Origin of the sequence: Nocardia sp. NPDC127579, from assembly GCF_042672005.1 — a bacterium.
Lineage (GTDB): Bacteria > Actinomycetota > Actinomycetes > Mycobacteriales > Mycobacteriaceae > Nocardia.
On the sequence record NZ_JBHXVZ010000001.1, the window covers coordinates 353,422 to 411,092 of the forward strand.

Genomic DNA, 57,671 nt, shown 5'->3' on the forward strand with positions numbered 1-57,671 from the left:
GTTCCCGGGGAGTCTTGTTCAGTTCGACCGGTGGATCACGGTCGATATCGGGTACTTGGGGGATGAGGATGGCCGAATCAACCGGGGTGGGGCCGCGTCCGCTCTTTGGCCGGGTCTCGCTACAGAACCTGCTGGTCGCGCAGGTCATCGCACTGGTTGTCGGTTTGGGCGTGCTGCTCTTCGGTGTCGACAAGTGGATCGCGCTGGGCGCGGCCGTGGTGGCGGCGCTGATCCCGCTGATCCCGATCGCCAAGCGCACCCTGCTCGACTGGATCGCCACCTGGTGGCGCTACATCACCAAATCCGATTACCAGATCGGTGACACCGTCGACTTCCGCGGCCCCGACGACCGGTCCCTCGGCCTGTACTGGGACGGCAGCCGCGTCGTCACCGTCGTCGAGGTGCTGCCGCCGCGCGGCGGGCTGACCCGCATCTCGTCCTCCACGGTGCACGCCTCGCACCTGCTGCCGCTGCCCGAACTGGCGAAATGCCTCAACCAGCACGACATTCTGCTCAGCGGCATCGATATCGTCAGCCACGGTCACCGCAGCCGCGCCGGTACGCCCGCGGGCAAGATCTACGAGTCGCTGCTCGGCCCGCTGCCCGCCACCGCGCATCGCGCCGTCTGGCTGGCCATCAGCTTCGACGCCATCGCCTGCCCGGATGCCGCGGCCCGGCGCGGCGGCGGCACCGAGGGCGCGTCACGCGCGGTCACCATCGCAACCCAGCGGATCATGCGCACGCTCGAGGACGCCGATTGCAGCGCCCGCATTCTCACCGCACCCGAGATCCGCAAGGCCGTTCTCCAGATCACCGCCGGTTTCGACCCGCGCAACCTCACCCACCGCTGGCGCTACGCCGAGATCGGCAATGCCGTGAACATCGGCGCCGCCGTCGACCCGAAGCGGCTGGGCTCGGACCTGCTCGCCCAACTGTGGGTCGCGCCCTCGCGCGGCACCACGGTCGCGGTGCGGCTGCGCCCGGGCAGCACCGCCGAGACCGTCAGCATCGGCGCCGCCTGGCGACTGACCGCGCGGGAACTGCCGGAGCGCTCGAAACTCAAGGGCATGATCTCGATGGCCGGACGGCACCGCGACGGCCTGCTCGGGCACATGCCGCTGGCCGCGCCCGGCGTCGACGACACCGTCCCGATGACGGAGTATCCGATCGATGTGATCGGCGCGCTGCACCTGCCGTCCTCGGGCTGCGGTCAGCTGATCGGCTCCGACGAGGAGAACCAGGGCGTCGCGATTCGTATTGTCGGCCAGGGTATTTCGACCGTCTACGTGGCGGGCGAGCTGTATCTGGCCCAGCAGCTGGTGTTCCGCGCGCTGGCCGTCGGCGAGCGCATCCTGATCCGCACCGACCGCTCACACGCCTGGGAACAGCTGGTGCAGACCGTCGGTAACCCGGAGCGGTTGACCATCGCGGTCGAAACCCACCAGTCCGACGCCGGTTTCACCGCGACCGTGGTCGACGGTGTGCTCGCGCCCGCACCACACGCCGGTGTCACCACCATCTACGTGACCGGCGACCCGATGGGCTGGCCCGCCACCCGCCCCGACCTGTCGATCCACCAGCCCGGCGCCATCGGCAACCACGTCATCCTGCGCACCGGCACCGCCCAGGTCGACCTGACCTTGGTCTCGATCCCGCGTGAAGCCACCTACATCGGCCATCCGCGCGGCCGCCAGCAACAGCCACCGCAACGCCAGATGCAGGGTGCGGGTCCGCGCCGCTAGCCCGGGTAAGGATCGACGCCGCGCGCCGTGCGCAGAGTCGTTGCCCACCAGGCGAGTTGGGTCAGCATGCGGTCGGCGGCGTCGATGGCGGCGCTGTTCTGGGTGATGCCGGTTTTGTCGAACTGCTTCTTGGCCTGAGGGAAGCTGGGAGTTTCGCGTACCGACACCATGTGTAGTTCCGCAGCGACCTGCCGCAACTGCTCCACCGCGCGCAGGCCGCCGGAGAGACCGCCGTAGGAGACGAATCCGACCGGCTTGGCCCGCCATTCGTGTTTGGCGGTGTCGAAAGCGGTTTTGACCGCGGCCGGGTACCCGTGGTTGTACTCGGAAGTCACGACGACGAAGGCGTCCGCGGCCGCCAGTCGGGCTCGATACGCCACCGCCTCGGGCGTGTCGACCAGGTTCTCCGGCAGCCGCGCCTCCACGAGATCGATGACTCCCGTATCGAATTCCGCTCTGCGCCGCGCGGCCCCCACGAACCAGGTGGCGACGACCGGGGCGAAACGCTCCGGCCTGGTACTGCCCACGATGACCTCGAGCCGCAACGGATTCTCCACGCCGCCGAGCCTAGCTCCTGGCGCGACGCAGATGATCGTTCGCTGGTGCAAGGCACGGCGCGGTCGCGGGCGGTGTACCCGTTGGTCGGCAGGCGCGGACGTTAATTCCGGCTATGCGGAAAGATCGCGACGGTGTACCCCAGTACTCGGACAGAAGATCCGGCTACCCCGGTGACCGTTCACCGACGACCGGACTCGTCGGCACGACCGCCTCCCCCGGGCCTGCGGCGAACGCGGCAAGTCCGGCGCGGGGCGGGGTCGCGGCGGTGAAGCCGAGTGCCCGGTGCGCGCGAACCGTGGCCGGTGCGAGATGACGGGCGTCGGGCAGGCGGTATTGACCGGTGACGACCGGGGGCGGCCCGGACGCGGCCGCCGCCATCACGGACGCCACCTCCCAGACGGTAAGCGGTTGTCCGGAAGCGATATTCAGCGGCACGAAGCCGGGTAGCGCGCATTCCGCCGCGGCCCGGGTGGCCGCCGCGGCGTCGTCGACATGGATGAAATCTCTGATCTGCCCGCCGTCTTCGAAGACGCGAGGCGCGGTTCCGTTGGCGAGCAGGTCGCGGAACCGGGCGGGCAGCCCGGTGTGCGCGCCCGGGCCGTACACCGAGGCGAACCGCAGGACAGTGACCGCGGAGCCGGTGGACAATCCCCAGGCGAACGCGTAATTTTCTTGCGCCACTTTGCTGGCCGCGTAGAAGCTGCGGGGCCGCGGTGCGGCCTCCTCGGAAATCGGTTCCCAGGTGAGGATTTCACCGCTCTTGGGCGCGCGGTGATCGAACCGGCCGCGATCGAGATCGGCCCGGGGCCGCACGCCGGGAAAGAACGGTCCGCCGCGGATGGTGCGGTAGACCCCCTCGCCGTACACCTCGGCCGACGACGCCAGCACCAAGCGCCGCACCTTCGCCGCATCCATCGCGGCCAGCAGAACAGCCGTGCCCTGGTCGTTGGTGGACGCGTAATCTCCTGGGCCAGCGCCGGATTCGGTGCGCGCCGCGAAGTGGCATACGACGTCGATGTCGCTCAGCATCGGCGCCAACGCGGCCTGGTCGCGCACGTCGATTTGCGAAACCCCGTCCGAATCCACGAGATCGAGCCGGGCGACGGCGTGCCCGGCCTCCGACAGCACCTTGCACACCCGCGATCCGATGAATCCGGCAGCCCCGGTTACCAGCACCCTCATCGTGTCCACCTGCGTCGCGCCGCACTCGCCGCCGGAGGGACGCCGAGCCACCGGGACCGGCCCGGCTATCTCAACCGATCATGGTAGAGCGCCGACCCACACTGCTACCGGACATCGCCCGACGTCCGCCGAGCCCGTTGGTCCAGCCAACCGAACCGAATCCGGTCGGCGCGCCGGGCGCCGCCGAAACAGGCAGGATTCGATCAGGGCAGTTCGAAGGGCAGCGCCACCCCGGTGTGCACCCGGCACCGATCACAGGTGTCGGTGTCGCCGACCGCCGCGACGGCGCCGCGGATCAGCGCCTTGAAGGGGTCCAGGTTCCGTTTGAATTCGGCGAATACGTCGACCGCGTGCACGCCGTCGCCCTCTTCGAGGCCCGCGTCCAGGTCGGTGACCAGGGCGACTGCGGCGTAGCACATTTCGAGTTCACGGGCGAGCACCGCTTCGGGATGGCCGGTCATATTGACCAGGTCCCAGCCCTGTCCGGCGAACCAGCGGCTCTCGGCGCGGGTGGAGAAGCGCGGTCCCTGGACGACGACCATGGTGCCGGATGGCCGCACCGTCAGCGCGTCGGATTCGACTCCGGCGGCGGCGGTGCGTAGTTCGTCGCAGTAGGGGTCGGCGAAGGAGACGTGCACGCCCCCGCCGTCGAAGAAGGTCTGCGGGCGGCCGGAGGTGCGGTCGACCAGCTGGTCCGGTATGGCGACGGTGCCCGGCCCCCAGTCGGCGCGCAGGCTGCCGACCGCGCAGGGCGCGAAGATCCGGCGCACGCCGAGGGACCGCAGCGCCCACATGTTGGCCTGGTACGGCAGGGTGTGCGGGGCGAATTCGTGCTGTTTGCCGTGCCGGGGAACGAATGCGACGGCCCGGCCCTCGACCTCGCCGATCGCGACGGGCGCGCTCGGCTTGCCGTAGGGGGTGTCGACCTCGACGTGGGTCGCGTCGTTGTCGAAGAAGTCGTAGAAACCGCTACCGCCGATGACGGCGAGGGCAGGCCGGGGATGCGAACTCATGCGTGCGATTCTCCCGTCCCCTGGCACGGCCCCCGCAGCCGGGTTCGGACCCGGTTGATTCGAATCCCAAACCACTCAGCAAAGATGGGATGACTTGGTTTTCGGATGAGGTGGGTTGTGACGCGGGCGCAGGTAGGCGTGTGGCTGACGGTGGCGAGTGGGCTGGCGTTCGCGAGTTCGGGATCGTTCGCGAAATCGGTGCTGGGCGCCGGCTGGTCGCCCGGCGCGGTGCTGGCGATTCGCCTGTCCGGCGCGGCGGTGGTGCTTCTGGTCCTGGCCGCGTGGCGGGATCCGGCCGGGCTGCGCGACAGCGTGCGGCATGCCCGGGCGATCGTCGCCTTCGGCGTGATCGCGATCGCCGGCGTACAGGCGACGTTCTTCCTGTCTCTGGAGTACCTCCAGGTCGGAGTCTCGCTGATGATCCAGTTCCTGGCGCCGATCGCGGTGATCGGCTGGAATTGGGCGGTGCGCGGGCAGCGGCCCACGGTGGCGACGGCCCTCGGCGCGCTGCTCGCGATCGGCGGCGCCGCGCTGGTGATCAATGTCTTCGACGCGGGCGGGCTGAGCCTGCCGGGCCTGGGCTGGGCCGGGCTGTCGATGGTGTGCAACGCGGCGCTGTTCCTGCTGTCCGAGCGCGCGACGGCGCGGGTGCGCCCGACCGTGCTGCTCGGCACCGGTTTGACGGTCGCCGCCGCGACCAGCTGGATCCTCGCGGTCACCCAGGTGCTGCCGCTGCGGACCGGCGCGGGCACGGTCACGCTGGCGGAGCATCGAATTCCGGCGGCGTTGTCGCTGGTGCTGCTGATTCTGATCAGCACGGTCGTCGCCTACGTGTGCGGTGTGGCGGGCGCGGCCCGGATCGGGTCGACGCTGATGTCGCTGATCCTGCTCAGCGAGGTCATGTTCGCGGTGGCGCTGTCGTGGCTGCTGCTCGGCGAGGCGGTGGCGCCGATCCAGCTGGTGGGCAGTGTCGTGGTGATCGGCGGGATCGTCCTGGCCCAGCAGCGCCGCATGCCGGAGCTCGATCCACCCGGGCGCACCGACGCGGTGGACGCGCCCGCGCTGCCGCGCATCTGACAATCCCTTCACTCAGGTGTACCCTAGGGGGGTATCTACCCACGACCGGAGCGCCCCGCGTCTGCGAAGATCAACCCGGCCACTGCTAGGACGAGGAGAACACCGGTGACAACCACCCCGGAAACCGGCGGACACGACCACTCCGCCCACGGTTACATCACCGCCAAGGACGACTACCTCAAGCGGTTGCGCCGCATCGAGGGCCAGTCCCGCGGCCTGCAGCGGATGGTCGAAGAAGAGAAGTACTGCATCGACATCCTCACCCAGGTGTCCGCCATGACCAAGGCACTGCAAGCCGTGGCCATGGGCCTGCTCGAGGACCACATCAGCCACTGCGTCGTCGACGCCGCCGTCGCGGGCGGCCCCGAAGCCGAAGCCAAGATCAAGGAAGCCACGGACGCCATCGCCCGCATGGTCCGGTCCTGACCTCCGGTCAGCCGTGGTGCCGGCGATAGACCTCGGCGGCGCCCGGATGCAGGGCGATCGAACCGGTACCGGTGAGTGAGCGGGCGTCCAGGAACTGGGTGCCGGCGGCTTCGGCCGGCACCAGGGCATCGGCACGGCTCAGCAGCAGATCGACGATGGCCGCCGCCGCCGCGTCGGGCAGACTGGGCGCGGCGAGCAGCAGATTCGCCACCCCGATGGTGTGCACGGCCGAACCGCCCGGATAGGCGTCGGCCGGGATCTGCACCCGGTCGTAGACGTGCCCGAAGCGGCCACGCAGCGGCGCGGCCAGTTCGTCCAGGTCGAGTAGCCGCAGGCGCGGCACGGCCAGCGCACCGGTCGGCACGCCGCCCGCCCACAGCAGCGCGTCCACTTCCCCGGCATCCAGGGCCGCCACCGCGTCGCGCAGACCGCGGTGCTCGACGGTGACGTCCACACCCGGCTCGAATCCCGCCGCCCAGAGCAGCCGTTCGCCGGTCAGCGCGGCGCCCGAGCCCACCGCGCCCAGGTTCACCCGGGTGCCGCGCAGATCCGCCACCCGCCGGATCGGGCTGTCCACCCGCACCGCCAGTTGCAGATAGTTCTCGTACACCCGCCCGAGCGCCAGCACCTGCTCGCCGCCTTCGATCGAATCCACCAGCGCCAGTGCGGCATCCACCTCGCCGCGGACCAGCATGGTCAGATTCGTCCGCGAGCCGTAGGTGTCGATCGGATCGATCCGCACGGTGCCCGCCTGGTCCGCCACCTCGGCCAGCAGGCGCGCGAAGGCGTTGTAGAACCCGCCCGGCTCCCCCGAACCCAGACGCACCGTTCCCACCCCGGAATTCGTGCCACAGCCGACGATTCCGGCCGCCACTCCCGCGGCGGCCAGCCCGAGAAACCCGCGCCGCCCCAGTCGGCGCGAACTCGGCTGTGCGGTAAGCGGATTGGCGTGTGGCCGGATATTCATGCGGGGACCACCGAGGGAAGACGCAGGATGATGGCGAGGCCGCTCGGGCGCGCCGGTTCGACGGTCAGGGTGCCGCCGCGGGATTGGGCCAGGGCCGCCGCGATCGGCAAGCCCAAGCCGGAACCGCCCGCGGGCGCGGAGGAACCGCGGAAGAAGCGGGTGGTGAGCTTGTCGATCTCCGCACGCGGGACGCCGGTGCCGTCGTCGCGCACGGTGATGGTGACCCAGCCGGGTTCGGTCGCCACGGTGACCGTGGTGTGCGCGCCGGATCCGGCGTAGCGGCACGAATTGCTCAGGGGGACATCGAGAATCTGGGCGAGGATGTCTGCGGGAAGGGATACCTCGGTGAGCGAGGTGGCCCGCGGCGCGGCGGACGGGGTCTGGCCGTTGCCGTCCGATGTGGCACCGGGCGTGGGGAATTCCGGGCCGCGACCGTCCGATCCGGGTTCGGTATGCGCGCGCACCGAATCCGATCCGGCGGGCGCACTCTCGGCCCGCGCGAGTTCCGGACGGTGCCGGATCGTCTCGGCGCGCAACTCCATACCGGCGGTCTCGAACGCCGTATGCCAGGCATCGACCCGATCCGCGACGACCTGTCGTGCGTCGCAATGATTCTCGGGATCGTGCGCGGACATGTCGAAGGCCGTCGGGGTCTCCGCGACCGCGAGCGTGAGCAGACCGTCCAGCAGGGCGGTCAGCCGGTCGACTTCGGCGCTGGCCCGGCGGAAGATCGGCGCCGCCGTATCGGGGATGTCCAGTTCGAGCGAGTCCAGTCGAATCGCCAAGGCCGCCAGGGGGTTCCGCATGGCGTGCGCGGTATCGGCGACGAGTTGGCGTTGCGCGTCCACGGAATCCGCGACCGCCAGCGCCATGGCATCGAATGATTCGGCCACCGCCCGCATTTCGGGCGGACCGCCGTAGTGCCGGGCGATCGAGACCGGAGCCGGGGAATCGTTCCGGGGCTTGGGCACCGTCGCGGTCAGCGCGGCCACCGCGTCCGACAGCGCCGCCAGCGGCCGCAGCACCCAGCGGCTGAGCGTGAGCGCGAGCATGGTGAACACCGCCATGGCGACGACGCCACCCGCGCCGATCAGCGACCACGCCTTGGCGATATCACTGCGCGCGCGTTCGGTCGACGCCTCGATCACCACCGCACCGTTGACCTGCACCCCCGACCCGACCGGCCGAGCGACCAGCATGGTCGGCTCGCCCCACGGGGTCAGGCGGTCCACCGGATGCGGGCGGAGATTGCGGCGCGCACCGGCCACCGCGGCCGCGATACCCGGATCGGTGACATCCACCCCGGCATTCACGGTGGTCGCGCCACGAGCGTCGACGACCAGCACGTTCTCGCCGTAGAGCTCGTGATAGCGCACGATCTCCTCGATCAGCGCGCGCGGATCCTTGTCGGCGACCGCCGCGTCGGCGAGGGTCGCGAACCGGTCGGCATCACCGTTGCGGCCCAGGGTCAACTCCTGGGTCCGGCTGGTCGCGTAGGTCAGGGAGAGCGGCACCGCGAAGGCCAGGACCGCGATCGCCGCGAAAACCGTCAGCGCGAACAGAAGCCGGCGTCGCACCGCGGTGTCCTTCCGGAGCTCATTCGCCCCACCGGTAGCCGTACCCGCGAATGGTGGTGATCAGGCCGGGGCGGTCCAGCTTGGCGCGCAGCGCGGTCATGTGCACGTCGAGCGAGCGGGACACCGCCACGAAGGCGTCGCCCCAGATCCGGTCCATCAGCTGCTGGCGGCTGACCGCGGAACCCGGCCGCTCCACCAGCGCCTCGACCAGCTCGAATTCCTTGGGCGTCAAGGAGATCGGCTTACCGGCCACCTCGACGATCCGCGTGCCCAGGTCGACCCGGACATCCCCGGTGACCACCACCGGCGGCGTCGGCTGGGTGGCCACCGCCGCCCGGCGCAGCACGGTCTCGAGCCGGGCCATGAGTTCGGCGATACGCGGCGGTTTCACCAGGTAATCGTCCGCGCCGCCGCGCAGCCCGCGCACGATCGATCGCTCGTCGCTGCGGGCGGTCAGCACCAGCACCGGGACCGAGCTCACTGCCCGCAGCTGGCGCAGGATCTGAAGACCGTCCGCGTCGGGCAGGCCCAGGTCCAGGATCACCGCGTCGTAGCCACGGTGATCGAGCAGCAGATCGCTGCCGCGTCGCTTGCGCTCGGCACGATAGCCACGAGCGTTGAGAGCCTCGACCAAGGCATCGCCAACGCCATCATCATCTTCGACAACCGCAAGCCGCACTCGCCGATCCTCCCATAACGGGCGGATCGGCGAGGCGGCTGGTTGCTCAGCAACCATGCGGCGCTACTAGACCCGAGCCGGTGCGGGCGACGCTGCCTGCTGCGACTCGAAGGCACTTCCGAGCTCGCGATCGAGTTCGGTGGTGGACTTGTTCTTCAGGAAGAAGACGTAGACCAGGAGCGAACCCGCGATGAGCGCGGTGACATAGCCGATGAACTGCGGAACCATATCGGCTTTCTTCATGGCCTCGTAGATCACCGGTGCGGTACCGCCGAAGGCCGAGTTTGCCAGCGCGTATCCCAGACCCACGCCGAGCGCTCGGACATTGGCCGGGAACAGTTCGGCTTTCACCAGTGCGTTGATCGAGGTGTAGCCGGTCAGAATGATGTATCCGATGGCCAGCAGTCCGAAAGTGGCGAACGGGTTGGTGGTCTTCGGCAGGAAGGTGATCAAGAAGTAGGTGTAGATCACGCCGGTCGCGCCGAAGAACACCAGCAGCGGCTTGCGGCCGACTTTGTCGCTGATCCAGCCGCCGACCGGTTGCAGGCACATCAGGAAGATCAGGCCGATCAGGTTGACCCAGGTCGCAACCATGGCGTCGTTGGTGTAGGCCTTCTTCACGATCGCCGGGGCGTTCACGCTGTAGGTGTAGAACGCGACGGTGCCGCCCATGGTGATCAGGAAGCACAGCAGCAGCGGCTTCCAGTGCCGGACGAACAGTTCCCTCATCGAACCCGAGGCGCGGTCGGCGCCCGAGCGGGCGGCGTCGATGTGCTCCTTGGACAGCGACTCGTCCATGTCCCGTCGCATCAGGAACACACCGATCGCGGCCACACCGCCGATGGCGAACGGGATCCGCCAGCCCCAGTCCTGGATCTGTCCCTTGTCCAGGAACGCGGTCATGATCAGCAGGGTCGCCTGCGCCAGCACATGGCCGCCGACCAGCGTGACGTACTGGAACGAGGAGAAGAAACCACGCTTACCGGCGGTCGCCACCTCGGACATGTAGGTCGCCGAGGTGCCGTACTCACCACCGGTGGCGAAACCTTGGACCAGCCGGAAGAAGATGAGAACCAACGCGGCGGCCAAGCCGATGGATTCCCGGGTCGGCATGATCGCGATGCCGAACGAACAGGCGGCCATCAGGGCCACGCTGAACACCAGGGCGGAGCGGCGTCCGTGCCGGTCGGCGAAGCGCCCGAAGTACCACGAGCCGACGGGGCGCATCAAGAACGTGACCGCGAAGATCCCGTAGACGTAGACGGTGGAGTTCTTGTCCTCCGGCGAGAAGAACTGATCCTGAAAATAGGTCGCGAAGACCGTATAAATGTAAACGTCATACCATTCGACGAGATTTCCCGACGAACCCTTGAGCGTATTCAGAATCGCCCGCCGAGTACTGGTCGGCGCCGACAATGGCGCGGAACCGGGCTCCGGCGATTTGCTAAGTGTGGTGGACAAGACCTTCCTCCTTCGACGCTTCTTCGCGCCATCGGATCGAGTGTGTCGGTCACCACAGTTGTTACGGAAGTGTGCCGTCCGGTTCCTAACAGTTCTTTAGGGCGATGCCCAGCGGACATCCAGCAACCCGGTCCGGGCGGTCGGCCGCGGGCATCGCTGCCCGGGTCGCCGGATGTCACAGACGGTTCCGCGGCGCTACTTCAGCAGTGGCGCGAGGGTGCGCAGGGTCGGCAGCGGGTCGTCGGCGAGCGGCTGAATCGCCACGTGGTCGGCGCCCGCCACCAGGTGCGCGGCGAGCTTGTCGGCGACAGCCTGGGCGCTGCCGTGCGCGACCACCGCGTCGTAGAAGCGATCGCCGCCGGGCTGCGCCAGATCCTCGTCGGTGAGCCCGAAACGGCGCAGGTTCGCGACGTAGTTCCGCAGGCCGAGATAGAACGAGGTGCGCGGCTGTGCGGTGACCCGGGCGCGGGCCGGATCCTCGTCGATGACCACCTTGTGCTCGGTAGCCAGCAGTGTGCCGTCACCGAGAATCGCCCGGGCATCGGCGGTGTGCTCGACCGGCACCAGATACGGCAACGCGCCGAGCGTGCGATCCCGGGCCAGCTTCAGCACGCGTGGACCGAGCGCCGCCAGCGCGCGCCGCTGCTTCGGTACGCCCGCCGCGTCCAGCGCGTCGAGATAGGCCACCAGCGCCTCGTAGGGCGTGCTGTAGGCGGCGGTCGCCTCCGGATGACCGGCGCCGATCCCGAGCAGGAAGCGACCGGGATGCGCGGCCTCGATCCGATGGAACACCTCGGCCGCCTCGGCCGCGGGCGTCTGCCACACGTTCACGATGCTGGACGCCACCGTGACGGATTCGGTTGCCGCCAGCAGATTTTCGGCGACGACCAGGTCACCGACGCCGGGCGAACTGCCCAGCCACAGTGTCCCGTACCCGAGCTCCTCCAACTCCCGCGCCTGCCCGGGCGCGAACCCGTTGAAGGGCAACCAGACTCCGTACCGACCAAGTTCTTCGAATGCCATGCCCCAAGCCAACACGACCCGCCCGCGGATTTGTTCCGTTTCGAGCGCGGCTACTCGCCGCAGCAGCCTTCGATGGGCACGGTGCGCACCTCGCGGGTCTCGCGGTTACGAGCGGCGAGTTCGCCGTCGGCGGGATAGTCGACCGCGATCAGAGACAGACCGTGCGCCGGGGCGACCGTGACCGAGCTCGACCGCTCGGTTTCCCGCAGCAGGCCCGCGACCCACTCGGGGGTGCGCCGCCCCTCCCCCACCGCGAGGATCGCGCCGACCAGACTGCGCACCATGGACCAACAGAACGCATCGGCGCTGACATGGGCGATCAAATGGTCGCCGTCGCGCTCCCAGTCGAAACGCTGAAGTTCACGCACGGTGGTGGCGCCCTCGCGACGACGACAGAAAGCAGCGAAGTTGTGCAGGCCCAACAGTTTCCGCGAGGCGACGCGCATGGCCTCCAGATCGACGGTGCCGCGGCAGCCGACCACACTGCGCGCCTCGAGCGGCGCGGCGCCGTAGGGGGCCGTGGTGAGCCGATAGACGTAGTGGCGGCGGATCGCGGAGAAGCGGGCGTCGAAGTCGGGGGGCGCGAGCCGCGCAGCCTTGATGCGGACATCCTTGGGGAGGAAGCGCGCCATCCGGTACACCAGTTTCGCCCCGTCGAAATCCGTTGCGGTGGTGTCGAAGTGGGCGACCTGCCCGTCGGCGTGCACACCCGCGTCAGTACGCCCGGCGACGGTCAGCCCGATCGGCTCCCGAAAGACCTTGCTCAGCGACTCCTCCAGCACGCCCTGCACCGTGCGCATGCCGGGCTGTCGCGCCCAGCCGATGAAATCCGTGCCGTCATACGAGATGTCGAGGCGCACCCGCACCGTACCGGCAGCAGGCAGCGCCGCCAGGGCGCGTTCCTGAATCGAGTTCACAGCATCCTCCACGGATCCACATCACCGGCTCGAAAGTCGTTGTGCGTAAAGCGAACGAGCCCGCCGACCCAATCGGGTGGCGGGCTCGTTCGAGAACTCCTGACGAATCAGGCGTCCTTCTTGTCCTCGTCGGCCGGAGCCTCGGCGACCTCGGCGGCCGGCTCGGCCGCAGGGGCCTCCTCGACGACCTCGGTCTCGACCTCGGCGGCCGGAGCGGCCTGCTGCGAGGCGGCCACGCGACGGGCGCGATCGGCTTCGTTGGTCACGGTCTTCTCGCGAACCAGCTCGATGATCGCCATCGGGGCGTTGTCGCCCTTGCGCGGGACGGTCTTGGTGATGCGGGTGTAGCCACCCTCACGACCCTCGAACGACGGGCCGATCTCCGCGAACAGGCTGTGCACGACATCCTTGTTGCGGATGACCTTCAGCACCTCGCGACGGTCGGCCAGGGTGCCGCCCTTCGCCTTGGTGATGAGCTTCTCGGCGTAGGGCCGCACGGCCTTGGCCTTGGACTCGGTGGTCGTGATCCGGCCGTGCTCGAAGAGCGCCGTAGCCAGATTGGCGAAGATCGCCTTCTGGTGCGACGCCGACCCGCCGAAGCGGGCACCCTTCTTGGGCTTAGGCATTGTGTTCTCCTTGAGTAAGGCCGGTTCGGGGTATGCCTACCCCGAAGGCCTAGAGCTGTTCGGTCTCGGCGTAGTCCTGCTCGCCGCCATCGGTGTCACTGAACGTGCCGCTGTCGCTCCACGTTCCGGTGCTCGCGTCGTAACCCACCACGGAAGAAGGATCGAACGAGGCCGGGCTGTCCTTGAGCGAGAGGCCGAGCGCATGCAGCTTGACCTTGACCTCGTCGATGGACTTCTGGCCGAAGTTGCGGATATCCAGCAGATCCGACTCGGTGCGGGCAACGAGCTCGCCCACCGTGTGCACGCCTTCGCGCTTGAGGCAGTTGTAGGACCGGACGGTGAGGTCCAGATCCTCGATCGGCAGACCGAACGAGGCGATGTGATCCGCCTCGGCCGGCGAGGGGCCGATCTCGATGCCTTCGGCTTCGACATTGAGCTCACGGGCCAGGCCGAAGAGCTCGACCAGGGTCTTGCCCGCCGAAGCGAGCGCGTCCCGGGCGCTGATGGAGTTCTTGGTCTCCACGTCCAGGATCAGACGGTCGAAGTCGGTGCGCTGCTCGACGCGGGTGGCCTCCACCTTGTAGGTCACCTTGAGCACCGGCGAGTAGATCGAATCCACCGGGATCCGGCCGATTTCCGCGCCCGACGCCTTGTTCTGCACGGCCGGGACGTAGCCGCGACCGCGCTCGACAACGAGCTCGATCTCCAGCTTGCCCTTGTCGTTCAGGGTCGCGATGTGCATGTCCGGGTTGTGCACGACAACACCGGCGGGCGGCACGATGTCACCGGCGGTGACGGTGCCCGGGCCCTGCTTGCGCACATACATGGTCACCGGCTCGTCCTCTTCCGAGGACACGACCAGACCCTTGAGGTTCAGGATGATGTCGGTGACATCTTCCTTCACACCGGGGACGGTGGTGAACTCGTGCAGGACGCCGTCGATGCGGATGCTGGTGACGGCGGCACCCGGGATGCTCGAGAGCAGGGTGCGACGCAGCGAGTTACCGAGGGTGTAACCGAAGCCCGGCTCGAGCGGTTCGATGGTGAACTTCGAGCGGTTCTCCGCCACGACCTCTTCGGTCAGGGTGGGACGCTGGGAAATCAGCATTGTTCTTCTCCTTTTGGGCCCCCGCTATTTGAGGCCCGGTAGGGGTTCTCGTTACTTCGAGTAGTACTCGACGATCAGCTGTTCCTGGAGCGGAACATCGATCTGCGCGCGCTCGGGCAGCTGGTGCACCAGGATCCGCAGCCGGCCCGGGATCACCTGCAGCCAGCCCGGAACCGGGCGGTCGCCGACGGTCTCGCGTGCCACCTGGAACGGCAGCATCGGCAGCGACTTCTCCTTGACATCGATGATGTCGTACTGGGTCACCTGGAAGCTCGGCACGTTGACCGCGCGGTTGTTGACCAGGAAGTGGCCGTGGCTGACCAGCTGACGGGCCTGGCGACGGGTACGGGCCAGACCGGCGCGGTACACGACGTTGTCCAGACGGCACTCCAGGAGACGGAGCAGGTTGTCACCGGTCTTGCCCTTGAGGCGGTTGGCCTCTTCGTAGTACCGGCGGAACTGCTTCTCCATGACGCCGTAGGAGAAGCGAGCCTTCTGCTTCTCCTGCAGCTGGAGCAGGTACTCGCTCTCCTTGATCCGCGCGCGGCCGTGCTGGCCGGGCGGGTAGGGGCGACGCTCGAACGCCTGGTCGCCTCCGACGAGGTCGACGCGCAGACGACGCGACTTGCGGGTGATGGGGCCTGTATAACGAGCCATTTTTCGCTAAATCCTTTCCCGCTAGACGCGACGCCGCTTGGGCGGACGGCAGCCGTTGTGCGGCTGCGGGGTGACATCGGAGATCGTGCCGACCTCCAGGCCGGCGGCCTGGAGCGAACGGATCGCGGTCTCGCGGCCCGAACCCGGGCCCTTGACGAACACGTCGACCTTCTTGACGCCGTGCTCCTGCGCCTTGCGGGCAGCGTTCTCGGCAGCGAGCTGCGCGGCGAACGGGGTCGACTTACGCGAACCCTTGAAGCCGACGTGACCCGAGGACGCCCAGGAGATGACGTTGCCGTTGGGGTCGGTAATGGACACGATCGTGTTGTTGAACGTGCTCTTGATGTGCGCGTTGCCGTGCGGGACGTTCTTCTTGTCCCTACGACGCGACTTCTGGGTCTTCTTAGGACCCGAGGTACGACTCTTCGGAGGCATCGGTTATCCCTACTTCTTCTTGCCGGCGACGGTGCGCTTCGGACCCTTGCGGGTACGGGCATTGGTCTTGGTGCGCTGGCCACGCACGGGCAGGCCACGACGGTGGCGCAGACCCTGGTAGCAGCCGATCTCGATCTTGCGACGGATATCGGCCTGCACCTCACGGCGCAGATCACCTTCGACCTTGAGGGCCGAGCCTTCGATGTAGTCACGCAGCTGCGTGACCTGCTCGTCGCTGAGGTCCTTGGAGCGCAGGTCCGGGCTCACGCCGGTCGCGTCCAGGATCTCCTTGGCACGGGTACGCCCGATGCCGAAAATGTAGGTCAGCGCGATCTCCATGCGCTTTTCGCGCGGGAGATCAACGCCCATGAGACGTGCCATGTGGCAGGTTCCTTAATGTTGCGGAGGTCTGCTCCCTGTCCGTTCCCCATCGTCTTGGCGGGGCACCGGCCTCCGTGCCGGTGGTTGGCGCACACGCCCCCGGGCCTGGCCCGGATGGTTCCACAGCGTGCGGCTGGAGCTGGGAGTTCTTCTTTCTGTAGCCAATCCGAACTGCGTTCGATGCTTGGCTGGTGACCTGGGCTCGAATCAGCCCTGACGCTGCTTGTGACGCAGGTTGTCGCAGATCACCATGACCCGGCCGTGACGGCGGATCACCTTGCACTTCTCGCAGATCTTCTTGACGCTCGGCTGAACCTTCACGTCCGTCCAATCTTTCTTGGTGGTTCACACGGGTGTGAACACAGTTTTTCCCCGGCCGGAAGACCGGGGAAGTCTGCGGGCGACAGCGTGAACGCCGTCACTTGTAGCGGTAAACGATCCGGCCGCGGCTCAGGTCGTAGGGGGAAAGCTCAACAACCACCCGGTCCTCGGGAAGGATACGAATGTAGTGCTGCCGCATCTTTCCGCTGATGTGCGCGAGAACTTTGTGACCGTTCTCGAGCTCGATCCGGAACATCGCATTGGGCAGCGGCTCGACAACTCGACCCTCGACCTCGATGGCCCCGTCTTTCTTCGCCATGTCCTCCGCGATCCCGGTTCGGCGAGCGCTTACGCCCGAACCTGGTTTAGATTGCCTGGTGTCTGATCGCGGCCACCTCGGGGAGAGGCAAGGCACGCAAACAGTCGGCGCCTGGGTGCACCGCCGCTCCAGCTTACCGGCAGGGGTCCGATCAGGCAAAAACGGGCCCGCGCGAGACGAGGTGACCGGGCCCACGACGGGCCCGGAGTGTCGCGTAAACTGGGCGCGATCCAGAAATCGATCGAGCAGATCCAGGGGGATGAGTGAAGCGTACCGAGTCCAACATCATCCTTCTGGTCGGTGAGGCGCAGTCGTGAGTCGTAACAACGACAGCTTGCCCATGCTGCCGCCGTGGTTGGCGGAGTCCGATGACGGTGGTGGCGGCGGGTACGAAGCACCGGTCCAGAACCTGCCGCACGACGATCTGATCGATGACTCGCCCCGCCGCAAGGAGAAAAAGAAGCGCAAGGGGCTGTTCGGCCGGGACAAGGAAGCACCCGTCGATCCGGCGCCCGAGCCCCGTTCCGATTCGTGGTCGCAACCGCAGCCGCAAGAGGAAGTGCCGCGCGGCGGTTCCTCGTGGTCCGGCGCCGAGGCCTGGACGCCGGACGCACCGCGCCGACCGGGGCCGCCCGCTCCCCCGCACCCCGCGGACGTACGCCCGCCCGAGCAGCCCGGTCCACCCCCCGGCCTGCCGACCCGGCATCCGGGTGAGCATCGCGAATCCTTCCAACCACTGGGCCAGCACCCCGGCGCCCCGGATCCGATGCCGTCCAACGAGGCGACGACGCGCTACACCCGGCCTGAGCCGGAAGCCGCTGCCCCGCGTCCGGAACTGCCCGCGCGCCTACCCGAACCGCCCGCGCGGCTGCCGGAACCGCCCGCACGCCCGTCGGAGCCCGCCGCCCGGTTGCCCGAGCCGCCCGCGCGGCTGCCGGACCTGCCTTTGCCGGAGTCACCCACCACCGGTGAACGCCCGTACCTGCCCGGCCCGCCGCCAGGCTCCGGAATCACCGGCGAGCAGCCGGTTGCCCCACCCGCACGCCCCGACCTGCCCGGCCCGCCGCCGGGCTCCGGTATCACCGGCGAGCAGCCGGTTGCCTCGCCCGCGCGTCCCGACCTGCCCGGCCCGCCGCCGGCGCGTGAATTCGACAGCGCGCCACCGGCATCCGGCAGCCGTCCGCCGCTGCCCGGGCCGCCGCCCACGGACGGCCCCCCGCCCTGGCTGGCGGGCCCGACCGACCAGAGCCGGCTCGGCCTGGACCCCGCTGCCCCGGACGACAACTCCGGCGGCGAACGGCCGAACCCCGAGGATCGGCACTGGCTCCCCTCCGACGAGGAGGCCGGTGAACAGCCCGGCGGCGCAGACACTTTCGCCCCGGTCCCCGACACCCGCACCCCCATCGGCGAACTCCCCGACGAGCCGGACACTTTCGACACGGTCGGCGAACAACCCGGAGCACCGGGCACTTTCGCAGCCGCAGAAGATCCTCGCACCCCCATCGGCGACCAACCGCTCCTCGGCGAACGCCGCGACCCCGGCCAAGCGCCGGACGAACAGGGCGGCGCGCCAGGAGCATTCGCACCAGCAGCAGGAGAGCAGCAGGCAGCCGACGGCCGCGGCTTCGCACCGACGGGACGCGACCACCGCGCGCCCGTAGGCGACCAACCCGCACCGGGCGAACGCCGCGACCCGGGGCTGTTCAATCAGCCCCCGGCCGAACAGAGCGGCACGCCAGGAGCATTCGCTCCGGCAGCCGGCAGCACAGGCGGATTCGCACCGGCCGGGCGCGACCACCGCGCGCCGATCGGGGACCAACCCGCCCCCGGCGAACGCCGCGACCCCGGGCTGTTCAACCAGCCCCCGGCCGAACAGGGCGGCGCACCAGGAGCATTCGCACCGGCCACCCCTGGTTTCGCACCGGCCGGGCGCGACCACCGCGCCCCCATCGGGGACCAACCCGCACCCGGCGAACGCCGCGACCCGGGAGTCTTCAACCAGCCCCCGGCCGAACAAGGCGGCGCGCCAGGAGCATTCGCGCCGGCTACCAGCGGCCAGCCCGGCAGCACAGGCGGATTCGCGCCAGCAGCCGGTGGACAGCCAAGCAATACAGGTGGTTTCGCACCGGCAACCAGCGGACAGCCTGGCGGTGCGGGTGGTTTCGCGCCGTCGGGGCGCGATCATCGCGCACCGATCGGCGATCAGGCCGCGCCGGGTGAACGGCGTGACCCGGGAGTCTTCAACCAGCCCCCTGGCGAACAGGGTGGCGCGCCGGGCGCCGGTCAGGCGGGTGAGCGTCGCGACCCGAACGCGTTCAACGGGCAGCCCAATGCCTACCCGGCGTCCGCCGATGGGCAAGCGCCCGGCGGGTACCCGCCGGGTGGCCCCGCGGGCTGGCAGCAGGGCGCGAATCAGCAGCCGCCGCAGGGTGGCGGGTATCGGCAACCGCCGCCGGGGCAGTGGAACAACGGCCCGCGGCCGGGTGGCCCGCAGCCCTCACTCGACGATGTGCCGCTGCGCCGGGCGAAGAAAGCGCCCGGCGGTGGCTGGCGTAAAGCGGTGCACCATATTTCCGGCGGCACGATCAACCCCGGTATGTCCGCGGAGGAGTTGCGGCTCCAGGAGCTGGTCGCCCGGATCCGGCAGCCCGTGCGCGGCGACTACCGGATCGCGGTGCTGTCGCTGAAGGGCGGTGTCGGAAAGACCACCACCACCATGGGTCTCGGCTCGATCTACGCCTCGATCCGCGGCGACCGGGTGATCGCCGTGGACGCCAATCCGGACTTCGGCACGCTGTCCCAGCGCGTCCCGTTGCAGACCCGCTCCACGGTGCGGGATCTGCTGCTGGATCCGAACGTGGAGCGCTACTCCGATGTCCGCAAGCACACCTCGCAGGCCACCAGCCGCCTGGAAGTGCTTGCCTCCGAACGTGACCCGGCCGCGTCCGAGCAGTTCAACGAGCACGAGTACCGGGCCGTCGCACGGATTCTGCAGCGGTACTACAACATCATCCTGACCGACTGCGGCACCGGACTGACCCACTCGGCGATGGGCGGCGTCCTCGACCTCGCGCACTCGCTGGTGCTGATCTCCTCGGCCGCCATCGATGGCGCGCGCAGCGCCGCATCCACCCTGGACTGGCTGTCGCTGCACGGCCACGACCATCTGGTGCGCAACGCGGTCGTCGTGATCAACCTGCCGCGTGAGGGTTCGGTGAATGTCGGTATCCAGCAGCTGCGCGAGTACTTCCTGGCCCGCTGCCGCGCCGTCCACATCATCCCCTTCGACGACCACCTCTCCGAGGGCGCCGAGATCGACCTGCATCGCCTGAGCAAGCAGGCCAAGCGCGCCTATGTCGAGTTGGCCGCCACGGTCGCCGACGAGTTCAACGTGGATCACCGCCACTTCCACTGACCACGACCCCGGTGAGCTGGGGGTGGTACCACGAGGCGGTGGGGCGTTCGAAGAGCGCGCAGGACGGGCCCGTGGCGAGCGGTCCGGCGATGCGCCGCAGCTGGAATCCGGCGCGCCGGTAGTAGTCGTGCAGCTCGGTGTTGGTGGTCCAGGCGTCCAGGCGCACCCATTTGCGGTGCTGGTCGTGGGCGAGCCGCCCGGCGTGCGCGAGCAGGTGGTGGCCGATGCGATGTCCGGCGAAGCGCAGGTCGACGATCATGTAGTGGACGATGACCGCGTCCTCGAGTTCACACGGCGACCACAGGTGCGGATCGGCGTGCCGGTTGACGGTGATGGTGCCCGCGGCCTCGCCGTCGCAGTCCGCGATCCAGCTCTCCCCGGCTTCCAGTGATCGGCCGACGGCGTGCGCGAAGGTTTCTATGGGCTTGCCGTGTCCGGCCACGGTCCACTGGTCCGACCCTCGGGCGGTGAGCCAGGCGGTGCGTTGGAGGCGAAGGCGGCAGATCGTGCCCAGGTCGCCGAAGGTTGCCTGACGAATCACGGGGTTCATGGCAACACAGTGTTCTCTTGGTCAAGGGGGGCAGATGCCACGCCGGTAGGCAGCGCCCAGCGTGTCGCGAATTACGGCTATCCCTTCGTCGTCGCCGATCTCGTAGGACAGGCGGTTACGGGTGGCGATGGAGCGGTGCCGGGTGGCGCGGGTGACCCGTCCGTGGTCGGCGCCGATCCGCAGGTGGTCCAGCAGAATCGTCCCGGCTCCGACGCCGAGCACGACGGCTTCCTCCGCGGTGGCGGGCCGGGCGCACACGGTGTCGCGGTGCGCGGTCTCGGCGTGGCCGCGGTCGGCGAGCCGCCGCGTGGTGCCCTCGGGAATGTCGTGCGGTGAGTCGATTCCGGTGGCTTCGGCCAGGTCACGCGGGTAGAAGCTGACTTCCCAGGACCACGGTTCGTTGTCGAGGTATTGGACGACGGTGCGGGCCAGCACCCAGGACTTCTCCGGGACCCCGAGCCACTGGGCGACCTCGGCGGACGCGGGCTCCATCCGGGCGCTGAATTCCTTGGCGGGTTCCCGATTCGCCGCCCGCGCGATCTCTTCGAAGATATCGTGGGCGGCACGTGGGCGATCCGGGCGGATGTGGTCGGTGACCACCGACTCCAGCACTTCCTGATTGCGCACGATGGTGCCGCGGGAAGTCGCGGTGTAGACCAGGTTTTCGGTGACCAGGACCTGAATGGCGTTGCGCGCGGTCGTGATCGAGACCTGCATCTGATCGGCAAGCTCGGCGTGGCTGGGGAGCCGGGCACCTGGATTCCACTTGCCCGCGCGGATCTCCTCGCGAAGCAGGTCTGCGATCCGTTGGTATGTCGGACCGTCCGCCATCGTGCTCCTCGGTTGGTCGCAGGTAACGAAGTGTACTCTTCGCGGCTTTCTCCGGCCCGGTAACGCTTGACAGGTCCCTTCAGAGGTTTATTGTAATCAACGTCCTGATCCGGTGTTGTGCGGCTATGAACGGCGAGGCAACGTGGCAGGTTCGGATTCATCAACGGTAGTTATGGCTCTTCCCGGCGCACCCCGTTGCGCCGATCCGGCAGTGCAGCCCGTGAATTCGGGGCAACTGCCGACCTCGGATCTACTCGTGAGAGCGTGCCGCGGCCACCGCGTAGTCGGTGGGCCGCTGCTGTGGTTTGCCCGCGATCTCGCGGTACTGCACGAACGGCGTCTGCGGTTGCCGTTGCTCGCGATCGCGCCGTCGGAGGGCGCCCCCGTGATCGACGTCGACCCCGGCGTGATCCTCGAAGTAGAGCGCCGCCGCACCGAATTGGTGATGGCGGTGGATGATTGGGTAGCGCGCTGCGTGCCCCAGCACAGACTCGGCGCGACTCTGCACACCGAGACGGTCGGGTCGGTGATCGATCGGCTGGCCGAGTCCTCGGTTCGCGCGCATCACGCGCTGATGACCCTCGACGCTCATGACGAGCTGCTGCACAGTGCGTGGCACCATCTGGCCGAATTGGCCGATGCCTATGACGATCTGGTACGCGACATCGTCGCGGGCCGTCGGCGTTTACCGGAGTGGTGAGCACGCTCCGCTGAATGTGAAAGCCCCGCAGTTCTGAAACGAACTGCGGGGGCTTCGTCCATGGACTGCTACAGCACCGGCATGTGCGCGACCTGCATCATCTCGTTGCCGCTGCGGGTAATCAGCGTGCCGCGCCCGGGCGGCAGCTTGGTAGCGCGAATATCGCCAAGCAGCTTGCCCTCGTCCTTGGGCGCACTCATCAGCAGGGCGTCGACACCCATCTCCTTCAGCGTGCCGAGCACCTTGTCGTACATCGCCCGGCTGGCGCCACCGGCACGACGGGCGATCACCACGTGCAGACCGATATCGCGCGCCTGCGGCAGCATCTCGATCAAGGGTTCCAGCGGGTTGCGGCCGCCGGAGACCACCATCTCGTAATCGTCGACCACGATGTAGATCTCGGGTCCGGACCACCAGCTGCGCTCGCGCAGCTGCTGCGGTGTGATGTCGTTGCCGGGGATCCGCTTGGTCAGGTAGTTCACGACCTCCTTGATCATCCCGAAGGAGGTCTGCGAGGACGTCGAGTACCCGGCCAGCTGCTGGCCCTCGAGCACGCCGAGCATGGTGCGCCGGTAGTCGATCAGGATGACGCGGGCGTCTTCGGCGGTGGAGTTCGCCGTGATGCCCGCGACGATATTGCGCAACAGTGTGGTCTTGCCGCATTCCACATCGGCGAAGAAGAAGAAATGCGGCTGCACCTCGAAATCCAGCACGATCGGCTGGATCTCGGTCTCGCCGACACCGACGACCGCCCGGGTCTTGCTCTCGGTGATACCGCGCCGGGCGGCCTCCGCGAGCAGCGCCTCCCGGGACAGCTCCATGGGCAGCATGCGGACATCCGGCGCGCGCCGACCGCTGTACATCTCGTCGAGCTGATCCCGGGCGGCGGCGACACCCTCGGACAGGGTGCGCGGGTCGGAATCGGAATCCAGGCGCGGCAATGCGACCAGCAGGTGCAGCTTCGACGCGGTCAGACCGCGGCCGGGCCGCCCGGTCGGCACAAGCACCGCGGTGCGCCGGTCCATTTCCGAATCGGATGGGTCACCGAGACGGAGTTCGATGCGAGTACCGATGAGGTCCTTGACCACCGGCCGGATCTCCGGCCACCGGGTGGAGGAGATGATCAGGTGGACACCGTAGGAAAGACCCTGCGCCGCAATGGCGTTGAGCTGCGGTTCCAGCATGTCGTAGTCGGCGCGGATGGTGGGCCAGCCGTCGATCACCAGGAAGACGTCGCCGTGCGGATCCTGCATGATCGGATCGGCCTGCCGCTCGGCCGGCGGCCGCTCCGCCAGCAGCGCTTTGCGCCTGCGGAATTCGACCATGGAGTCGATACCCTGCTCCCGGAACCGCTCCTCACGCTGGCGCAGGATGGTGGTCACCTCCGCTATGGTGCGGCGGATCCGGTCCACCTCCATCCGGCCCGCGACCGAACCGACATGCGGTATGCCGGCCAAGCCGGCCAGCGTGCCGCCACCGAAGTCCAGACAGTAGAACTGCACCTGCTCGGGTGTGTGCGTGGCGGCCGCGGCCATGATGATGGTGCGCAGGGTGGTCGACTTGCCCGACTGCGGGCCGCCGACCACCGCGACATTGCCCTGTGCCGCGGACAGATCCACGACCAGCACGTCACGGCGCTGCTCGTAGGGCTTGTCGATGACGCCCAGCGTCAGCCACAGCTGACCGTGCCGGTTCACCGGCGAACGCCAATCCGGATCGGGCAGCAGCATGTCGACCGACGGGGATTCCTCGAGCGGCGGCAGCCACACCTCGTGCGCCGGGCGGCCGTGGCCGCGCAGGCGATCGACGACGGTGGTCAGCAGCGTCGCGGGCACGGCCTCGGCGACCGGAACCGGCGCCTGGTCCTGCTCGTCCTCCGCGCCGAGTTCGCCGGGCGGCGGCGGCAATTCGGGCAGGCCCATGCGCCCGGGTGGCGGCGGCAGTTCCGGACGGCCGCCGGACACGGCGGCGGGTACGGGATCGGCGTCGATGATCTCCGGCATGGCCACCGGCGCGGCGGTGAACACCGCCGGGGATTGCCCGCCGACGGTCTTGCCGTCGACCTGCCGGGTGCCGCGCGGTGAAACATACGGCCCGGACACATAACTGGCGTTGAAGCGCAGCGGATCGTCGGCGTCGCTCTTGAGGTAGCCCGAACCCGGCACGCTGGGCAGGTGGTAGGCGTCGGTAATGCCGAGCACGGCACGGGACTCGTTGGCGGAGAAGGTGCGCAGGCCGATCCGGTAGGACAGGTGCGAGTCCAGACCGCGCAGCTTGTTCTCCTCCAGGCGCTGCGAGGCCAGCAGCAGATGCACGCGCAGCGAGCGGCCCAGGCGGCCGATCATCACGAACAGATCCGCGAAATCCGGTTTCTGCGAGAGCAGTTCGGAGAACTCGTCGACCACGACGAACAGCGCGGGCAGTGGATCCAGATCCGCGCCCGCCGCACGGGCCTTCTCGTACTCGGTGACATTGGCGAAGTTGCCGGCCGCGCGCAGCAGTTCCTGACGCCGGGTCATCTCGCCGGAGAGGGCGTCTTTCATACGGTCGACGAGAGCGAGTTCCTCTTCGAGGTTGGTGATGACCGCGGAGACGTGCGGCAGCGAGTCCAGGCCGAGGAAGGTCGCGCCGCCCTTGAAGTCGACCAGGACCAGGTTCAGCAGGTCCGGCGAGTGCGTGGTCACCATGGACAGCACCAGTGTGCGCAGGAACTCCGACTTACCCGAACCCGTTGCGCCGATGCACAATCCGTGCGGGCCCATGCCGTTCTCGGCGGACTCCTTGATGTCGATCTCGACCGGCGTGCCGTCGGGGGTGACGCCGATCGGGACGCGTAGTCGCTCTCGATCGCTGCGCGGCCGCCACACCGCGGCCGGATCGATCTGCGCGGCGTCGGGAATCTTCAGCAGCGCCATCAGACCGGGGTCGGCCCTGGTCTCGTCGCCGAGGCTCACCATCTGGGCGGCGGTCGCGATGCGGTAGCGCGCCAGGTCGCGGGCCAGCGCGCCGGCCTCGGCGCTGGTCACGGTGTCGGCGGTGGCGAACTTCTCCACGCCCGCAGCGGATTTCGCGGCCACCATGCCGTCGTCGGTGACGACCAACTGCAAGCCGCGCCGCACCGCGAGACCGCTCTGCGGCGCGGTCAGATCGAGCACGGTCACCGAGTCCAGGCCCGCGTCGCTGACCACGCGTTCGGATCCGCTGACATACCCGTCGTCGATGATCACCAGCAGGTGGATCCGGCCCGCGGTCGGCTGCGCGTTGCGCATGAAGCGACCGCGCTCGACCAGCTCGGCGGACATGGAGGTCTCCAGCTCGGCCAGCGAGCTGTACATCATGCGTGCCGAACCCATCCCGTCGCGGTCGACCGGATGCTGCAGGTGCGGCAGCCATTTCGCCCACGACCAGGCCGGGCCGTCCGGGTCGGCGCAGATGATGGCGACCGCGGTGTGGTCGGGTCCGTGAAAGGTGGTGAACTCCATCAGCATCGAGCGCACCAGCGTGAGCGCGGACTCGCGGTCGCCTTCGACATTGATGGCGGGGAAGGCGCGCAACGAGATCGCGGTGGGCAGGCCGTGCACCACCGAGTGGGTGCGCACGAAGCGCCGCAGCGCCACGGTCGAGACCGGTTCCAGGTCCTCCAGCGGACCGGTTTCGGGCCGGGCCAGCTTGGTGGCCAGGCGATGGCTGCCCACGCCGACCCGCACATGCCCGAAATCGGGGTCGTTGGGGCGGCGCTCCCACATGCGGCGGCTGCCGATCACCGATTGCAGGTCATTGGGTTCGGGATGGCTCCACAGCAGCGCGGTCAGCTGCTGGTTGCCGGTCTTGCGTACATCCTTGCGGACCTGGTCGAGGTAGCGGAAGTAGTCCTTGCGCTCCTCGTTGAGCTCGGCGGCCTTCTTCGGGCCGCCACCGCCCCGCATGCCCGCCATCATGCCGAACATCGACATGAGCATCATCATCGGGAACATCATCATGAACGGGTTGGCCAGCAGATTGCGGCCCATCATGACCATCATCGCGATCATGCCGACCACGGCGACCACCATCACCAGCGGCATCAGCTTCATCAGCAGGTTGCCGGCGACGGGGCGGTCGAGTTCCGGCGGCGCGGACAGCGCGACCTCACCGCCCGGCGGGCGCGGCGGCGCGATCCGCGGGCGGCGCACGAAACCTTCGGTTGCCATGTCCTACACCCCTTCCGGTGTCTGTTTTGCGCCGTTCACTACGCCCTCCGTGGTCACGCTTCGCTACCGCCTCCGGGCGCTGAGCTCACGGCGCGGGTCTCTTGCTGCACACTCGGGTCCACATTCACGCGCTTCCCCCGGCGATACGGGATGGAGGCGGCGTACCCGAGCCCGAGCAGGGCGAGCAGCGTGATCGAGCCGATCGTGGCGACCAGGCGCGGCGCCGGATCGACGTACGGCGGCGGGGTCGGGCCGGCGATCTTGCGCGGTATGTCCGAACCGACCGTGACCGGCTTCGGCGGCAGTTGCGCGGTGAGCGCGGCCATCGGGTCGATCAGGCCGCTGCCGATCTTGTCGTTGCGGCCGTTGTCCGGCGCCTGTGCGGTGCGCTTGATCCGGTCGATCACCTCGGCCGCGGTCAGTTCGGGAAACCGCGATCGGATCAGCGCGGCCAGCCCCGCCACATAGGCGCTGGAGAAGCTGGTGCCGTCGATGGTGGAGAAGCCCTCGCTGGTCTGGGTGGCGTTCACCAGGCCGGTGCCACCCGGTTTGCTGTCCAGGGAGACGATTTCGCGACCGGGTGCGGCGACGCCGACCCACGGACCGTGCAGCGAGAACGGCGACACCGTCCCGGTCGGGTCCATCGAGGCCACCGACAGCACGTACGGCGCGAACCAGGCCGGGGTGACCACGGTGCCCACCGCCGACCAGCCCGAGCGCTCGTTCTGCTTCTCACAGGCGGTGCCCTGCATGATGTTTCCGGCCGCGGCGACCACGACCACGTTCCGCTCGTAGGCGTACTTGACGGCGGCGCCCAGGGCACCGTCGGCGGCCGCGGCGGTGGCGGACATGCACGCCACCTCCGAGACGTTGATCACGGTGGCGCCCATGTCGACCGCGCGGACGACGGCGGCGGCCAGGGTGTTCACCGTGCCGTATCCCTCGCGGGTGATCACGCCCGGCTCTTCGCGCCGATTGCGATCCTTGGCCTCGTAGGCCGAGCTCAACTGCCGGATGGACAGGATCTCGGCTTCGGGTGCGACACCGGAGAATCCGTCCTCCAGGCTGGGCTGGGCGGCGATGATCCCGGCCACGAAGGTGCCGTGGCCGTCGCAGTCGACGGTGCCGTCGGTATCGGAGACATAGTCGCCGCCGGCTTGCAGCGCGGGCAGCCGCCAATGCCGGTTCACGCCGGTGTCGATGACCGCGACCTTCTGCCCCGCGCCGCGGCTGAACTGCCACGCCTCGGCCAGACCCAGAATCCGCTGCGCCAGGGGCGGATCGCGGGGGACGGCGCCCTGGAGGGTCGGTTCGGCGCAGACCTTGGCCTGCTCGGTTTCGTCCGGTGGCTTGCCGCTGGCCGCCAGCCCCAGCACGGTGCCGAGCGCGCCGTCGTCGATCTTCGGCGGCGCGACCGCCAGTGCGGGCGTGGGTGTTCCGGCGGTGAGCGCGAGCACTGCCGCCACCGTCACCGCTCGCAGCAGCCGCCGTAGGAGCGGTGCCATGTCAGATGTTCCGGGCGGCCGAGTAGATATCCATGATCCACAGCACCAGCGGAATGATGGTGCAGATCAGGATGTATTCGAAGATCTCACCGGTGCGGCGCATGGGCGGGGACATCTCGGTGTGCGGGCCGATCACACCGAAGGCCACCGTAGCCGTGGCGAAGACGAGCAGCAGTCCGGCGATGAGCAGCAGCCAGTTCTCCTCGCCGAGGGCGGCTCCGATGCCCAAGGCCGTCAACGCGATCGCGCCACCGGCGATCAGCGTGCACGCCTGCACCAGGTCCGCGAAGGCCCGGCCGCGCAGGGACAGGATGATCGAGACGACCACACCCAGGGTGATGCCCTGCCAGCGGGCGGCGCCGAGCGGGTCGGCGGCCAGTACCACGCCGATCACGGCGGCGACGGTGCAGCCGATGATCATGCCGGACTGATACTGGTTGGCCGCGCGGGCGCGCTGCTCGAGTCCCGCGGCCGAGGGCAGTGCGGTCGCGCCGATCGCGCCGATGTCCTCGATGGTGGGACGGGGTTCGTGGTCGGCGGGGTCGATGGCGGCGCCGGCGGTCGGCACCGGCGGCACCGGCAGGCGCGCGGCGGCCACCGCCAGACGCGGTACCAGGGTGATCACGATGAGCGCGCCGACCAGGACGCCCGCGGCGATCTTGGACAGTGCGGGATCCCAGATCATGCGCACCATCGCGGCCACGGCGCCGAAGATTGCCAGGGTGATGATGGTGGTGAACATGGTCGCTCCGGCCCGCGCCGTGGCGTAGAGCACGGCTGCGGCGAACAGGGTTGCGACACAGGCGAACATCGCGTGCGGGCTGCCGAAACTGTTGGGTACGAACAGCCCGGTGCCCGCGAAGATCAGCAGCAGGGCGTAGAGCGAGAGCATGATCACCGGCAGCGTCGCCTCGGCACCGTAGCGGCGCGAGACGAGCACCGATGCGCCGCCGGCGACCAATCCGGTGCCGAGCGCGATGAACCCGACCGCGATGCCTGCGCCGTCGAGTTTGGCCACGGCCAGCAGGTAGATCGCGGCCAGCACCGCGACCAGGCCCAGCAGCAGGCCGAGCCAGCGCGCCGAGACCGGCGACCAGTGCCGGAAGGAGGTCGCGGTCAGTTTGGAGACCGCGTCGATGACGTCGTCGAACAGCGCCGGCGACTCCTTGGCGGACACCGAGCGCAATACCAGCAACTCGCCGTCGAATACCTCGGCCTCGGTGAGCGATTGGTTTGCCGGGATGGGGTCGCGGCCGATGCGCGCCAGCGTCCAGTGCTGGGTCTGCAGCGGCGCTCCGTCCTCGTGCTCGGTGAGGTCGGGGTTGCGCGATTCGATCAGTTCGACCACGTCGGTGATAAATGCCGCGATCGGAACTGTCGCAGGCAAACCCAGATCCAACTGGGTGTTACCACCGATCACCGAGACACGGCACAACTCCGGATCAACGGCAGCCACAGCGCTGCTAGACGGATCGGTCACAGCTCCGACGACTCCCTACCTAGAACACACATCAACGCCTTGCAACGTACTCAACTTAACGGAGAAGTCCCGTACTCGCAGCGGCTATGCTGGTCGAGAAACAGCACATCCGTTTGTTTTTAGGGGCAAACCCGTATGACCGGCAACCGCCAAGCACAACGCGCATTCGACGCTGGTGTCTTGTCCTTGGGCATTGTGATCGACGGGCAGGAATCTGCCCGCGATCTGGAATACGCTCAGCTAGCGTTCCAGCGCGCTACCGAGTGGGATCCCGGGATGTGCGACGCCTGGCTCGGGCGCGCGGCAGCCGGGGAGAACACCCGCGAGGTGATGTTCAACCTCTACAAGACCAGTACCCAGACCCTGTTCCGGGAGCAGCGCCGGCTCGGCCTGCAATCGCGGGTGCTGGCCGGGCGGTTCACCATCGGGCAGTACATCGACTACCCGCTGGCCAGCTACACCGAGATCTGGCTCGCGCAGGCCACCCAGCTCATCTCCGAGGGTGACTACGACGAAGCCGAGAAGGTGCTCGACGAGCTGGCCAAACACCGCTCCGCGCAGGTCTCCTCGGCCGACCGCGAGATCGACGACCGGATCTGCGCCTACGCCCGCGGCGTCCTGCATTTCACCACGCAGCGCTGGCCCGATGTGATGACCGTGCTGGCCGGTTCGGCGAATTGGGACGACCCGTACCTGGCCGCGGGCGCGCACGTCATGGTGGGTACCGCCTGCGCGCAGCTCGGCCTGTTCGGCGAGGCCATCCGCCGGATGGAAGCCGCCGAGGCGGGCCCGATTCCGGCCGCCGCGACCACGGCCCGCTTCTGCCGCGGCCTGTGCCTGCGCGAGACGGGCGAGGAGGAGCAGGCCCAGGCGCTGTTCGAGAAGGTGTTCTCCGAGGCGCCCGGTTTCGAGGCCAACACCATGGCCATGCGTGACCGCAAGTACCGGCTCACGGTGACCACCAAGGAGGTCATCGACGCGCGCACCAACCGGTGGGATCCGGCCTCGGCCCCGACGCTGGAGCAGATGGGTCAGGAGGAGCGTGACGACAAAGCCAAGGTGATCCTGGAGAAGGCGCGGGCCGAACTCGATGAGCAGATCGGTCTGGCCGGAGTGAAAATGCAGGTTGCCAAGTTGCAGGCAACCGCTCAGCTAGCGCGGATCCGAGCCGAAAAAGGAATGGCGAGCGGATCCCGTGGCCAACACCTGGCATTCACCGGACCGCCAGGAACCGGTAAGACCACCGTTGCCCGCGTGGTGGCAAAAATTTACTGTGGCTTAGGAATTCTCAAGACCGATAAGTTGATCGAAGCCAAACGCTCCGATTTCGTCGGCCAACATTTGGGCAGTACCGCGATCAAGACGAACAAGTTGATCGACAGCGCGATGGACGGCGTGTTGTTCATCGACGAGGCGTACACACTGATTCAAACCGGTTTGTCCGGCGGTGACGCGTTCGGCCGCGAGGCCGTGGATACGCTGCTCGCGCGAATGGAGAACGATCGCGATCGCCTCGTGGTGATCATCGCCGGATACGACGGCGAGATCGACCGATTCCTGGCCTCCAACGACGGTCTGGCATCCCGTTTCGCCAAGCGGGTGAAGTTCGATTCCTACTCCCCCGAGGAACTCGGCGATATCGGCCGATTCATCGCGAGCAAGCGGGATTCCGAACTCGCCGACAACGCGCAGGCGCTGCTGGTCGCCGCCTGCGGTGAGCTCTACCGCAAGCAAGCCAAAGATCAGAGCGGCGAGACCAGGCGCGGCATCGATATGGCCGGCAACGGCCGCTTCATCCGCAATGTGATCGAGGCGGCCGAGGAGGAGCGCGAGTTCCGGCTGGCCAACGACATCAACCTCGATCTGAGCGCCGTGGACGCGTCGGTGCTGATGCGGATCGAAGCCGACGATATGCAGAACGCGCTGGAGAACGTGCTCGCCACCCTGCGCTGAACCACGGACAAAGCACTGGGCCCCCGATCATTCGGGGGCCCAGTGCTTTCTCGCCTCAGTTCGTCGTCGGCAGGATGTCGTAGCTGACCAGCGCTTCCTCACGCGAGAGCGTCGGCCCGGGCACCAGCTGGCCGATGATCGGCCAGGGTGCGGGCCGCGGCTGTTCGGCCAGCCCGAGCAGGGTGGCCGTCTCCTGGTCCGGGATGCCGTAGCGAATCCCGTTGTCGGAGATGTAGAACAGGCTGCCCTTGCGCACGCTGTCCGGGGACATGCCGGTCACCTGGAGGTACTCCCCCGAGTTCGGCGGAATGTAGGCGGTGTCGATGCGGTCGCCGGTGCCGTCGCCGGTGGCCAGTTCGACCACCTTGGCCGATTTCGGCAGCGGCAGTTCGCGTCCGGCGAAGACCGTGATGGTGGCGGCCGGATCCGAGGACCTCTTCGCCCACTGGATGCAGCTGACCTTGTTGTCCTCGGGGGTGAGGATGGTCGGCACCGGTCCGGGGAACTTGTCCACCGGCAGCGGGCTCACCACGGGCACGCCCACCACGCGATCCGGCGGCACCGAGATGATCTCGTTCATCTCTTGCGAATTGGCGTTGCGGATCACCTCGGCGGAGAACGGCGTGAGCCGCTGTACGCCGTCGGCGAGCACCACGTACAGCTCCTGGGAGTCGACCCGCTGCACCCGGATCACACCGCCGATCGGCACACCGGACAATCGCCCCGGGCCGGGCTCGCCGAGCCGGTCGATCTTCGGCGGGGTGATCGCGGGCACCTGGGTCGCGGAGTTGAGCATGCCTGCGCTGACCGGACGTGCGTTGTAGTCCTTCATGCCCAGCGAGCGCGAGATCACCGAATCGTTCGGATCCACCTCGGCGCGTTTGCCGTCGAACATCAGGAAGGTCTTACCGCCCCGGGTGACCAGCAGCGCCTCGTCCTCGCGCAGCGGCCGGGCGGTGTTCGGTTCGCTCGAGTCGAGCGCGCCCGCGACGACCGTCGACTTGGCGCCGGGGGAACCGGCAGCGCTGCCGGAGGCGGATAGCTCCACCGCGTCGCACAGGCTCCAGATCGAGTCGGACGAGGCCGCGCCGGGCAGCGTGGCCGGAACGCCGGGAATGCCCACCATCGGCCCGCGCGGCATGGTCAGCTTGGTTTCCTTGACGGAGGTGGGCGCCTCGCTGCTCGCGGCGATCAGACGGGCGGAAGCCAGGTTCAAGGCCGGATGCAGGGTGCCGTCGACGATCACGTAGAGCGCGCCGGTCTCCTTGCCCATCACGATATTCGCGTCGCCGATCGCACCCACCGGGCGCAGGAAGGCCAGAATGGCCGCGCCGGCGACCACCAGGATGCCGAGCACCGCGCCGACGACCAGCGAGCGGAACTGCGAGCGCATCGGATCGTGCAGCATCCGGACATCGCGGCGAATCAGCGCGTGCTCGTACCGCTTCAGCAGAAACCGGTAGCCGTTGACTTGCGCCTTGGTAGTCAACTGTGCGGGCACGAACCCCTCCGAACTGACACGGGTATTACGGACCGAGCAATTCACCCGGTTCGCTTACAGTACCTACCCACCCCGCCGATTCCGCAAGCTCCATCGGCTGCCATCCCCCAGTAGCGAAGCTCGCCGAGTTCGGTCCATTATGTCCGCATGGGTTCCACCACAGCCGACGGCGAAAATCGTGACGCCGCACCGCAGAGTTCCTCCGCACCGTCGGCTACGCCTACCGGCACTCCCCTGCACTCGCCGTACTTCTGGTTGTTCCGAATTCTCCCGCTACGCTGGGTAATTCCGGTCGCGCTGGTCGCCGTGCTCGGCTCGCTGGTGGCGGTGATCCTCGATGCCTCGGTGTGGATCGCGATCGGTGTATGCGCCGCCATCCTGCTCCTCGGCCTGACGCCGCTGCCCCGCCGCAAGTCGGTGGCAGGCTGGCTGGACGAGGAGATCACCTTCCGTTGGCGGGCGTTCCGCAATCGTTCGGCAACTGTTAATCAGGCGCCGTTCGACGTGCCGCTGCCCGAGGGCGGCACCTACGGCATGCGCTGGGACGGCGCGCGATTGCTCATCATGCTGCGTGTGGAGGCACACCCGCGCACCGTGACGCTGCTCAGCCCGCAGTCGCTGATCGCCGACGACATGATGCCGCTGCCCGAGATCGCGCTCTGCCTCAACCAGTTCGACATCGAACTGGCCTCCATCGATGTCATCAGCACCGGCGCGCGCACCGCCGGGCCCGGCCGGGTCTCGCATCTCTACGAGCAGATCCTCGGCCCGCTGCCCGCGGTCGCGCACCGCACGGTGTGGGTGGTGCTGCGGCTGGACCCGCTGGCCAATGCCGCCGCGGTGGCACGGCGCGGCGGCGGCGCGACCGGCACCCTGCGCTCAGCCATCGTCGCGACCCGGCGCGTGGCGAATCGGCTTGCCGCCCATGACATCTCCACCGTGGTGCTGTCGGCGGCCGAGATCACCGCGGCGGTCAATCAACTCACTCGCCATACGCCGCTGGAAGAATTCACCGAGACGGCGCACAGCGTGGAGAAGGACGGCATCCACTACACCACCTACCGGATGGCGCCGGAAGCGCTGGGACCGCGCGGATTCGCGGCGGTCTGGTCCACGCCGACCTTGGCCACGACGGTCACCATGCGCCTGCAACGCCCGGCGGGCCAGGCACCGCGTGATCAGTCCGCCGAGCCCGGAGCCGCTGGTATCGAGGTGACCGCGGTGGTCCGCTTCGACACCCGCGACAAGCCGGCCGAGGTGCAGGCCGAGGGCCTGGTTCCGTTGCCGGGCAAGCAGTTCCGCGCCCTGCTGTACACGCTGCCGGTCGCCGAACGCGGCCGCCAGTTCACCCCGGAGATCTATTCGGGCAAGCCCGATTCGCTGCTCACCCTGCCGATGCCGATCGCCGGATGCGGGCAGCTGATCGGCGCCGACACCTCCGGGCACGGTGTGGCGCTGCCGCTGGTCGGACACCAGGTGCGGCGGGTGGAGGTGATCGGCTCACTGCTGGTCGCCCAGCAGATGATCCTGCGGGCCATCGCGCTGGGCGCGTCGGTGGTAGTGCACACCAACCGGCACGATGCCTGGCGGCAGATGGCCGCCGATGTCGGTGTGCCGCAATCACTTACCGTCGCGGCCTGGTCCGCGGCCGGCCAGCAGGCCAGCGCGCACCGTTCGGCCACCGTCATCGTCTACGACGGCATCCAGCCGACCGGGCATCACTCCGACGCCACCATCGTGCTGCTGCGCGCGAACCCGGCGACGCTGGAGGATCACTTCGACCCGGATGTCACGCTCGCCGAGGATCCGGAGACCGCGAACCTCGTCACCGTGCGCACCGCCGGTGTGACCACGCGCGTACACATGGTGGCCACCCCCGACGAAATGCAGTACCTGCATACAGCTTTGGCCGCGGCCCACTAGCCCGGCCGCTAACGAGTAAGGCTCCGGTCGCCTACAGCGTGCGACCGGAGCCTTACTCGTCCAGTACCGGATCAGAAGGAGTTGTAGACCTTCTTGTCGGCGTCGAAGGCATTGGTGAACGCACCGTCGATCGCGTGGCGCACCTTCTGCAGCTTCTCATGCGTATCGCTGAGTTCGGACAGCAAGCCGTCGGCCTTCTGCTTGAAGCTGACCAGCGACTCGCTGTCTTCCCAGCCCTTGGCGATGAGCGCATCGCGCGCCTCGACGAACTCTTCCTTGTAACGATCCAGATCGCTGACATAGCCATCCAGAGCGTCGATCAGGCGCGTCTGTTCGCCCCGCTCATACAGCATCTTATCGCTCATAGCAGTACTCCCTTCGAGTAGAAATTCGTCAGACCAGGTTGGTCAGATTGGCGACGTTGTCCGGATCGACATTTCCGAGGGTCGCGTTGCCCTCTTCGATCGTGTCGTTCATTTCCTGGATCCGCCGCTTGATGTCCGAAGCTTCCTGACCCCAGGCCTCGACGGTCTTGTCGCCGGCCAGCTTCGCCTCGCCCTGCCAGCCCTTGGCCGACGCGATGGTATCGGTGATCGCGTCGACAGTCCGCTTAATGTTTTCGACCGCAGTGTGGTACTGGGTGACAACCTTCGCAGCCTCGGCTGCGTCGAAGCTAGTTGCTCCGCTCATTATTCGCCTCCATGTCGGTGTTTTTCGGTATTCCGCTGCGCTGCCGCCGCGGTGGTTCGGTCGGTGAATTCCGGTGCGTTAACTAGGGCATCCACCTTCCTCCGGGCAGGGTTTCGATCAGGGCCGAGATCGCCTCCGCGATCCGGTGATCGGTACCCGGGGTGAAGGTCGACCAGACCCGCAGGTCCGGCGCAGCGCCGGGGCTGGCGGCGATCCGACCACGCGAGGTGTCGTAAACCGCTACCGCTCCGGACGTTCTGGTGGTCACGCCGTCGTCGTAGGCATAGGCGACGATTTCGGCGCGCGCCTGGCAGGTGGACATGGCTAGGCCGAATTCGACGGCTTCGCGTTCGTCCGCCCCGCGGGCATAGAAGAGATCGGCGTAGTGGCCGGATTGCGTTGCCTCGTCCAGCCGTTCACGCAATTCGTCGACCGGGGCGCTGATACTCGGGATATCGGCGGCCTCCGCACGGCCCAGCGCGTCGAGCACCGGCCGGGCCAGCGCCCGGCCGCTGCCATCGCACCAGATGGTGCTCACCTCGAAGGTGTCGCCGACGCGAGTGGCCAGCGCGTGCTGAACTCCCTTGCGCGCCACACAGACCTGCCGGACCCCGGACTCGGTGTAGATCCGGGCCGCGAGCTCACGGTCCGGATTGGCCAGGATGAACAGCGCGTCGGTCAGGTCGGCGGCGACATCGTCGTAGACGTTGACCAGCCCGGTCGCACGCAGCTCGGCGACCGCCTGGTCGCGCGCCGCCTGCCAGGCTTCGACCGTGTCCTGCTGTGGCCCGACGCCCAGTACCAGCGGCAGGGTCTGCACACCGATCAGGTCGGAGACCGCCAGCAGGCCGTCGTTGGTCATCGTCGTCATGCCGCCCCCGGTGCCGTAGCTTTCGGCGCGGGTTCGGCGGCGGCGCCGAGCACCGCTGGGGCAGCGGCGAATCCGGCTTCGACCTCGAACGGTTTGTCCGGCTGAGCGGAGGCAGCGCCGGCCCGCAGGGTGCGGTCCTCGTCCTGCATGCCCGCGGTGGGGGCCAGGGCGGCCGGGGCGCCCATGCGGCTCGCCGACGACGAATCCCCGGCGACCGGAGCCGTTTCCACCGGCAGCGGAGTCGGTTCGGCGGTCGCGGTGGCCACGGCCTGCGTGGTGTAGGCGCTCTTGGCCCGCGGCTGCGCGGTGACCCGGCTGAAAGCCGCGGCGAAGGACAGCGGCACTCCCGCCGCGGGCAGTGTCGCACTCGGCCGGATTTCGGCCGCGGCCCGCTCGGCGTCCAGGGCGGTGCTGTTGGCGATCACCGGCGGCGTGGTCTGCGTCCACGGGGTCTCGAGCGGTTTGGTCGCCTCCTCGTAGACGCGCATGATCCGGGCCGCATTGGATTTGGCCATGTCCTGCTCGGCGTCGATCTCGGCGGCCGCGCCGACCAACGGCGCGCCCATCCCGGCGCTGATCGCCTCCACCGATTTCTTCGCCTCCTCCAAGGCGGCGATCTCGGCGACATGCGGCATCGCCAATCGGGCCACCTCGTAGGCCAGCGCCTGCGAACCCGTCTTGGTGGCGTTCTGGGCGGCGGCACCGGCCGCCTCCACCATCCACTCCCGCAGCTTGGTGATGCGGTCCATGATCTCCGGGCTCGTCTCCGAACTCCAGGATTCGCCGATGGACCGGATGATCTGGTCGTATTCGGGCACCGCCGCACCGAAACTCACGCCCAGGCGAGTCCATGCCTGGGCGGCCTCGGTCATCGGCAGCGCGCCACGACCGGTGGTCAGGTCCTGGGCGAGCTTCTCCGTTGGCCTGGCTTCCCAGACCACACCGGTGAAGCCAGGGATCGGCGGTTCGACCATATGTCCCCCGCTTCGCGTCAGGCCGAAGCCCCGAGACCAGCGGCGTTCTCGGAGTCCATCGCCACCAGCGACTGCGACTGCGAACGCAGCGCGGCGGCGAGTTTGCGTAGTTCGAGAACACCCGCGGTCGCGGCTTCGTCATAGGAGGCGGCCACACCGCGCAGGGTCTGCGCGGCCCGCTGTGAAACTTCGTCCAGCCCAGCGGCTTCCACGGCCAGTGCGGGCGTATTGGCCTTCAGATCGGCTTCCAGCCGGTCCGCGAGGGCGTCCAGTGCGGTGGCAGACTTGACTGCCCCGACGCGATCGAATTCCATGACGTCCTCCTATCAGAGGGTGAGTGCCTGGTCCGGCGGTTCGTTGAGTCCATCGGCGTTGGCCGCGCCGACCACGGGCAGCGAGGCGCCTTCGATATCGCCCACCACCTCGTTGCCGTGCGCGGAGGACACCAGTTCGCTGCGCAGCCCGGCCGAGGCTTCATCGCCCCGAGCCATACCCGCACCCGCGCCCATGGCGCCCATCGGCATCATGCCCGGCGAGGCGCCGGCCGACGAAGCCGTCGAGGCGGTGCTGGCGCGTGCGGCCGAGCTGGCGCCCGCCTGCATCGCCGAGGCCGGATTGCCGAGGCCGTTCGCGCCGGCGGCGCCCAGGTTGCCCGCCGTGCGGCCATCGGCCCACGGGGCGAGTTGGCGCGCCGCGGCGGCCAGCGCACCGCCGCCACCGCCGAGCCCGCCGCCACCACCGGACTTGGCGAAGCTCTTGTCCAGCTCCGCCTTCTCGGCCTTGTCCTTCTCCAGATCCGGGTTGGCGGCGACCGGAGCCGGGCTCAGCGTCTTGTGCAGCGAGACAGCCGATTCCATACCCGATTTCAGCGTGCTGGTCAGCGTGGGGATCATCTGCATGAGCATGGAGAGCATCTGCGTCTGATCCATGCCCTTGGGCGCGTCGGTGACCGGCACCTTCTGGCCCGTGGCCGTCATCTCGGCGCTGTGCGCCGTCATCTCGGCGCGCGTCTTGGCGACCGTCACCGTGGCCTCGATCATGGTCTCGATGGTCGAGGCGACCAGGAAGGCCTGGCCGCCCGGCAGCGCCAGGAACGGCGCGGACGCGGTGACCTGCGCCATGTACTTGGCGATGATGGCCGCCATGGTCGCGCCGCCGATGGCGACCGAGGTCGCGGCAGAGGCAACACCGGCGGACTCCTGCGCGGCCTGGGTGGCGATCTTCTCGCCGTCCTTCTGCGCTTCCTTGCCCTTGTTCTCGGCCTCGGACGCGGCCTGGCTCTGCCACAGCTGCATCGCCATGGTGAGCGCCGTGCCGCCCAGCTGAACCACCGTCGACACGACACTGGATACCTGGCTGAGCACCTCGGTCGGATCGACGACGGGCGCCGCGGCCGGCGCAGGTTGCGCGGCCGGATCACCGTTTGCCGCGGGTGCGGCAGCCGGTGCGGGAGCGGGGAATTGGCCGGTACCGAAGGTGGCGGCCAGATCCGTGAGCGGCTTGGCCAGCAGGGACAGATCGATCACCGGCAGCGGCGGCAGCCCCGGAATCGGCGGCAGCGGCGGGATTTCGGGCAGCTGCGGCAAGCCCATGTCCTGCAGGACAGAGTTCACCGGCCGGTCCAACATCGGACCCAGCGCGCTTTCGCGCAGCAGATCCATTACCGACTGATCGACCAGGTCCGACATCAGGCGTTACCGGCCAGATTGATGTCGGCGCCCGAGAGTCCGTCTGTCACTTGGTATTCGGTAGCAGCCTGCTGGCAGGTGACGGACGTCATGCCGTGCACGTAGGCGAGCTCCGCGACCGAGGTGAGGTGATTGGCCTGCGCCACCGCGAAGGAGGCGAGAAAATCCTGGCCGATCAAACCGAACACCGGGATCGCCGCGGCCATGGTGGCCGCCTGATTGACCGAACCGGCACTCGCCACGCTGGCGGCCATCCCCGCCGCCGAAGCGGCGTAGGCCCGAATCGCGTCAGGTTCGGCGGCCACATGGGGCCAGGGATTGATGTCAAAACCGTTAGGCATCGGAAACACCCTCTGCGCGAAAATGATTGGAACGTCCAGATCGAATCTACCGGATCACCGGATCAGTCGCGCAGTGAATATTCGGGTGAAACTCCTTAAGAACGGGTAAATCTTTGGTGCGACACTAGGCTTGAGCTGCGGATTCTTCATTGAACTCGGTGATCAGCTCACCCATCCGCGCCATCGCTTTCGCCGCCGCGCGATGTGCGGTGGTCACTACAGCCTGCTCGAATTCACTTGGCGACATTCGCGACACCGCACCGGTGAATCGCAAGTCCCGCAGCGCCCCGCTGCCGTCCACCTCGACGGTGACCGCCCCGTCCTCCGACGACTCGCGCTCACGCACCTCAGCCATCTCGTCGCTGAGATCGCGCAACCGGTTCAGCGCCCGCTGCGCCCGCGCCTCGATCTCGTCCATCACCGGGTTGGTACTCATCAGGCTTCCCTCAACCAGCTCTGCGGCTCTTCGTCGTACTCTTCTTCCTCGACCCACTCCCGCGCCGCGACATCCTCCGGCTTCGGCAGCCCCGTCAACGCGAGCTGCTGGTTCGTCAGCCCCGCCGCCGCCAGCTCCTCCCGCCGCGCCAGCCCCGCCCGATCCGCCGCCTGCCGGCACAACCGCAGAATCTGATTCGCCAGTTCCTGCGGATCCCGCCGCAACTCACTCGCCTCCACCGAGAGCGCCAGCGGCAACCCCTGCTCGGTGGTCTGCACCGATATCGTGCCGCTGATATTCGCCGCTGTGGACATCACGTACCTCTCATCCTTGTCGGCCAGTGTAGGTCCCGACCCGCACCGTTCACACCCGCTCATCTTTGATCGCGCGTACTACCTCGGCGATCTCGGCGTTGATCAGGGAGATCAGGCGTTTGGGGTCGGCGGCGATCGCCACCGGTGGTCTGCCGTCGGTGATGGCATAGCGCCCATCCCCTTCCAGGTCCCGCCAGCCCAGCTTGCGACGGGTGACTCCACGCGGGCCGAATCTGGATCTGGCCTGGCTGATCTCGATCCGCCCCGATCCGACCTCGGGCATCTTGTCGAACCGCCGACGCCGCTCGGTATCGGGGTCGAAGGTCAATTCGTGGGCGAGCGAGCGCCCGTAGACGTAGTCCACGTCGGGCCGCGCAGCCGCCGAGTCCAGCACCACGCGATTCCATTTGCCCGCCGCGCACTCCGGCAGCGCGCCACCGACCGCCGCACCCAGATGAACCGCGTCGCATTCGGCGATGGTGAATGCCCGGCTGTGCCAGATGGTTTCGCCTGGCGTCTGCTGCACCAGGTAGCCCTGGTGGCCATGCCGCACACCGAGCACCGAGAGCCGCCCCGCCGGATCGGCCGGATCGCCGCCACTCCACCCCTGTACCAGCACCCTGATATCCGGGTGCGCGAGCACAGCCAGCACCGGATCCAACGCATCACCCCAGCGTTCACGTATCCGCGCCCGCGCCTCGTTCTTCTCCCGGGTGAAATCAGCGTGCAGCGGGGTGCGACTGGTGAATACGAAGGGCGGCGGAATCGCGCCCTCCCGCAACGATTCCCAGACCGCCACGAACTCCAGGTCGGTGAAATGCCAAGCGTCAGCCATCATTTCCGAGATCTCTACGGCGCCACATCCACATCGAGTACGGGCCTGGCCACTACCTGCGGGTCACCGATCGCCTCCTCGATATGTTCCTCGGAGGCAAGATAATCCGGGCGCTTCCGCTCGTTCTCGTCCCGGCCGCCACCACGCCCCGGCGTTCCGGCCGCACCCGGCGTCCCGGGCGTCGCACCACTGCTCGTAGCGCCCGCCCGCATCGACGACGCCCCGCCGAGCCCCGTACTGAATTGACCGGCTCGCGGGAAGTTGCTCGACAGCTTTCCGAGGTCCTTCCCGAGACCACCGCCTGGTCCACTACTCGGCCCGCTGCCGGTCGGACGAGCACTCGCGGCCATCACGTTCGGCGCGGAACTATCCGGCGCTTTACCGCCTCCCCGCACGTCTTTTGCGCCGTCCGCAGCCTGCTGAAGTGCTTGGCCGAGGCCGGAAAGTCCGTCGAGCCCGCCACTCGATGTATTGCCACCGCTTCCCGGCGCCTCCCGCAGGGCAGCTGCGGGCGAGGCGAAGTCCCCCGTGCTCACGGGACCCATGCTCGCGGGACCGGGGCTCGGGCCGAAGCCTGGCCCATCGCCATCAGTGGTGTCTAGAGATCCGCGTACCGGACTGGTCGGCGGCATCAGTTTCGGGATCATCGAATCTGCGTGGTGCACGCTGATATGACCTGATTCGTGTCCCCAATACCAATCGTTCACTCCTCGCCGAACTCGATTGAGCATTTCGGTGTCAGGGTATTGCGCAACATCGCGTTTGCCGAAGTCGGATTCCGGCATCTTCGCGTCAGCGGTCTCGAACCAAGTCTGAGAGAGACAATCGGCCGCGTACGCGAGTGTATAACTTGTCGAGTACATGCCGGTACGCAGCAGTTCGAAGTCGTCGATGTATGCCTGGGTAGCTGGAATCGCCGCAGCAGCACCTAGCCCTGTCCAGCCACCAGCCATGGCATCTCCCAGGCCTTTGATGAAAGCCTCGGAAGCAACGGCGAGTTCGTCGGCGATCCAATACCACACGTCGGCGGCATAGTAGACACGCGAAGCATCGATACTGTCATGCAGATCGGACAACCCCTGATGATGCAGGTTCTCCGCGTTGCCCGACTCGAGAATCGACGGCCACTGCTCCAACTCACCGACAATCCCGCCATTCACGAGCAACGGCGATTCCAGGAAGAACGTGTAATTCAAGTCTTTCTTGGCGAACTGCTCCGGCGGCGGCGACGACCAATCGTGGGTAGATTCGGTCGGAATCACAATCCCGTCGAAATCCGCTGCCGAAGCGCTGTCGGCGCCCGCATACAACTTGCCAGCGGTGATGAACGCCTGCGCCATATCGCCGAGGATCGTGATGTGGTCTCGCAAAAAACCGTCCAACTCCGAGCCTCGGTCGTTGAAGCGCCCGGCCAGTTTCGCACCGTGGTCTAAGCAGCTGAACGGGTCGAGGTGGAGTACATCCCCGACAAACTTCTGAGCGCCGAGGACCGCGTCGGTAACCGACACGCACATCTCGGCAAGGCCGAGTAGCTTCTCCGGCCGCATCTCGAGCGATCCATTCCCAGCCAGATCCACCCAGGCAGCCGGCTTCTCGTCACCCATCGCGCTTCTCCTCCCTGATGCGCCTGAAGCGACCCTGCGCACAAAGTCCTTCCGCGCGCACATAGTGACATCGACATCGCACTGTCACAACGAAACTCCCCAACAATTTGGAAACTCTTGACCTGATGGTCATCGATCGAATGACAGGTCGGTCGGATGCCTCGGGCGACACCTTCGCCGGTCTAAGATCGTTCGTCCTTGATAGCGCGAACCACCTCGGCGATCTCGGTGTTGATCAGGCCGGTCAGGCGGTGGGAGTCGATGGCGATCGCGATCGGGGGCCGGCTGCCGGTGAGCGCGTAGCGGCCGTCGTTCGCGAGGTCGCGCCAGGCGAGCTCACGTCTGGTGATGCCTCGGGAACCGAATCGTGAAGTCCCCTGGATAATTTCGATCGTGCCCGCGCCGACCTTGGCAGAGGCCAGGAAGAACTGCAATTTATCCCGGTCGGGGTCCTCGGTCCACTCGTGGCTGAGTGGCTGACGGAATCCGAGATCGAGGCCGGCGCGCAGGGACGCCGGTGGCTCCAGGACGAGCCTGGGCACGCTGCCTGCCACACAATCGGGAAGTGCTTCCGCGACCATGCGCCCCAGAGCGAGTGCGTCACACTCGTCGACCGTGATACCTCCGTCCGGCGCCTGGCCGACCCGGTATCCGCGGGAACTTCGGCGCGCCGCGAGGATGCGGATCCGCCCATCGAGGTCCTCGGCGCTCTCGCCGTGCCAGCCGCTGACTGTAATCCGGATGTCCGGCCGTGCAATGGTTTCGAAGAGGTGACGGAGCGCCTGATCGGATGATGTGTTCGAATGCGCGGCTATTTCCCGCTTCTCGCGCCGATGGCCGTCGCCGAGCGGCGAGCGCCTGGCGAAAACCAGTGGCGCCGGGAGGAAGTCGCTGCTCACCATCTCCCAGAGCATCGCGAACTCGAGGTCGGTGAATGTCCAGCTTCCGGTCATCTACTCGGTGACCGGCCGTGCCACGAGTTGTTTGCCGATGAGCTCGTCCAGATGAGCCTTCGAATCGAGAGCTTCGTTCCGCTTGTGCTGCCGGTCGTTGTCGCCCCGTCCGGCACCGGCTGCGCCGGCAGGGCCCGGGGAGCCAGGCATGGCACTCGCCGAGGCCGCCCCGGCCCGCCCGAGCGCAGTGCCCACACCGGCAACATCCGCGCGGGGGAACATCTTCGCGAACTTGTCCAAAGCTGGTGCGGAGCCGGGACTGCTTCCCGCGCCGCCCCCACTGCCAGCGCCGGCAGCTTTGACCGGCCCCGCGCCGGCGGCCATCGTCCGCGGCGATTTCGATTCGGCCCCGGGCTCTTTCGACCCATTCGTTGCCGAGGGCAGGCCGCTGGCAGCGGACTGGCCGAGGCTGGGCACCTGGCCGGCCGGGCTCTGGCCCGTGGGATTGTCTGCATCCGGCGCCTGCCAACCCCGGTCGGGCCGCAAGCCCCCGGAAGAAGTAACGTCTGGTCCCGCCCCGCCGGAGGTCCCGGGCCCACCCGTTCCGCCGTACGAATCCGACGATTCACCGAACGGAGACTTCGGTGTCGGAAGTTTCGGTATCTCGGCGCCGGACGTGGTGACACCTTCCTTGTAGACGCCGGTAACCGGTGTCCATTGCTCCTCGAGCAGCTCACGCTCCTTGAGGAGGTTCTTGTTCCACTTCTTGTAATCTTCTTCGTACGCTTCGAGTTCACGGTCATAGGTGGACGGGTTCCACGGATCGCGCTCGAAGCAGTGGTACAGATAGTCTGCGTATTCTTCGGACCACCAGCCCCCATACTCCGGCTTCTCGGGGCGACTCTCGTACTCCGAACGCTTTCCGATCCAGTACTTCCGCGTGCCGTCGTCATCCTCCTCCCACTGCGAGTATCGCGTTATAGCGCTACTCGTCTCAGCGAGCCAAGCGGCGACGTAGTCCATGTGGTTTCCGATGATGCGCATCGAAGCGGTGAGCTCGCCTGCCGACTTCGCATATCCCTGGGTAGCCTTGACGGCCTGCTCCTTCCCGGGGCCGTCCCATTTTGTTTCGAGGGTGGCCAGCTCCTCGCGAAGCGGCTGGAACGCGTCGTTGAGGTAGGTGGCGAGCCCTCGCCATCTGCTGCCCTTGTCCGCGACCGACTGCGCATAGATGCCGGTCTCGAACGACTGGTATACCTCGACGTCGGGGATGCAGTATTCGGCATCGAGGACTGCGCCCGTACCGTAGGACTCGAATTCGACTTCGAACCCCTCGTGCTCGGATACGAGCCCGAAGTCAGAGTCGAGATCGGAGATCGTTCCCGATTCTGCTGCAGGAACGGTGAAACCTCCCGCATCGGTCGGCATCCCACCGAGCCCTTCGATCGAGGCGGCCTCGGCACCGAGATAGGCCTTCTCCGCGGCAACGAATGCGTCCACCAGCCCGTTCAGTATGTCGATGTGCTCGCCCAGAACACCTTCCAGGGCGCGGCCTCGCTCGGCGTACTTCTCCACGATCGGGGTGCTGAATCCGATACTGTCGAACGAACTGTTCGTGGAGATGAACAGGGTGTTCTCCTGGACCGCCCGCATCCGCCCGATCGCTTCGCTGCAATGCCCGAACAACGTCTCGAAGACATCGGGCTGAAGTTTCAGCACGATGCCGCCGGTGGACGCCAGACTCTGCAATGAATTCGTTCCGTCCCCCATGGTGACAATTCCTCCGGACTCGTCTGTTCAGCCGTGCACAGCTGCCTCCTGTGCCCCCGATGATTACATCGATACCCCGCACCGCACGAACGCTTTTCGGCATCACCCGAGGCAAGACCATGGTTCAAGGGGCACGCGGGAGTGCGTACCTCAAGCTCGGGTTAAGTGCTCCGAGAAAGGCTTTCAGTCCGCCCCGGATCTGCCATCATCGGAGGACGGCGGTGGGCGGGCGCTGTCATGCAGTCGATCACCGGCCCATGTTTTCGGAGTGAGGTTGTGAGACCATGTCGGGTCAAAGTATCGAGGCCGACTCGGCCCTGCTGCGCACATCCGCGACGACGCTGACCGGGGTCGCGGAGGAGTTGCGCGAAGCGCATCGAATCGCCGCCGACGCGATCGCCAAGATCGCTTCCGCTGCCGGGCAGGACAAATTCGGCGAGGCGTTCCGGTTCGGATCCAACGGTCAGCCGGGATTCGACGAGGGCAGCACGAACGTCTTGGCCAACACCGAGACCACTGCCGAAAATCTCGACTTGGCCGGCGGCGGCCTGACCGATACGGCGAGCGCTGTGGACGAGATGGAGGTGACGAACACCGACGATCTCATCACGCACGCGAACACCAGCGCGGTTGCTGGCGGCGGGCCCAGTGGCAGCGGTTCTACCGGAAGTGCCATGTCAGCAACACGTTCCGTGGAATCACCCGTTCGGAAAGTGGCAGATCCCAGCACCGAGTCCACCGCTTCGACCACCGAGCCGACGCCGGAGCAATCCGGCGATACATCCCAGACCGTTTCGGCACTGGCCTCACTCGCCAGTCAGTCCATATCCGGAATCGCCGGTGCGACAACGGGTATCGGCGAGCTTATCGCTACCCTGTCCGAGCAGGCGGCAGCCGAACAGGCGGCCCCGGCCGAGGGCGAGCCGACGACCGACCCGAACAGCGTGTGAAATGCGGGATCGGGCAAGGGAACTCATCAAGGAGCAGATGCTCGCCGGCCTGAGCGAGCAGATCCAGGCACTGAACCAGGCGCAGCGGCAACGAGCGGAGCTGATCGTCAACGGCACCGCCGCCGACGGCCTGGTCACAGTGACGGTCAACGCCGACGGCGGCGTGCTGGACATCCAATTCGCCCCCGGCGCCATCGACCTGGGACGGCAGAAGCTTGCGCGGGCCACTACCGAGGCGGTGCAGAACGCGCAACGGCAAGCGGCACAGCGCAATACCGAGATCTTCCAGCCGGTGCTCGGCGCGGCGGCCGGGCGCGATCTCGCGGATGTGATGACCGACTTCGACGAGATCGCCGCGATGATACCGGGCCCGCAGGCGGTGACCACCGAACTGCCCACCATCGACGAATCCCCCCGGCCGGACTACGCCGATACGGTGTCGCCGGCGGAATCGCGCGCCTCGGTCCTGCAGACCACGAGCGCGGATGACCTGCCCCTCCCCGAACCCGAGGACACCGGCGATCAGTACGAAGAGATTCGGCCCGGGGGCTTCGGCCGCGCCACCGATGTCTCCTGGTGATGGTGCCCGCACCCGATGTCTGAGGAGAATCCGAACATCCCCGCGTGGATGTATCTGCTGGAGTTCTTCGAGTTCGCCATCGGTTCCGATTGGCCGGCCGGTAGCAGCGACCTGATCGAGGAGATCGCTGCGGAGCTGACCGAGGCGAAGTCCCTGATCGAGGCGGTCTACGACCCCCTCGATCTCGGTATCGGGCAGGCCGCGCAAGCCTATCCGGCAGTTGCCGGGGGTGGCGGCGAGACCATCGCCGAGAAGCTGAAGCCGTTCGCGGCCGGCGATGCCTCGGTGGAGAAGCTGGTCGAAGGCTTCGCGGGCCTGGTCGACGCGTTGAACAGTTTTTCCGCGCAGCTGTATTCCGCGAATTGGGAAGCGACCATCACCGGTATCTGGTTCGCCGGCGAGATCGCGGCCTCGTACGCGATGGGACCCGGCAAGCTGGCCGGCCTGGCGAAAGCCGTCGGCACCGCCCGGCTGAAGTACGGGATTCTGGGCAAAGTCCTGCTGCGGGCCGTCGAGCTACTGCTGAAGGCTCTGATCAAGTTCCAGAAACTGATTCCGAAGGGCGGGTTCGGCAGGTTTGCCTTCGAGGTGATCCAGGAGTCCCTCCAGGAGGTTGCGCAGGGCGCTTTCACGGACTTGCTTGTACACAATCTGACCGTTGCGGGCGGATACAAGTCGGACCTGAACACCGAGAAGTTCGTCGACAATGCCATCTTGAACGCGATCGGGGGTGCGGGCGGCGGTCTCACCGGCAACCTCGCCAGCAGCGCGGTCAACAAGTTCTTCCCGATGTCGCCCGCGAATCCGAACAAGTGGGCCGATGCGTTCAAGAGTTACGGGGTCGGATTCACCGCCGGGCTCGGCGGCTCCATTGTCGCCAACCTGGCCACGCCGTATGTCACCGGCCAACCTGCGGTGTGGGATATCAAGTCGATGCTTTCCGGCGCCAATGCGAGCGGTATTCCCAGCGCGGTCTCGGGATACCGCTGGGGCCATACCGGTTATGACGGCCCGATCGACGGTAGTAGCGCCGTGAACGACCGATTCTCCCGTGACGCACCGACCATGATGCCGACCCGCGCCGCGCCCGAGACGAGCTCGGCGAATCCAACGACGAAGACCGCGCCCACCAGCCGACCCACACCCGCGCAGACCGGAGACTCCGGGCGGCCGAACGTCACCAATCGACCGGGTCCGAACCACGAAACCACCGATCGGATCCCGGTGGAATCCGAGGAACCGCGGGCGGGGGCCGCGTCCGAGGACAGTCCGCTGGCCGACAGCGCCCCGCCGACCGATCCGGGTGTGATCGCGGGCCATACCGCCGAGCCTGTGGAACCCCGGATCCACGATGACCATTCAGCCGAAAGGACGCCCGCGGACAGCGGAGCGCCCGAGTGGGCGCTCGGGCCACTCGGCGAAAGCGCGCCCCTCGACCTGCAATCGCTCGACACTGCTCCGGCACCTGTTGTGCAAGAAACTCTTTCAGCCAATGAGACGGGGATTGCGGACGACAAGCCGATGCCGGCAGAGAAACCCGTCGAGCTCGAGGAAGTCGAACAACTCGATACCGTGCCGCCGGCGGTCCTCAACGGCGGCGCGAGCGCTCACGTCCGGCCGAATCATCCTGGACCACAGCATGATCGAGACGACGCGGATCAGGCCCCGGACATTCTTCCGCACGCACCCGGGTCTCGCAGCTATGCCCCACCCGCGGCCGACCCAGACCTGAACGAGGCCGCGGCCGATGTCGATACCCGTGGCGGCGCGTCGCAGCAGAACTTTCTCGGCGGCGTGCACGCCGACATCGCGGAAACGGCGGCCGGGCACGATACCGGCGACAACGCGGAATCGCCGCTGTCCGCCGGTGCGGAGCCGGGCGACGGCACGCTACTCGGCCTGCGTGCCACCGACGACGAGGCGAACAAGGCCGCGATCCTGGCCGACCTGGACGGCGCTTTCGGCGGCTCGGTCGTAAACAACTGTGCGGCAAGGGAAGTCGAGTTCGCCGCCGAGCACCTGAACGTCGAGCCCAACCGTCGCCTGTCCCCGGCCGACGCCCGGATCAGGGCGAGCGGCATCAGCGGTGCGGAATACGCCGAATCCTTGGGCGGCGACTGGGCCGATGAGGATTTCGATTCGCTGGACGATGTCGCGGACACGGTACTCGAAGGCAAGAGCGTGTTCGTCGCCATCGAGTACGCGGCCGAGAACTCGGATCTGGTCGGCGCGCACGCGCTGACCATGTATCGCGTGCGCTCCCCGCAGGGGCCATCCGAATACGCGGTGATGGTGCACGAGTGGATCGGCGACAAGGAGTACACCTACGCGTACCAGCGGAACAGCACGTTCGGCGGCGGGAGGATCCACGGCATCGTCGCGAACCACCGTGGTGAATTCGAAAAGCCGCTGCTGCCGGGCCGACCGTCGGCCGCACGCTCGACCACGGTAGGCCCGACTTCGCGGATCGGCGGCTGGGCCGACGGCCGGCCGCAGAGCGGCTCGACCGACCCACCGGATGCACTGACACGCACTGTGATTCAGGTCGATCCGGATCTGCAAGCCGCATTCGACAGTGCCCAATCGACGGCTCGCCGGGCTGCGACCGACTTCCGGAACGCGGTGCGCGATTCCAGGCTGGGTGTCCCAGTCGAGCGCGATGTCCACCCGCACCGGCTGTGGCAGGCGGTCGACACCGCGCTCAGCCAGGGCAAACGGTACCGGACAGAACTTTTCGCTCGAATCGAACGACGGAAACTACGGGCCGCCTACGATGCCTGCACCGCAGCCCAGCGCACGGCTGTCGCGGCGCGAAGCGCAGTGCGCGCCCATGCGGAAGCCCGACTTGCCCAAGGCTTGGTGCCGATCCTCGACACCGATCGGAATCCGATCCAGGGTGTCTGGCGAGAGCCCGGGCCGGGGCCGATCGAGCGGATCGATACCGTGCCGATGGACCGGCTGCTCGACGCGATCAGCCGGCGCGACACCGCGCTGACGAACCTGCTGGAGCAGGCCGCTCAGCACGGTGTCACCCTCACCGACCTGACGCCGGACGGGGTACGGGACCAAGTGTCGGCATCGCCGGCGCATGAGCACCTCTTCCCATACCAGTGGTGGTACGAGCAGGCAGTCACCAGGCTGGAGCAGCTGAGTGCTGTCGCGACGACGAAAACCGTGACGGTCCCGGGCGGTTCGCGCCTGGTTGTCACATCCCCGATCGGCGAGCGAGCGCTGCTGGACGCGGAGGGCCGGCCGAACAAACGTATCCCCGGCCTCTCGAACCCGGGCACCACCGTGGAATACCGCCGCATAGATGTCGACGAATACGGCCGGGCTTCATGGTCGAGCAGTGCACCGCAGCGCAGCCCCGAGGGGACACCGGTCCACGCTCCGCTGTTCGTCCCGCCACCGTTGCGCTCCAGCCGGACGCCGAGTGCGTTGCAACGCTTGGCCGCGCAGTACAGGGCAGCGCAGGCAGAGGCAGGCTCCCGGGCAATGGCCGTGCGAGCAGCCGCCGAAGACTTGGTCGGTGTCGCCAGCGCCGAGCACATGCCCCTGTCGCAACTGCGCTCCGAGGTAGCGGCGGTCGCGCCGAATCCAGCCCTGACCGAGTCCGAATGGGCCGTTGTCGACTCCGTTCAACTGGCCTTCGCCGCCTACGACGCGGCGGTCACGACCGAGAACGCGCTGCTCGCCGCGGCGACGACGCGGGCAGCGCGCGCCGAATCGGACCGGATCGGCGGCACCCCGATCGGCGACTGGATCCGGGTTGCCGACAATGGGATCATCGTGCTGGTCCCAGTGGGGACCGACGCCGCACCAGCGCTTGATCCCGACCAGCTCACCGCGCTGGATCGCGCGGGAATCACGGTGCAGTACCGCCATATTCGCGTCACTGTCGATGCCGACCACCGGTTCAGGATCGAGGCAGCGACCACCACCGACGATGGCCCGGCCGACGACGACTCGTTCGGACCGACGCCCACCACACATCGATCGGCCGACACCGCAATCGACCCGCACGCCGATAGTTCGGCGGCCTACGAGTCGGCTGCGGTTCAGCAGCGCCTGCGCACCCTGCTGGCAGTCCGCACCCAGGTACTGCGCCGGGCGGGGATCGCCGGGACCCAGGAAGCCGAAGTGGCGGACCTTCTCCAGATGGATCGCGAAATCGACCAGCGTGCGGGTCAATTGGCGCAGCTCGACGAAACGATCAGTGGGCTGGGCGGGGAATGGGCCACAGCGCTGGTCAATTCGGGAGCGCGACCGGTGAGCGTCGCGGTCGGTGTGGCGCCAGGCGCAACACCGGATGTCGTGGTCGTCGGCGCGCGCCCCATCCGCGGAACCGGTCCCGTCGAACACGATCGACGGCTCACCGAGAGCATGCGCGTGCCCGAGGTCGCCGCCGCATTGCAGGCCGGAGCGCGGGTGCGCTACCTGTGCGTCGACGTGGACGGCGACATCACGGAACTCCCGGGCCCCACAATGCGCCGCCGGGCGGAGCGGGCGCTGGAACCGATGGGCAATGGCGGACGTGGCTACAAACTGTATGAATTCGGCGGCGGGTATTGGGACGGCGGGCCGAAGGTCCTGGGCGGGGACTACTCTGCGCGCGGCACCAAGACCAAAGTCGTTATCGGCAAAGACAATCCGGTGCCGATGGTGGTTCGCACCCGCAAGGCTCGCGGGTACGCCCAGGTCGAGCACGTCGAGTGGCGGGATTGCGGTGGCCGCTGGCATCGGGTCGCCGGCGCAACTACCGGGCAGCCCGGACCTTCCCCGCAGCTCGGTGCCGAGCACGTCGCCGGTCTGCACGCCCAGCGTGCTCTGATCGCCGGCGAACTCGAGAGTGCCCTCGATCGGTGTGCCGAATTGTCGGAGCGACTCGGGCTCAGCGTTGCCGACCTCGATCCGGTCACCGTCGAGGTGATCGAGCAGGTCCGGCGGACACAGCAGCACGCCGAACGACTCGCCGATCGCCGCGCGGGTTCGACGGCACTCCAGCAGGCCGGTGCCCGCCGGATCACCGACCGTATCGGGATCGTCGGATCCGGCAGTGCGGCCGTCATTGTCGTGACGGGCACCCGTGAGGAAACCGCTGCCGATCTCGACGCGGTCCTCGAGCTGGCGCTCGAGCAGCACGGGGAGCTGACTGCCCTGGTCGCTTCCGGTATCACCGTCCAGTTTCAGCTGTGCGCCGCCGAGCCCGATGGCGGTTTGCGCAGAACCGAGTTGGTATCGCTGCGATCCGGCTCCGTGTCCGGTCGCAGCCTGCTCCGGCCGGACCTGCTGATGCGGGTGGATTCGACAGGCTTGCCGCGGCCGATCCCTGTCGGCCCGCTGGCGACCTTCGGTCCGGAAGAACCGGTGGGCCCGGTCAAGATCAGCACGAACAGGGCGATCACCGGGCCGAAGGGCCCCACGCCGGATCTGTACGGACTGCCCGGGCCCTTCACTTTCGTCTGGGGCACTCGTGGCACGGTGGATCCGATCGCAGGCCTGTGGCAGACCCACGTCCACCCCGAACTACCCGGGCTGGGCGAAGTCCACATCGATGAATTCATCCAGGCGGCGATTCCGGACGTGCTCGGTCCGATCATCGGCGACGCGTACATCCCCGACGGCATGTATGCGTCGGGAGTGATGCCGCCCGCACCTCCCTTCTCGGGTGATTACTGGATCCCCTACGGAATCGACGCGGACGAGATATTCGAACAGCAGGCCGGGATGCTGGCCCACCACCTCAATATCCTGTTTCGGATTTTCGCCACGCGTGTGCCCGAATCCCCCTGGACCAAAACGTTCCTGCAGAACCGCCCCTGGCTCGCGGACGCGATACTGCGGGTGACGGGGTGGGACTCGAGCGGGAACTGGTCCCCGGAAATCGCCGGGCTGCGCGATGAGCTGCTGGTGGCCGGTGCCGACCCGAAACGGCTGGCCGCCGCGATCCGCCGGCACAACCGGTGGACCAGACTGCTGCGCACCAAGACTCCCATCGCGCGGCGCTTCGGCACGTACCCGCTGTTCCGGCCCGCCGACAAGGCTCCTCTATCACAACCACTGCACCGCAGTACCGATGGTCATCGCGAGCTGACAGCCGGACCATCGACGTTCATCGAGCGCCTGCCCGGTGAACCCGAAGCCCCTCGAACACAGCGCGATCGCGATCTCTGGCAAGCGGTCGAAGCCTGGACGGAGCAGGCATACCACGAATTCGCCGCGGATCGCGATAACGGCGACGATGCCATCCAGCAAATCGCCGAGAACGCTTTCCAGCACCCGGTGCTGTATCTGGGGGGCGATGGCTCCTGGGTCGAGTTCGGCAATCCCAAGGTATGGACCCGAGAAACCACCGGCTCGACGATTCCACTACGCCCGGACGGTTCCCGGTGGATGACCGACGCGGACGGACGCCGATTGCCGATAGCGGAGCTGGTCGCTCGGCTCAGCCGCATCCGCGACCACCTGATGCACGACGTGCTGCACTTCGAGGACGGCGCCGTCCAACCACTGGACCGGGTGGCCGATGTCGCGCGAGCCTGGCAGCGACTCATCGCCGGCGCACCCCTGCGCGGCGACATCATCCTGCTGGAAGCCGCGCTGGCCGAGACCGAATACCTGGACGCGCACAGCCACATCGACAGCGCGGGTAATCGAGTCGCCGAGTGCTACTGGGAAGACGCGAACCAGCACGCGAAGACTCTCGGCTACGACTACGGCGATGCCGTCCGGGCCCCGCTCGATCCCGAATCACGCCCGACGCTGCGGCAACTGATCCCATTCGGTCGCGCCGCACTGAACGCTCCCCCCGCCCGCCAGACCTTCACGGGTGTGCTCACCGGCCGCCGCCCGATCCCATCGGAGTACACACCCGAGGCTCCGCGCCCGTTCCTACCGCCGCGCGGGCACTTCCCGATCAGCCTCGCGCACGGCGACTTCGCCGGTGTGGACCGGGTGCTGGCGCTGTTCGCACCGATGGTGGACGACTTCCCCATCCACCAAACCATCAAAGCGAATTCGGAACTGCGCGACCTGCTGCGCAGCGCACTGCGTGCGGGCGGAGGCGCCAGCGTCGACGCGAGGGCCACCGATGACATCGGTGGCCGGACCGTGCGGGTGACAGTCACCCAGACCGAGCATTACGACACCAAGGTCATTCCGTCGAAGGTCGCGGCGCGCAGCCGCACGTTCACTGTGACCAACCCTGATGCGAGCCGAAATGCCCTCAGCCCAGATGTTTTCGAGCGGCCGCAGCTCGAAAAGGCCAATAGGTGCGCCCCCGAGGCGGGCAGCTATGTCAACGCGCGTCAAGGCCGGGTCACCTCGGCGGATCAGCTGCGGCCCCGCCTGGCCGGTGTGCCGTTCGACGATCTCGCGGAATCCATGGGTGACGCGACGGAGCATCGATTCGGCTCCCGCTATTCCGAATTGGTCGAAGCGATGCTGGCCGCCGGACCGAAAACCACCGCATATGTCACCGAATTGCGTGCCGAGGCGGATGTGCGCGGCGCCCACGGCCATGCGGTCGGGCTCACCTATCTGAAGCGAAACGACGGTGGCGAACACGAATTCGACCTCGATGGGCAGACGATCACACTGGTCGAGATCGATCAGCCGGGCGGCCAGGTGTGGTTTCGCACGCATGAGTCCGGCCGGTCTTCACTGACCCAGCTGACCGGCGCCGAGCACTCCGGTCTGCTGGAGCTGCGCGTGTGGGCCTGGCAGGACGGTCGGAACCTGGTATTGGAGGGCGGCCAGCTGAACCCGCCCAGGCCCGATGCGACCGTCTTCGTCGGCTCCCGGCATCAGCCCAGGAATGTCCAAGGTGGTCGAATCCGACTGCCGCGCAGCCATTTGCCCGATTCGCGGCCACCGAACCCGGCCGAGCAAGAGTTGGCCCGGGCCGTGCTGCCGCTGCTGACCGCTGACGCCTCCGGCCTGACCCTCGCCCAGACCATGTCGTTCACGGCAATCACCGGCGCACACTCGTTCCACGGACGACCGGCGACCGTCGAGGACATGTTCCTGGCCCTGTCCCGCGCCTACCCGGGGGATCTCCTGGCGTGCAAGGACCTCCCGGTGGAATACCGCAACCTGGCCAATCGGGTGCGAATCAGCGATCTTCTGCGCGAGACACAGCTCGAAATCGCCATGGGGACAGAAACTCCGGCAACCCGGCCGCGGCTGGCCCGAACCGAACAGGCCGCCGCCGCTTTGGCGGACGTCGAAGCCCGGGCGGCTCACCTGCCCGGGCACCCTCCCGTCCAAGTGCTTTCGTTCGACCCCGACGCGGTGGACGGACAGGGAACGATGGCGATCGCCATCGGCGATATGGACAGCACGCCCGGCTGGGCGGTCCGGATCCTCGACCGCAACGCCGACTTCGAAACCTTACCGAGCGAATTGCGCCGCGCCGCCGACCATTACGCGGTCGATGCGATGCTCTCGGCGCAGCCATCGGCGGTAGTTGCCTGGCTCGGCTTCCGCGTCCCCCCGGACAGCACCACCCCGATGGTCGACGCGCAGACGATTCGCCTCCGCCTCGGCTCGGAGCTGCTGTCGTGGCTGCGCAGCCGCACCGCCGCCACCCCTAAGATCCAGTTCTACGCGCCACCGTCCGCAATTCCGCTCGTGTCCGATGAACTCGGCGGATATATGCGCGGACAGGGGCCGGTCGTGGATCCGATCTCCGACTTGGACACCGCGGTATACGAGATCGACCGACCGCCGGTGACCAGCGCCGGTGCCAGCCCGGAGGTGCCGACACAACCGCCGGTGAGCAGCCGGTTCCCCTCGGTGGACGACGCCAGAGTCGACGATCTCATGGCTGCCCTCGCCGGTGTGGACCTGTCCTCGCCCGAGGCGGTCGCGGCGGCGCTCGAGCAGGTGCTGGGTACCGAGCGCTACGACGCGGTGACCGGATCCTATTTCGGCGGTGAGGCCTTCAAACATGCCGAGCTGGAACGCGCTCTTCGTTTCGTGCAGGCGCAACGCGCCCAGGGTCGTGAGGTCCACGGATACTGGATCTTGGGTGACCTGACGAACCTCAGCGGATTGAACCATGCACTCGGTGATCGCACCGAGCTGGTCAACCCGCACCTGGAAGACCTGGCCGGATGCTTCCATGGTGCGCTGGCTGCTGCCGGATTCGCGGCGGTGCCGATGCGCCTGGAGGGCGGGCGGGTCGCCGCGATCGTGCTGACCACCGATCCGGGCGCCGTCGAGCAGGCGATCATCCAGGCGAAGGCCGCGGTCGCCACCTACGCGGCCGAGCAGGGCTTCGCCGAGATCCCGGATCCTCGTATCCCGGATCAGCGCGGCGTGGCGCTCGATGTCGGTGCCGCGGACATCGGTGCGACACTGGACACCGATCCGGTAGCAGACATACTGCAAGCCGCGGACGCGCGGCTGGCGGCCGATCGACAACGGAGGATGACCGGCGATGTCACAGGAGAGCCGGGAGGACCGGCTGGGTCTGACCGGGCTGACCCCGGCACAACGCCGAGCCCGATTGGACGAGATCGACGAAACCTATCGGCGGGAACTGGCAGCGGCCGAAGCGCGCCTGCGGGCGGAGCTGCGCCCGCCGGAGTCGAGCCCGCCGAACTGAATTACCCGACTCCGGAGGAGGTCAGCCTCGACGACCTGCGTACCCGGGCTGCGGGCATGGACCGGTTGCCCTTGGACGAGGCGATCCTGCGGCTGGTCGGCGATATCGCGCGTGACTCGGTAACCGGCATGTACGACGGCCGCCGCGCCGGCTTCAAAGCCGAACAGGTGCGACGCGTCCAGGAATATCAACAAGCCGAACTGCGCAACGAGGGCCGATTGGTGCGGGCGGTCTGTGTCGCCTTCGATGTCATGAATCTCAGCGGGCTGAACGCGGCGCTCGGGAAGCAGACAGCGAACACGCACTATCGGGAGTTCGCCCGGATCGCGCGATCTGTGCTCGCGAAACACGGTTCCACACTGGTACCGATGCGCACCGGCGGCGACGAATTCGCTTGCCTAGCAGTGGGAATCGACCAGGCCGGACTGCCGGAAGTCCTGGACCGAATTCGGCGGGATATCAGCCGATACGTCCAGGAGCAGGGACTCGGAGCGCTACCGAACCCGAAACATCCGGGAGATCCCCGCTATTCGGGTACGGGACTACATCTTGGCGCCGCGTCCATTCTGCCCGGAATGACGGCGGGCTCGATCCTGAACCAAGCCGACCGTGCCGTACACATCAGCAAGGCTCAGCCCAATGCCGGCAGTCCGGTCTCCGGGCGAGGCTCCGGCGATGCCGAACTGCTCCGCGAAGTGCGGGTGAATTACGCCCCCGGTGACGATCTCGAAACGATCCTCGCCGAGGCTCGCCGGCTGAGCGGCCTGCTCGACAATTGGCCGAACCATAACGAGGAGGCTGACTCGGCGCGGCTGCTGATCTCCGAGATCTTCGGCAATGCGGCCAGACATACCGGCGGTCCGGTCACCATGACCGTCCGCGTGTTCCGCGTCGGCGGGCAACAATGGGTTCGGGTCGAGGTTTACGACACCGATCCCACGATGCCGATCGAAAAGCCCATGCCGAAGATGGCGGCGGGCGGCATGGGTATCGCCCTGATGGACGAATTCAGTGACCGGCACGGGCTGGCCGCCATCGATCTCGCCGACCCCGCCGCCCTGGACGGCTGGCGCAAGCGGATCTGGTTCGAGATCGACGAGAAGACTGGGCCCCACGGCTGCTTCGACAAGTCGATCGGCACACTGATCGATCGCCAAGGCGACGTGGTCGACAGGCCGGTGCGGCGGCCGAACAGCCCGGCCGGCATCCGGTGGGAACACGCCAGGCCCGTGTTCCGCGGTGCCGCGCTCGAGGGGTTCGGCCGGAAACGCGCGCACGGCGACCTGCTCGAAGCACTGATGCGCAAAGGCGGGCGCGGTGCCAGCGCCTGGGTGCTGGACCAGCGCGCGACCGTCGATCACGACGGGATCGGCGCACACAGCTACCTGGTGACGTACCTGGGCGACAAGCGATTCGAAATCGGCGACCACATCGTGACCCTCGTGGCAATCGATTCCGAAGGAAAGGAATGGTTCTCCGATCCGAACAGCGCGGATCCGAACAGCGCGCTCGTGTCGATGGCGGAACTGACCGGCGGTACCCGCGACGAAACCGTGGCCACCTGGGCCATCGCGTACCGTGCGGGCCGGCTCATGCCG

General features: G+C 67.7%; 45 protein-coding genes (1 of these 45 running past the window's edge). 10 read left to right on the plus strand and 35 right to left on the minus strand.

What is annotated here, in order from left to right:
• Positions 1-68: 68 nt before the first annotated feature.
• Positions 69-1,742 (plus strand): type VII secretion protein EccE, encoded by a 1,674-nt coding sequence (gene eccE / locus ACFVMC_RS01755; RefSeq protein WP_379205926.1) that lies wholly within the window; start codon positions 69-71, stop codon positions 1,740-1,742.
• Here eccE (ACFVMC_RS01755) and ACFVMC_RS01760 read toward each other — a convergent pair.
• The 3 genes from ACFVMC_RS01760 to ACFVMC_RS01770 form a co-directional block, all read right to left on the minus strand.
• Positions 1,739-2,299 carry an NADPH-dependent FMN reductase gene (locus ACFVMC_RS01760; RefSeq protein ID WP_379205928.1) on the minus strand — a complete coding sequence of 187 codons (561 nt, stop codon included), beginning with the start codon at positions 2,297-2,299 and terminating at the stop codon, positions 1,739-1,741. The genes eccE (ACFVMC_RS01755) and ACFVMC_RS01760 overlap by 4 nt on opposite strands.
• Positions 2,300-2,462: 163 nt before the next feature.
• Positions 2,463-3,482 (minus strand): NAD-dependent epimerase/dehydratase family protein, encoded by a 1,020-nt coding sequence (locus tag ACFVMC_RS01765; RefSeq protein ID WP_379205930.1) that lies wholly within the window; start codon positions 3,480-3,482, stop codon positions 2,463-2,465.
• Between the two features lie 203 nt (positions 3,483-3,685).
• Positions 3,686-4,495, minus strand: a complete 810-nt coding sequence (locus ACFVMC_RS01770) for an S-methyl-5'-thioadenosine phosphorylase (RefSeq protein ID WP_379205932.1) — start codon at positions 4,493-4,495, stop codon at positions 3,686-3,688.
• A 105-nt stretch (positions 4,496-4,600) separates the two neighbouring features.
• Between ACFVMC_RS01770 and ACFVMC_RS01775 the strand changes: the two genes are divergently transcribed.
• Together ACFVMC_RS01775 and ACFVMC_RS01780 are read left to right on the plus strand one after the other, a co-directional pair.
• Positions 4,601-5,572, plus strand: coding sequence for a DMT family transporter (locus tag ACFVMC_RS01775; protein WP_379205934.1), 972 nt, complete (start codon positions 4,601-4,603; stop codon positions 5,570-5,572).
• Between the two features lie 105 nt (positions 5,573-5,677).
• The gene (locus ACFVMC_RS01780; protein WP_379205936.1) at positions 5,678-5,998 is read left to right on the plus strand and encodes a metal-sensitive transcriptional regulator; all 321 of its coding nucleotides are present in this window, start codon (positions 5,678-5,680) and stop codon (positions 5,996-5,998) included.
• 7 nt (positions 5,999-6,005) lie between these two features.
• Here the strand turns inward: ACFVMC_RS01780 and ACFVMC_RS01785 are convergent, their stop codons facing one another.
• The 13 genes from ACFVMC_RS01785 to infA all read right to left on the minus strand — a co-directional run bounded on the left by ACFVMC_RS01785 (position 6,006) and on the right by infA (position 16,469).
• Positions 6,006-6,965, minus strand: coding sequence for a TAXI family TRAP transporter solute-binding subunit (locus ACFVMC_RS01785; protein WP_379205938.1), 960 nt, complete (start codon positions 6,963-6,965; stop codon positions 6,006-6,008).
• Positions 6,962-8,542: a sensor histidine kinase gene (locus tag ACFVMC_RS01790; RefSeq protein ID WP_379205940.1), complete on the minus strand. Its 1,581-nt coding sequence runs from the start codon at positions 8,540-8,542 to the stop codon at positions 6,962-6,964. Before ACFVMC_RS01790 ends, ACFVMC_RS01785 begins: the two co-directional genes overlap by 4 nt.
• A 19-nt stretch (positions 8,543-8,561) precedes the next feature.
• Entirely contained in the window at positions 8,562-9,221 is a 660-nt protein-coding gene (locus ACFVMC_RS01795; protein WP_379205942.1) for a response regulator transcription factor, read from the minus strand.
• Between the two features lie 66 nt (positions 9,222-9,287).
• Positions 9,288-10,682 (minus strand): MFS transporter, encoded by a 1,395-nt coding sequence (locus tag ACFVMC_RS01800; RefSeq protein WP_379205944.1) that lies wholly within the window; start codon positions 10,680-10,682, stop codon positions 9,288-9,290.
• A gap of 195 nt (positions 10,683-10,877) precedes the next feature.
• The gene (locus ACFVMC_RS01805; protein WP_379205946.1) at positions 10,878-11,705 is read right to left on the minus strand and encodes an LLM class F420-dependent oxidoreductase; all 828 of its coding nucleotides are present in this window, start codon (positions 11,703-11,705) and stop codon (positions 10,878-10,880) included.
• Between the two features lie 50 nt (positions 11,706-11,755).
• Positions 11,756-12,622, minus strand: a complete 867-nt coding sequence (gene truA / locus ACFVMC_RS01810; protein ID WP_379205948.1) for a tRNA pseudouridine(38-40) synthase TruA — start codon at positions 12,620-12,622, stop codon at positions 11,756-11,758.
• Between the two features lie 107 nt (positions 12,623-12,729).
• Positions 12,730-13,248 (minus strand): 50S ribosomal protein L17, encoded by a 519-nt coding sequence (gene rplQ, locus ACFVMC_RS01815; RefSeq protein ID WP_379205950.1) that lies wholly within the window; start codon positions 13,246-13,248, stop codon positions 12,730-12,732.
• Between the two features lie 49 nt (positions 13,249-13,297).
• A complete protein-coding gene (locus ACFVMC_RS01820) occupies positions 13,298-14,356 on the minus strand; it encodes a DNA-directed RNA polymerase subunit alpha (RefSeq protein ID WP_067785162.1) in 1,059 nt (352 codons plus the stop codon).
• Between the two features lie 51 nt (positions 14,357-14,407).
• Positions 14,408-15,013, minus strand: a complete 606-nt coding sequence (gene rpsD / locus ACFVMC_RS01825; protein ID WP_379205952.1) for a 30S ribosomal protein S4 — start codon at positions 15,011-15,013, stop codon at positions 14,408-14,410.
• 21 nt (positions 15,014-15,034) lie between these two features.
• The gene (rpsK, locus tag ACFVMC_RS01830) at positions 15,035-15,448 is read right to left on the minus strand and encodes a 30S ribosomal protein S11 (protein WP_356973837.1); all 414 of its coding nucleotides are present in this window, start codon (positions 15,446-15,448) and stop codon (positions 15,035-15,037) included.
• Positions 15,449-15,457: 9 nt separating this feature from the next.
• Entirely contained in the window at positions 15,458-15,829 is a 372-nt protein-coding gene (rpsM, locus tag ACFVMC_RS01835) for a 30S ribosomal protein S13 (RefSeq protein WP_379205954.1), read from the minus strand.
• A 207-nt stretch (positions 15,830-16,036) separates the two neighbouring features.
• Positions 16,037-16,150: a 50S ribosomal protein L36 gene (gene rpmJ, locus ACFVMC_RS01840; protein WP_011207363.1), complete on the minus strand. Its 114-nt coding sequence runs from the start codon at positions 16,148-16,150 to the stop codon at positions 16,037-16,039.
• 97 nt (positions 16,151-16,247) lie between these two features.
• On the minus strand, positions 16,248-16,469 hold the full coding sequence (infA, locus tag ACFVMC_RS01845; protein ID WP_003418601.1) for a translation initiation factor IF-1: 222 nt from the start codon (positions 16,467-16,469) through the stop codon (positions 16,248-16,250).
• A 313-nt stretch (positions 16,470-16,782) separates the two neighbouring features.
• Here infA and ACFVMC_RS01850 point away from each other — a divergent pair, with 313 nt between their 5' ends.
• Positions 16,783-19,884: an AAA family ATPase gene (locus ACFVMC_RS01850; RefSeq protein WP_379205959.1), complete on the plus strand. Its 3,102-nt coding sequence runs from the start codon at positions 16,783-16,785 to the stop codon at positions 19,882-19,884.
• On the opposite strand, the gene ACFVMC_RS01855 is transcribed toward ACFVMC_RS01850, so the two are convergent.
• Together ACFVMC_RS01855 and ACFVMC_RS01860 are read right to left on the minus strand one after the other, a co-directional pair.
• A complete protein-coding gene (locus ACFVMC_RS01855) occupies positions 19,856-20,434 on the minus strand; it encodes a GNAT family N-acetyltransferase (RefSeq protein ID WP_379205961.1) in 579 nt (192 codons plus the stop codon). The two genes, ACFVMC_RS01850 and ACFVMC_RS01855, sit on opposite strands and share 29 nt — an antisense overlap.
• Positions 20,435-20,455: 21 nt before the next feature.
• A complete protein-coding gene (locus ACFVMC_RS01860) occupies positions 20,456-21,265 on the minus strand; it encodes a GntR family transcriptional regulator (RefSeq protein ID WP_379205963.1) in 810 nt (269 codons plus the stop codon).
• A 256-nt stretch (positions 21,266-21,521) separates the two neighbouring features.
• Here ACFVMC_RS01860 and ACFVMC_RS01865 point away from each other — a divergent pair, with 256 nt between their 5' ends.
• Positions 21,522-21,965 carry a DUF4254 domain-containing protein gene (locus tag ACFVMC_RS01865; RefSeq protein WP_379205965.1) on the plus strand — a complete coding sequence of 148 codons (444 nt, stop codon included), beginning with the start codon at positions 21,522-21,524 and terminating at the stop codon, positions 21,963-21,965.
• Positions 21,966-22,033: 68 nt separating this feature from the next.
• Here ACFVMC_RS01865 and eccCa read toward each other — a convergent pair whose 3' ends face one another.
• Genes eccCa through eccD form a run of 3 tightly spaced genes read right to left on the minus strand, consistent with a single transcriptional unit; the run spans position 22,034 to position 29,140 of the window.
• A complete protein-coding gene (gene eccCa, locus ACFVMC_RS01870; protein ID WP_379205967.1) occupies positions 22,034-26,155 on the minus strand; it encodes a type VII secretion protein EccCa in 4,122 nt (1,373 codons plus the stop codon).
• A 53-nt stretch (positions 26,156-26,208) separates the two neighbouring features.
• Positions 26,209-27,660, minus strand: a complete 1,452-nt coding sequence (mycP, locus tag ACFVMC_RS01875; protein ID WP_379205969.1) for a type VII secretion-associated serine protease mycosin — start codon at positions 27,658-27,660, stop codon at positions 26,209-26,211.
• A gap of 1 nt (position 27,661) precedes the next feature.
• Entirely contained in the window at positions 27,662-29,140 is a 1,479-nt protein-coding gene (gene eccD, locus ACFVMC_RS01880; protein ID WP_379205971.1) for a type VII secretion integral membrane protein EccD, read from the minus strand.
• 135 nt (positions 29,141-29,275) lie between these two features.
• On the opposite strand from eccD, the gene eccA reads away from it, so the two are divergent.
• Positions 29,276-31,093, plus strand: coding sequence for a type VII secretion AAA-ATPase EccA (eccA, locus tag ACFVMC_RS01885; protein WP_379205972.1), 1,818 nt, complete (start codon positions 29,276-29,278; stop codon positions 31,091-31,093).
• Positions 31,094-31,148: 55 nt separating this feature from the next.
• On the opposite strand, the gene eccB is transcribed toward eccA, so the two are convergent.
• Complete coding sequence (eccB, locus tag ACFVMC_RS01890) at positions 31,149-32,594, minus strand: type VII secretion protein EccB (protein WP_379205974.1); 1,446 nt, start codon at positions 32,592-32,594, stop codon at positions 31,149-31,151.
• A 147-nt stretch (positions 32,595-32,741) separates the two neighbouring features.
• On the opposite strand from eccB, the gene eccE (ACFVMC_RS01895) reads away from it, so the two are divergent.
• Complete coding sequence (gene eccE / locus ACFVMC_RS01895; protein ID WP_379205976.1) at positions 32,742-34,517, plus strand: type VII secretion protein EccE; 1,776 nt, start codon at positions 32,742-32,744, stop codon at positions 34,515-34,517.
• 71 nt (positions 34,518-34,588) lie between these two features.
• Here the strand turns inward: eccE (ACFVMC_RS01895) and ACFVMC_RS01900 are convergent, their stop codons facing one another.
• The 13 genes from ACFVMC_RS01900 to ACFVMC_RS01960 all read right to left on the minus strand — a co-directional run bounded on the left by ACFVMC_RS01900 (position 34,589) and on the right by ACFVMC_RS01960 (position 44,933).
• A complete protein-coding gene (locus ACFVMC_RS01900; protein WP_379205978.1) occupies positions 34,589-34,882 on the minus strand; it encodes a hypothetical protein in 294 nt (97 codons plus the stop codon).
• A 28-nt stretch (positions 34,883-34,910) separates the two neighbouring features.
• A complete protein-coding gene (locus ACFVMC_RS01905; protein WP_379205980.1) occupies positions 34,911-35,207 on the minus strand; it encodes a WXG100 family type VII secretion target in 297 nt (98 codons plus the stop codon).
• A gap of 82 nt (positions 35,208-35,289) precedes the next feature.
• The gene (locus ACFVMC_RS01910) at positions 35,290-36,078 is read right to left on the minus strand and encodes an ESX secretion-associated protein EspG (protein ID WP_379205982.1); all 789 of its coding nucleotides are present in this window, start codon (positions 36,076-36,078) and stop codon (positions 35,290-35,292) included.
• The gene (locus tag ACFVMC_RS01915) at positions 36,075-37,052 is read right to left on the minus strand and encodes a PPE domain-containing protein (RefSeq protein ID WP_379205984.1); all 978 of its coding nucleotides are present in this window, start codon (positions 37,050-37,052) and stop codon (positions 36,075-36,077) included. The genes ACFVMC_RS01910 and ACFVMC_RS01915 overlap by 4 nt, the downstream gene beginning before the upstream one ends.
• 17 nt (positions 37,053-37,069) lie before the next feature.
• Positions 37,070-37,366, minus strand: a complete 297-nt coding sequence (locus tag ACFVMC_RS01920) for a PE family protein (RefSeq protein WP_379205986.1) — start codon at positions 37,364-37,366, stop codon at positions 37,070-37,072.
• A 12-nt stretch (positions 37,367-37,378) separates the two neighbouring features.
• Positions 37,379-38,740: a hypothetical protein gene (locus tag ACFVMC_RS01925; protein WP_379205987.1), complete on the minus strand. Its 1,362-nt coding sequence runs from the start codon at positions 38,738-38,740 to the stop codon at positions 37,379-37,381.
• A complete protein-coding gene (locus ACFVMC_RS01930) occupies positions 38,740-39,081 on the minus strand; it encodes a type VII secretion target (protein ID WP_379205989.1) in 342 nt (113 codons plus the stop codon). Before ACFVMC_RS01930 ends, ACFVMC_RS01925 begins: the two co-directional genes overlap by 1 nt.
• 124 nt (positions 39,082-39,205) lie before the next feature.
• Positions 39,206-39,499 (minus strand): YbaB/EbfC family nucleoid-associated protein, encoded by a 294-nt coding sequence (locus ACFVMC_RS01935; RefSeq protein ID WP_379205991.1) that lies wholly within the window; start codon positions 39,497-39,499, stop codon positions 39,206-39,208.
• A gap of 17 nt (positions 39,500-39,516) precedes the next feature.
• A complete protein-coding gene (locus ACFVMC_RS01940; RefSeq protein WP_379207759.1) occupies positions 39,517-39,831 on the minus strand; it encodes a hypothetical protein in 315 nt (104 codons plus the stop codon).
• Positions 39,832-39,880: 49 nt separating this feature from the next.
• Positions 39,881-40,669, minus strand: coding sequence for an ESX secretion-associated protein EspG (locus tag ACFVMC_RS01945; protein ID WP_379205993.1), 789 nt, complete (start codon positions 40,667-40,669; stop codon positions 39,881-39,883).
• Between the two features lie 11 nt (positions 40,670-40,680).
• Positions 40,681-42,270 carry a hypothetical protein gene (locus tag ACFVMC_RS01950; RefSeq protein WP_379205995.1) on the minus strand — a complete coding sequence of 530 codons (1,590 nt, stop codon included), beginning with the start codon at positions 42,268-42,270 and terminating at the stop codon, positions 40,681-40,683.
• Between the two features lie 182 nt (positions 42,271-42,452).
• On the minus strand, positions 42,453-43,223 hold the full coding sequence (locus tag ACFVMC_RS01955; RefSeq protein ID WP_379205997.1) for an ESX secretion-associated protein EspG: 771 nt from the start codon (positions 43,221-43,223) through the stop codon (positions 42,453-42,455).
• Entirely contained in the window at positions 43,224-44,933 is a 1,710-nt protein-coding gene (locus ACFVMC_RS01960; RefSeq protein WP_379205999.1) for a hypothetical protein, read from the minus strand.
• Positions 44,934-45,217: 284 nt separating this feature from the next.
• Between ACFVMC_RS01960 and ACFVMC_RS01965 the strand changes: the two genes are divergently transcribed.
• The 3 genes in view from ACFVMC_RS01965 to ACFVMC_RS01975 are tightly spaced (at most 15 nt apart) and all read left to right on the plus strand, a layout consistent with a single transcriptional unit that may run on beyond the window.
• Positions 45,218-45,883 carry a hypothetical protein gene (locus ACFVMC_RS01965; RefSeq protein ID WP_379206001.1) on the plus strand — a complete coding sequence of 222 codons (666 nt, stop codon included), beginning with the start codon at positions 45,218-45,220 and terminating at the stop codon, positions 45,881-45,883.
• A 1-nt stretch (position 45,884) separates the two neighbouring features.
• Entirely contained in the window at positions 45,885-46,463 is a 579-nt protein-coding gene (locus ACFVMC_RS01970; protein ID WP_379206003.1) for a YbaB/EbfC family nucleoid-associated protein, read from the plus strand.
• A gap of 15 nt (positions 46,464-46,478) precedes the next feature.
• Positions 46,479-57,671, plus strand: partial view of a protein phosphatase 2C domain-containing protein gene (locus ACFVMC_RS01975; protein ID WP_379206005.1) — the 5' portion only. It continues 11,103 nt past the right edge of the window; only the first 11,193 of its 22,296 coding nucleotides appear in the window; its start codon is at positions 46,479-46,481; its stop codon lies off the right edge, out of view.

Coding starts and splice junctions, on each gene's coding strand:
- ACFVMC_RS01945 (WP_379205993.1), bottom strand. CDS start 40,669: ATGATGGCTGACGCTTGGCATTTCACCGACCTGGAGTTCGTGGCGGTC.
- rpsM (WP_379205954.1), bottom strand. CDS start 15,829: ATGGCACGTCTCATGGGCGTTGATCTCCCGCGCGAAAAGCGCATGGAG.
- ACFVMC_RS01910 (WP_379205982.1), bottom strand. CDS start 36,078: ATGACGACGATGACCAACGACGGCCTGCTGGCGGTCTCCGACCTGATC.
- ACFVMC_RS01785 (WP_379205938.1), bottom strand. CDS start 6,965: ATGAATATCCGGCCACACGCCAATCCGCTTACCGCACAGCCGAGTTCG.
- ACFVMC_RS01925 (WP_379205987.1), bottom strand. CDS start 38,740: ATGTCGGACCTGGTCGATCAGTCGGTAATGGATCTGCTGCGCGAAAGC.
- ACFVMC_RS01930 (WP_379205989.1), bottom strand. CDS start 39,081: ATGCCTAACGGTTTTGACATCAATCCCTGGCCCCATGTGGCCGCCGAA.
- ACFVMC_RS01935 (WP_379205991.1), bottom strand. CDS start 39,499: ATGGACGAGATCGAGGCGCGGGCGCAGCGGGCGCTGAACCGGTTGCGC.
- ACFVMC_RS01950 (WP_379205995.1), bottom strand. CDS start 42,270: ATGGGTGACGAGAAGCCGGCTGCCTGGGTGGATCTGGCTGGGAATGGA.
- rplQ (WP_379205950.1), bottom strand. CDS start 13,248: ATGCCTAAGCCCAAGAAGGGTGCCCGCTTCGGCGGGTCGGCGTCGCAC.
- ACFVMC_RS01970 (WP_379206003.1), top strand. CDS start 45,885: ATGCGGGATCGGGCAAGGGAACTCATCAAGGAGCAGATGCTCGCCGGC.
- ACFVMC_RS01920 (WP_379205986.1), bottom strand. CDS start 37,366: ATGGAATTCGATCGCGTCGGGGCAGTCAAGTCTGCCACCGCACTGGAC.
- ACFVMC_RS01805 (WP_379205946.1), bottom strand. CDS start 11,705: ATGGCATTCGAAGAACTTGGTCGGTACGGAGTCTGGTTGCCCTTCAAC.
- ACFVMC_RS01820 (WP_067785162.1), bottom strand. CDS start 14,356: ATGCTGATTTCCCAGCGTCCCACCCTGACCGAAGAGGTCGTGGCGGAG.
- ACFVMC_RS01855 (WP_379205961.1), bottom strand. CDS start 20,434: ATGAACCCCGTGATTCGTCAGGCAACCTTCGGCGACCTGGGCACGATC.
- ACFVMC_RS01940 (WP_379207759.1), bottom strand. CDS start 39,831: ATGTCCACAGCGGCGAATATCAGCGGCACGATATCGGTGCAGACCACC.
- ACFVMC_RS01765 (WP_379205930.1), bottom strand. CDS start 3,482: ATGAGGGTGCTGGTAACCGGGGCTGCCGGATTCATCGGATCGCGGGTG.
- ACFVMC_RS01775 (WP_379205934.1), top strand. CDS start 4,601: ATGAGGTGGGTTGTGACGCGGGCGCAGGTAGGCGTGTGGCTGACGGTG.
- ACFVMC_RS01770 (WP_379205932.1), bottom strand. CDS start 4,495: ATGAGTTCGCATCCCCGGCCTGCCCTCGCCGTCATCGGCGGTAGCGGT.
- ACFVMC_RS01960 (WP_379205999.1), bottom strand. CDS start 44,933: ATGGGGGACGGAACGAATTCATTGCAGAGTCTGGCGTCCACCGGCGGC.
- ACFVMC_RS01915 (WP_379205984.1), bottom strand. CDS start 37,052: ATGGTCGAACCGCCGATCCCTGGCTTCACCGGTGTGGTCTGGGAAGCC.
- ACFVMC_RS01860 (WP_379205963.1), bottom strand. CDS start 21,265: ATGGCGGACGGTCCGACATACCAACGGATCGCAGACCTGCTTCGCGAG.
- ACFVMC_RS01955 (WP_379205997.1), bottom strand. CDS start 43,223: ATGACCGGAAGCTGGACATTCACCGACCTCGAGTTCGCGATGCTCTGG.
- ACFVMC_RS01965 (WP_379206001.1), top strand. CDS start 45,218: ATGTCGGGTCAAAGTATCGAGGCCGACTCGGCCCTGCTGCGCACATCC.
- rpsD (WP_379205952.1), bottom strand. CDS start 15,013: ATGGCTCGTTATACAGGCCCCATCACCCGCAAGTCGCGTCGTCTGCGC.
- rpsK (WP_356973837.1), bottom strand. CDS start 15,448: ATGCCTCCGAAGAGTCGTACCTCGGGTCCTAAGAAGACCCAGAAGTCG.
- ACFVMC_RS01905 (WP_379205980.1), bottom strand. CDS start 35,207: ATGAGCGGAGCAACTAGCTTCGACGCAGCCGAGGCTGCGAAGGTTGTC.
- ACFVMC_RS01900 (WP_379205978.1), bottom strand. CDS start 34,882: ATGAGCGATAAGATGCTGTATGAGCGGGGCGAACAGACGCGCCTGATC.
- infA (WP_003418601.1), bottom strand. CDS start 16,469: ATGGCGAAGAAAGACGGGGCCATCGAGGTCGAGGGTCGAGTTGTCGAG.
- eccE (WP_379205976.1), top strand. CDS start 32,742: ATGGGTTCCACCACAGCCGACGGCGAAAATCGTGACGCCGCACCGCAG.
- eccE (WP_379205926.1), top strand. CDS start 69: ATGGCCGAATCAACCGGGGTGGGGCCGCGTCCGCTCTTTGGCCGGGTC.
- eccA (WP_379205972.1), top strand. CDS start 29,276: ATGACCGGCAACCGCCAAGCACAACGCGCATTCGACGCTGGTGTCTTG.
- eccCa (WP_379205967.1), bottom strand. CDS start 26,155: ATGGCAACCGAAGGTTTCGTGCGCCGCCCGCGGATCGCGCCGCCGCGC.
- mycP (WP_379205969.1), bottom strand. CDS start 27,660: ATGGCACCGCTCCTACGGCGGCTGCTGCGAGCGGTGACGGTGGCGGCA.